General features: G+C 61.4%; 59 protein-coding genes (1 of these 59 running past the window's edge). 33 read left to right on the forward strand and 26 right to left on the reverse strand.

Annotated features, from left to right (window positions below):
* Window positions 1-25 precede the first annotated feature (25 nt).
* From VXL81_RS09790 to VXL81_RS09910, 25 genes are all read left to right on the forward strand, one after another.
* Window positions 26-1975 (forward strand): acetyl/propionyl/methylcrotonyl-CoA carboxylase subunit alpha, encoded by a 1950-nt coding sequence (locus tag VXL81_RS09790; protein ID WP_416554044.1) that lies wholly within the window; start codon window positions 26-28, stop codon window positions 1973-1975.
* A 91-nt stretch (window positions 1976-2066) separates the two neighbouring features.
* Window positions 2067-2927 carry a hydroxymethylglutaryl-CoA lyase gene (locus VXL81_RS09795; RefSeq protein ID WP_416554046.1) on the forward strand — a complete coding sequence of 287 codons (861 nt, stop codon included), beginning with the start codon at window positions 2067-2069 and terminating at the stop codon, window positions 2925-2927.
* A 90-nt stretch (window positions 2928-3017) separates the two neighbouring features.
* Window positions 3018-3800 carry a crotonase/enoyl-CoA hydratase family protein gene (locus tag VXL81_RS09800; RefSeq protein WP_416535937.1) on the forward strand — a complete coding sequence of 261 codons (783 nt, stop codon included), beginning with the start codon at window positions 3018-3020 and terminating at the stop codon, window positions 3798-3800.
* A 238-nt stretch (window positions 3801-4038) separates the two neighbouring features.
* On the forward strand, window positions 4039-4404 hold the full coding sequence (locus VXL81_RS09805) for an NADH-quinone oxidoreductase subunit A (protein WP_014874151.1): 366 nt from the start codon (window positions 4039-4041) through the stop codon (window positions 4402-4404).
* Entirely contained in the window at window positions 4395-4928 is a 534-nt protein-coding gene (locus VXL81_RS09810) for a NuoB/complex I 20 kDa subunit family protein (RefSeq protein ID WP_082996117.1), read from the forward strand. The genes VXL81_RS09805 and VXL81_RS09810 overlap by 10 nt, the downstream gene beginning before the upstream one ends.
* 24 nt (window positions 4929-4952) lie before the next feature.
* Complete coding sequence (locus VXL81_RS09815; protein ID WP_340545115.1) at window positions 4953-5558, forward strand: NADH-quinone oxidoreductase subunit C; 606 nt, start codon at window positions 4953-4955, stop codon at window positions 5556-5558.
* Window positions 5558-6769, forward strand: coding sequence for an NADH-quinone oxidoreductase subunit D (locus VXL81_RS09820; protein ID WP_260084618.1), 1212 nt, complete (start codon window positions 5558-5560; stop codon window positions 6767-6769). Before VXL81_RS09815 ends, VXL81_RS09820 begins: the two co-directional genes overlap by 1 nt.
* Window positions 6769-7962 (forward strand): NADH-quinone oxidoreductase subunit E, encoded by a 1194-nt coding sequence (locus tag VXL81_RS09825; protein WP_416537797.1) that lies wholly within the window; start codon window positions 6769-6771, stop codon window positions 7960-7962. The genes VXL81_RS09820 and VXL81_RS09825 overlap by 1 nt, the downstream gene beginning before the upstream one ends.
* A gap of 53 nt (window positions 7963-8015) precedes the next feature.
* Window positions 8016-8243 carry a DUF5337 domain-containing protein gene (locus VXL81_RS09830; RefSeq protein ID WP_340545117.1) on the forward strand — a complete coding sequence of 76 codons (228 nt, stop codon included), beginning with the start codon at window positions 8016-8018 and terminating at the stop codon, window positions 8241-8243.
* A 6-nt stretch (window positions 8244-8249) separates the two neighbouring features.
* Window positions 8250-9548, forward strand: a complete 1299-nt coding sequence (gene nuoF, locus VXL81_RS09835) for an NADH-quinone oxidoreductase subunit NuoF (RefSeq protein WP_416554048.1) — start codon at window positions 8250-8252, stop codon at window positions 9546-9548.
* Window positions 9549-9577: 29 nt separating this feature from the next.
* The gene (locus VXL81_RS09840; protein WP_416537057.1) at window positions 9578-9916 is read left to right on the forward strand and encodes a hypothetical protein; all 339 of its coding nucleotides are present in this window, start codon (window positions 9578-9580) and stop codon (window positions 9914-9916) included.
* A gap of 113 nt (window positions 9917-10029) precedes the next feature.
* Complete coding sequence (locus VXL81_RS09845; RefSeq protein WP_340546294.1) at window positions 10030-10434, forward strand: DUF5333 domain-containing protein; 405 nt, start codon at window positions 10030-10032, stop codon at window positions 10432-10434.
* A gap of 3 nt (window positions 10435-10437) precedes the next feature.
* Entirely contained in the window at window positions 10438-12456 is a 2019-nt protein-coding gene (gene nuoG, locus VXL81_RS09850; RefSeq protein WP_416554050.1) for an NADH-quinone oxidoreductase subunit NuoG, read from the forward strand.
* Window positions 12453-12839, forward strand: a complete 387-nt coding sequence (locus VXL81_RS09855) for a hypothetical protein (protein ID WP_416554052.1) — start codon at window positions 12453-12455, stop codon at window positions 12837-12839. The genes nuoG and VXL81_RS09855 overlap by 4 nt, the downstream gene beginning before the upstream one ends.
* 6 nt (window positions 12840-12845) lie before the next feature.
* Window positions 12846-13883, forward strand: coding sequence for an NADH-quinone oxidoreductase subunit NuoH (nuoH, locus tag VXL81_RS09860; RefSeq protein ID WP_416554054.1), 1038 nt, complete (start codon window positions 12846-12848; stop codon window positions 13881-13883).
* Between the two features lie 3 nt (window positions 13884-13886).
* The gene (gene nuoI / locus VXL81_RS09865; protein ID WP_340545123.1) at window positions 13887-14381 is read left to right on the forward strand and encodes an NADH-quinone oxidoreductase subunit NuoI; all 495 of its coding nucleotides are present in this window, start codon (window positions 13887-13889) and stop codon (window positions 14379-14381) included.
* Window positions 14378-14797 carry a carboxymuconolactone decarboxylase family protein gene (locus VXL81_RS09870; RefSeq protein ID WP_340545124.1) on the forward strand — a complete coding sequence of 140 codons (420 nt, stop codon included), beginning with the start codon at window positions 14378-14380 and terminating at the stop codon, window positions 14795-14797. Before nuoI ends, VXL81_RS09870 begins: the two co-directional genes overlap by 4 nt.
* Complete coding sequence (locus VXL81_RS09875; protein WP_340545125.1) at window positions 14794-15396, forward strand: NADH-quinone oxidoreductase subunit J; 603 nt, start codon at window positions 14794-14796, stop codon at window positions 15394-15396. The genes VXL81_RS09870 and VXL81_RS09875 overlap by 4 nt, the downstream gene beginning before the upstream one ends.
* A 4-nt stretch (window positions 15397-15400) precedes the next feature.
* On the forward strand, window positions 15401-15715 hold the full coding sequence (nuoK, locus tag VXL81_RS09880) for an NADH-quinone oxidoreductase subunit NuoK (RefSeq protein WP_416554056.1): 315 nt from the start codon (window positions 15401-15403) through the stop codon (window positions 15713-15715).
* Window positions 15716-15721: 6 nt separating this feature from the next.
* The gene (gene nuoL, locus VXL81_RS09885) at window positions 15722-17854 is read left to right on the forward strand and encodes an NADH-quinone oxidoreductase subunit L (protein ID WP_416554058.1); all 2133 of its coding nucleotides are present in this window, start codon (window positions 15722-15724) and stop codon (window positions 17852-17854) included.
* A complete protein-coding gene (locus VXL81_RS09890; RefSeq protein WP_340545127.1) occupies window positions 17854-19401 on the forward strand; it encodes an NADH-quinone oxidoreductase subunit M in 1548 nt (515 codons plus the stop codon). The genes nuoL and VXL81_RS09890 overlap by 1 nt, the downstream gene beginning before the upstream one ends.
* Before the next feature lie 13 nt (window positions 19402-19414).
* On the forward strand, window positions 19415-20854 hold the full coding sequence (nuoN, locus tag VXL81_RS09895) for an NADH-quinone oxidoreductase subunit NuoN (RefSeq protein ID WP_340545128.1): 1440 nt from the start codon (window positions 19415-19417) through the stop codon (window positions 20852-20854).
* 70 nt (window positions 20855-20924) lie between these two features.
* Window positions 20925-21674: a biotin--[acetyl-CoA-carboxylase] ligase gene (locus VXL81_RS09900; RefSeq protein ID WP_416537790.1), complete on the forward strand. Its 750-nt coding sequence runs from the start codon at window positions 20925-20927 to the stop codon at window positions 21672-21674.
* Between the two features lie 21 nt (window positions 21675-21695).
* Entirely contained in the window at window positions 21696-22484 is a 789-nt protein-coding gene (locus VXL81_RS09905) for a type III pantothenate kinase (RefSeq protein ID WP_340545130.1), read from the forward strand.
* Window positions 22474-24141, forward strand: coding sequence for a ribonuclease J (locus VXL81_RS09910; protein ID WP_416554060.1), 1668 nt, complete (start codon window positions 22474-22476; stop codon window positions 24139-24141). Before VXL81_RS09905 ends, VXL81_RS09910 begins: the two co-directional genes overlap by 11 nt.
* A gap of 190 nt (window positions 24142-24331) precedes the next feature.
* On the opposite strand, the gene VXL81_RS09915 is transcribed toward VXL81_RS09910, so the two are convergent.
* From VXL81_RS09915 to VXL81_RS09945, 7 genes are all read right to left on the reverse strand, one after another.
* Window positions 24332-24505, reverse strand: coding sequence for an RSP_7527 family protein (locus tag VXL81_RS09915; protein WP_374015318.1), 174 nt, complete (start codon window positions 24503-24505; stop codon window positions 24332-24334).
* Between the two features lie 216 nt (window positions 24506-24721).
* Window positions 24722-26275 carry a DEAD/DEAH box helicase gene (locus tag VXL81_RS09920; protein WP_416537788.1) on the reverse strand — a complete coding sequence of 518 codons (1554 nt, stop codon included), beginning with the start codon at window positions 26273-26275 and terminating at the stop codon, window positions 24722-24724.
* Window positions 26276-26454: 179 nt separating this feature from the next.
* A complete protein-coding gene (locus VXL81_RS09925; protein ID WP_416554062.1) occupies window positions 26455-27420 on the reverse strand; it encodes a glycosyltransferase family 2 protein in 966 nt (321 codons plus the stop codon).
* Complete coding sequence (locus tag VXL81_RS09930) at window positions 27417-28178, reverse strand: hypothetical protein (protein ID WP_416544719.1); 762 nt, start codon at window positions 28176-28178, stop codon at window positions 27417-27419. Before VXL81_RS09930 ends, VXL81_RS09925 begins: the two co-directional genes overlap by 4 nt.
* Before the next feature lie 21 nt (window positions 28179-28199).
* Window positions 28200-29807 (reverse strand): peptide chain release factor 3, encoded by a 1608-nt coding sequence (locus VXL81_RS09935; protein WP_340545136.1) that lies wholly within the window; start codon window positions 29805-29807, stop codon window positions 28200-28202.
* Between the two features lie 89 nt (window positions 29808-29896).
* Window positions 29897-30328, reverse strand: a complete 432-nt coding sequence (locus VXL81_RS09940) for a nuclear transport factor 2 family protein (RefSeq protein ID WP_340545137.1) — start codon at window positions 30326-30328, stop codon at window positions 29897-29899.
* Between the two features lie 167 nt (window positions 30329-30495).
* The gene (locus VXL81_RS09945) at window positions 30496-31464 is read right to left on the reverse strand and encodes a Hint domain-containing protein (protein ID WP_416554064.1); all 969 of its coding nucleotides are present in this window, start codon (window positions 31462-31464) and stop codon (window positions 30496-30498) included.
* A gap of 295 nt (window positions 31465-31759) precedes the next feature.
* On the opposite strand from VXL81_RS09945, the gene VXL81_RS09950 reads away from it, so the two are divergent.
* The 3 genes from VXL81_RS09950 to VXL81_RS09960 all read left to right on the forward strand — a co-directional run bounded on the left by VXL81_RS09950 (window position 31760) and on the right by VXL81_RS09960 (window position 34979).
* The gene (locus VXL81_RS09950; protein WP_340545139.1) at window positions 31760-32539 is read left to right on the forward strand and encodes an SDR family oxidoreductase; all 780 of its coding nucleotides are present in this window, start codon (window positions 31760-31762) and stop codon (window positions 32537-32539) included.
* Window positions 32540-32552: 13 nt separating this feature from the next.
* Complete coding sequence (locus tag VXL81_RS09955) at window positions 32553-33680, forward strand: hypothetical protein (RefSeq protein WP_416554066.1); 1128 nt, start codon at window positions 32553-32555, stop codon at window positions 33678-33680.
* Window positions 33681-33851: 171 nt separating this feature from the next.
* Window positions 33852-34979: an ABC transporter ATP-binding protein gene (locus tag VXL81_RS09960; protein WP_340545141.1), complete on the forward strand. Its 1128-nt coding sequence runs from the start codon at window positions 33852-33854 to the stop codon at window positions 34977-34979.
* A 10-nt stretch (window positions 34980-34989) separates the two neighbouring features.
* Here VXL81_RS09960 and VXL81_RS09965 read toward each other — a convergent pair whose 3' ends face one another.
* Window positions 34990-35697: a helix-turn-helix transcriptional regulator gene (locus tag VXL81_RS09965; RefSeq protein WP_416554068.1), complete on the reverse strand. Its 708-nt coding sequence runs from the start codon at window positions 35695-35697 to the stop codon at window positions 34990-34992.
* Window positions 35698-35831: 134 nt separating this feature from the next.
* Complete coding sequence (locus VXL81_RS09970; RefSeq protein ID WP_416535921.1) at window positions 35832-36140, reverse strand: antibiotic biosynthesis monooxygenase family protein; 309 nt, start codon at window positions 36138-36140, stop codon at window positions 35832-35834.
* A gap of 225 nt (window positions 36141-36365) precedes the next feature.
* Here VXL81_RS09970 and tatA point away from each other — a divergent pair, with 225 nt between their 5' ends.
* The 5 genes from tatA to VXL81_RS09995 all read left to right on the forward strand — a co-directional run bounded on the left by tatA (window position 36366) and on the right by VXL81_RS09995 (window position 39579).
* Complete coding sequence (gene tatA, locus VXL81_RS09975; protein WP_260080776.1) at window positions 36366-36584, forward strand: twin-arginine translocase TatA/TatE family subunit; 219 nt, start codon at window positions 36366-36368, stop codon at window positions 36582-36584.
* A 6-nt stretch (window positions 36585-36590) separates the two neighbouring features.
* The gene (gene tatB / locus VXL81_RS09980; protein ID WP_260087519.1) at window positions 36591-37076 is read left to right on the forward strand and encodes a Sec-independent protein translocase protein TatB; all 486 of its coding nucleotides are present in this window, start codon (window positions 36591-36593) and stop codon (window positions 37074-37076) included.
* The gene (tatC, locus tag VXL81_RS09985) at window positions 37073-38047 is read left to right on the forward strand and encodes a twin-arginine translocase subunit TatC (protein WP_416554070.1); all 975 of its coding nucleotides are present in this window, start codon (window positions 37073-37075) and stop codon (window positions 38045-38047) included. The genes tatB and tatC overlap by 4 nt, the downstream gene beginning before the upstream one ends.
* 185 nt (window positions 38048-38232) lie before the next feature.
* Entirely contained in the window at window positions 38233-38688 is a 456-nt protein-coding gene (rpiB, locus tag VXL81_RS09990) for a ribose 5-phosphate isomerase B (protein WP_416535920.1), read from the forward strand.
* Between the two features lie 48 nt (window positions 38689-38736).
* Window positions 38737-39579 carry an ATP-binding protein gene (locus VXL81_RS09995; RefSeq protein WP_416540380.1) on the forward strand — a complete coding sequence of 281 codons (843 nt, stop codon included), beginning with the start codon at window positions 38737-38739 and terminating at the stop codon, window positions 39577-39579.
* Window positions 39580-39687: 108 nt separating this feature from the next.
* Here the strand turns inward: VXL81_RS09995 and VXL81_RS10000 are convergent, their stop codons facing one another.
* From VXL81_RS10000 to pyrC, 17 genes are all read right to left on the reverse strand, one after another.
* Window positions 39688-40908, reverse strand: a complete 1221-nt coding sequence (locus tag VXL81_RS10000) for a peptidoglycan DD-metalloendopeptidase family protein (RefSeq protein WP_416554072.1) — start codon at window positions 40906-40908, stop codon at window positions 39688-39690.
* Window positions 40909-41047: 139 nt separating this feature from the next.
* Complete coding sequence (locus VXL81_RS10005) at window positions 41048-41695, reverse strand: protein-L-isoaspartate(D-aspartate) O-methyltransferase (protein WP_340545148.1); 648 nt, start codon at window positions 41693-41695, stop codon at window positions 41048-41050.
* Window positions 41692-42474, reverse strand: a complete 783-nt coding sequence (gene surE / locus VXL81_RS10010) for a 5'/3'-nucleotidase SurE (RefSeq protein WP_416535917.1) — start codon at window positions 42472-42474, stop codon at window positions 41692-41694. Before surE ends, VXL81_RS10005 begins: the two co-directional genes overlap by 4 nt.
* Before the next feature lie 270 nt (window positions 42475-42744).
* Entirely contained in the window at window positions 42745-43398 is a 654-nt protein-coding gene (locus VXL81_RS10015; RefSeq protein ID WP_340545150.1) for an SDR family NAD(P)-dependent oxidoreductase, read from the reverse strand.
* A gap of 99 nt (window positions 43399-43497) precedes the next feature.
* Window positions 43498-43767, reverse strand: a complete 270-nt coding sequence (locus tag VXL81_RS10020) for a hypothetical protein (RefSeq protein ID WP_340545151.1) — start codon at window positions 43765-43767, stop codon at window positions 43498-43500.
* Between the two features lie 241 nt (window positions 43768-44008).
* Window positions 44009-44551, reverse strand: coding sequence for a DUF2199 domain-containing protein (locus tag VXL81_RS10025; protein WP_340546295.1), 543 nt, complete (start codon window positions 44549-44551; stop codon window positions 44009-44011).
* A 113-nt stretch (window positions 44552-44664) separates the two neighbouring features.
* Window positions 44665-46122: an amidophosphoribosyltransferase gene (gene purF, locus VXL81_RS10030; RefSeq protein WP_374015315.1), complete on the reverse strand. Its 1458-nt coding sequence runs from the start codon at window positions 46120-46122 to the stop codon at window positions 44665-44667.
* A 290-nt stretch (window positions 46123-46412) separates the two neighbouring features.
* The gene (locus tag VXL81_RS10035; RefSeq protein WP_416554074.1) at window positions 46413-47123 is read right to left on the reverse strand and encodes a Hint domain-containing protein; all 711 of its coding nucleotides are present in this window, start codon (window positions 47121-47123) and stop codon (window positions 46413-46415) included.
* A gap of 577 nt (window positions 47124-47700) precedes the next feature.
* Window positions 47701-48255 carry a CvpA family protein gene (locus tag VXL81_RS10040; RefSeq protein ID WP_340545154.1) on the reverse strand — a complete coding sequence of 185 codons (555 nt, stop codon included), beginning with the start codon at window positions 48253-48255 and terminating at the stop codon, window positions 47701-47703.
* Window positions 48256-48295: 40 nt separating this feature from the next.
* Window positions 48296-49660 (reverse strand): DNA repair protein RadA, encoded by a 1365-nt coding sequence (gene radA, locus VXL81_RS10045; protein ID WP_340545155.1) that lies wholly within the window; start codon window positions 49658-49660, stop codon window positions 48296-48298.
* Window positions 49661-49847: 187 nt separating this feature from the next.
* Window positions 49848-50291, reverse strand: a complete 444-nt coding sequence (locus VXL81_RS10050) for a paraquat-inducible protein A (RefSeq protein ID WP_416535914.1) — start codon at window positions 50289-50291, stop codon at window positions 49848-49850.
* A gap of 130 nt (window positions 50292-50421) precedes the next feature.
* Window positions 50422-51168, reverse strand: a complete 747-nt coding sequence (locus VXL81_RS10055) for an ABC transporter ATP-binding protein (RefSeq protein ID WP_416554076.1) — start codon at window positions 51166-51168, stop codon at window positions 50422-50424.
* Window positions 51165-51965, reverse strand: a complete 801-nt coding sequence (locus VXL81_RS10060) for an MlaE family ABC transporter permease (RefSeq protein WP_340545158.1) — start codon at window positions 51963-51965, stop codon at window positions 51165-51167. Before VXL81_RS10060 ends, VXL81_RS10055 begins: the two co-directional genes overlap by 4 nt.
* Window positions 51962-52999: an alanine racemase gene (alr, locus tag VXL81_RS10065; RefSeq protein WP_416554078.1), complete on the reverse strand. Its 1038-nt coding sequence runs from the start codon at window positions 52997-52999 to the stop codon at window positions 51962-51964. The genes VXL81_RS10060 and alr overlap by 4 nt, the downstream gene beginning before the upstream one ends.
* 338 nt (window positions 53000-53337) lie before the next feature.
* Window positions 53338-54858 carry a replicative DNA helicase gene (locus VXL81_RS10070; protein WP_416535911.1) on the reverse strand — a complete coding sequence of 507 codons (1521 nt, stop codon included), beginning with the start codon at window positions 54856-54858 and terminating at the stop codon, window positions 53338-53340.
* A gap of 273 nt (window positions 54859-55131) precedes the next feature.
* Window positions 55132-55812 carry an orotate phosphoribosyltransferase gene (locus VXL81_RS10075; protein ID WP_340545161.1) on the reverse strand — a complete coding sequence of 227 codons (681 nt, stop codon included), beginning with the start codon at window positions 55810-55812 and terminating at the stop codon, window positions 55132-55134.
* 77 nt (window positions 55813-55889) lie between these two features.
* A protein-coding gene (pyrC, locus tag VXL81_RS10080) for a dihydroorotase (RefSeq protein ID WP_416554080.1) crosses the window boundary here: on the reverse strand, window positions 55890-55910 show its end. It continues 1020 nt past the right edge of the window; only the last 21 of its 1041 coding nucleotides appear in the window; its start codon lies beyond the right edge, outside the window; its stop codon occupies window positions 55890-55892.

Genomic DNA, 55910 nt, shown 5'->3' on the forward strand with positions numbered 1-55910 from the left:
GAGCTCCAGACAAAGGACCAACCCCATGTTTGACAAAATCCTGATTGCCAATCGCGGCGAGATCGCCTGCCGTGTGATGGAAACCGCCCGCGCCATGGGCGTGAAAACCGTGGCGGTCTATTCCGACGCCGATCGTGGCGCAAAGCATGTCGCCATGGCGGATGAGGCCTGCCACATCGGGCATGGCCCGGCGCCGGCCGACAGCTATCTCCTCGGCGATGAGATCATCGCAATTGCCAGGGCGACCGGTGCGCAGGCCATCCATCCCGGTTATGGGTTTCTTTCGGAGAACCCGGGCTTTGTGGATGCGGTAGAGGCTGCGGGCCTTACCTTCATCGGCCCTTCTGCGGAGGCGATCCGCAAGATGGGTCTGAAAGACGCCGCCAAGGTGCTGATGGAGGCGGCTGGCGTGCCGGTGGTGCCGGGCTATCACGGCGCCAATCAGGATGCCGATTTCCTCAGGGATCAGGCGGATCAGATTGGCTATCCGGTGCTGATCAAGGCAGTTGCCGGTGGCGGCGGCAAGGGGATGCGGCTGGTTGAGAAACCTGCCGATTTCGCCGACGCGCTCAAAAGCGCGCAGGGCGAGGCCACCACCGCCTTTGGCAACCCCGATGTGCTGATCGAGAAATACATCCAGCAGCCGCGCCATATCGAGGTGCAGGTTTTTGGCGACGGCAAAAGTGCCGTGCATCTGTTCGAGCGCGACTGCTCCCTGCAACGCCGCCATCAGAAGGTGATCGAGGAAGCCCCCGCGCCGGGCATGACCGCAGAAATGCGCGCCGCGATGGGCGAGGCTGGCGTGCGCGCGGCCGAAGCCATCGGCTACAAGGGCGCGGGCACGGTTGAGTTCATCGTTGACGGCTCTGACGGGCTGCGCCCTGACGGGTTCTGGTTCATGGAAATGAACACCCGCCTGCAGGTGGAGCATCCAGTGACCGAGCTGATCACCGGCGTTGATCTGGTGGAATGGCAGCTGCGGGTTGCATCGGGCGAGAGCCTGCCCGCCAAACAGGAAGACCTCACCATCACCGGCCATGCGTTTGAGGCGCGGCTTTACGCCGAAGACGTGCCAAAGGGCTTCCTGCCCGCAACCGGCACGCTGACGCATCTGTCCTTCCCGGCTGAGGCCCGCGCCGACAGCGGTGTCAGGGCAGGGGATACCATCAGCCCCTGGTATGATCCGATGATCTCGAAGGTGATCGTACATGGTCCCACCCGCGCAATCGCCCTGTCGCGCCTGTCGCAGGCGCTGGCGGCAACCGAGGTCGGCGGCACGGTTACCAACCTTGCCTTCCTTGGCGCGCTGGCGGCGCATGAGGGCTTTGCGGCGGGGAGTGTCGACACGGGCCTTATCGCGCGCGATCTGGATCAGCTGGTGCAGGCGCCTGGGGTGACGCCCGAGCAGAAGGCCGCCGCCGGCATGCAGGCCCTCGGCGTCCTCGAGGGCGGCTGGGAGACCGGCTTTACCCTTTGGTCCGATATGCGCCGTTCCGTTCACCTCAGCCATCAGGGTGATGTGTTTGAAGCCACGGTTGAGGTGGATGGACCGGATCGCCAGATCTGGGAGTTCCCCCAGGACCCCGAATCCCAGGTCTGCGCCACCAGGATCGGTGGACATTGGGTGCTGGGCGGTAATCGTCTGCCCTCGATCGCCCAATCGGGCAATACGATCACCGTATTTGATAGCTATGGCCTTGAGTTCGAGGTGATTGACCCCCTGGACCGCGCATCGGCAGCGGGCGGGGATCAGAATGTGATCGAGGCCCCGATGCCCGGTCTGGTCAAGGCGGTTTTTGCCGAAGCAGGCCAGAGCGTCAAAGAAGGTGAACGACTCGCTATCCTTGAGGCGATGAAAATGGAACACTCGCTTCTGGCGGCCCGCGACGGCGTGGTGGCCGAGGTGCTGGCCTCGGCTGGTGATCAGGTCGAAGCGGGGGCCGCGTTGGTCCGCCTGGAGGAGGCGGACAGCTAAACGGCTGGCATGGGCGCGATCTCGGGTCGTGCCCGCGCCCTGCGGCCTGATGGGCCATTTGATTTGTGAATTGAGCTTGGGAGGATGTGCTGTGGGTGAAAGCGTCGAGATTTTCGAAGTCGGACCACGCGATGGTTTGCAGAATGAAAAGCGGGATATACCGGTATCGGAGAAGGCGGCGCTGATCGACCGCCTGACGCAGGCGGGCTTCCGGCGGATCGAAGTGGCGAGCTTTGTCTCGCCCAAATGGGTGCCGCAGATGGCCGGATCGGGCGAGGTGCTCGCCGGGATCAACCGTGGGGCGGATGTGCGCTATGCCGCGCTGACGCCGAATATGCGCGGTTACGAGGATGCCTTGGCCGCCAAAGCGGATGAGATCGCGGTCTTTGCCTCTGCGTCGGAGGGGTTCTCCAAGGCCAATATCAACGCCAGCGTGGCCGAATCCATCGAACGGTTCACGCCAATCATCGAGGCCGCGCGCCATATCGATCTGCCGGTGCGCGGATATATCTCCTGTGTGACCGAATGCCCGTTTGACGGGCCGACGGACCCCGACGCTGTTGCGGCGCTGGCGGATCGGCTGTTTTCCATGGGCTGCTATGAGATTTCGCTGGGCGACACCATTGGTCAGGCAACACCGGATTCGATTGCACGCATGTTGCTTGCGGTGCGCGAGCGGGTGCCGGTCAGCCGCTTGGCGGGGCACTATCATGACACGGCGGGGCGGGCGATTGACAACATTGATGCGTCGCTTTCGCTTGGTGTCCGGGTGTTCGACGCGGCCGTCGGCGGCCTGGGCGGTTGCCCCTATGCGCCGGGGGCAGCAGGCAATGTCGCAACCGAGGCGGTGCATGAGCATCTGACGCGGCTTGGCTACGAGACGGGTCTTGACGGTTCTGTGCTACAGGACGCGGCGAAGATGGCCCAGGCAATGCGCAGCGACGGCAGCTGATTCACACCGAAGCGTAAACAACAGCGGACCGAAACCAAAATCGCAGCCCGCCGGCAGTGGGCTGCGAGCAGGACAGGCAGGACGACCTCTATGTACACCACACTCACGCTGACCACCGACGATCGGGGTGTTGCGACCCTCATGCTCAACCGCCCCGAGAAGCACAACGCCATGTCCGGCGAAATGCTACAGGAGCTGAAGGCTGCCGCAGCTGCGCTGGCTGCGGACCGGTCGGTGCGCGTTGTCGTGCTCACTGGGGCGGGCAAAAGTTTCTGCGCGGGCGGCGATCTGGGCTGGATGCAGGCACAGATGACTGCGGATGCCGAAACCCGCGCGCGCGAAGCCAGGGTTCTGGCGGAGATGCTGATGGCCATCAACACCCTGCCGCAGCCGGTGATTGGGGCGGTTCAGGGCAATGCCTTTGGCGGTGGTGTCGGCATGGCCTGTGTCTGCGATGTCGCGATTGGGGCCGACCACATCAAGATGGGTCTTACGGAGACACGGCTGGGCCTGATCCCGGCCACGATTGGCCCCTATGTCGTCGCCCGCATGGGCGAGGCGCGGGCGCGGCGTGTCTTTATGTCGGCGCGTCTGTTCGGGGCTGATGAGGCGGTCGATCTCGGGATTCTTGCGCGGACCGTGCCCGCCAGCGAGATGGACGCCGCAATCGAGGCCGAGGTGACCCCCTATCTGAGCTGCGCGCCCGAGGCGGTCGGGGCCGCAAAGGCATTGGTACGTGATCTGGGGCCGAAAATCGACGATGCAGTGATTGATCACACGATTGCCGCATTGGTGGAGCGCTGGGAAGGCCGGGAGGCACCCGAAGGGATTGCCGCGTTTTTTGCCAAGGAAAAACCAAGCTGGCAGCGGTAGCCCCGTTAAAAATGCCTGATTTCTTGGCTTGGGGCGTGCCTTTTGCCGGGTACGCCTTATCCTATGAAAACAATAGGGTTTAAGGCCCATGATGTGGATCTGCCGCGCCCGTTACAGAAGGTTTATCCATTAACGATGCGTTGGTTGACGGTGAGGGGGGAGGGGAGTAGACACTGCCCCAAGTCAACACGCCAATTGACGGCGCGCAGAAATCCGCGCGCACGGAAAGGAGCCACTCGTGGAAGAGATGTTGCGGGAATACCTCCCGATTCTGGTGTTTCTGGCCGTAGCGGTCGGGCTTGGAATTGTTCTTATTTTGGCGGCAGTTGTGCTGGCCGTCCGCAATCCGGACCCTGAAAAGGTCAGCGCCTACGAATGCGGGTTCAACGCATTCGACGACGCACGGATGAAGTTTGATGTCCGGTTCTACCTGGTGTCGATTCTGTTCATCATTTTTGATCTGGAAATTGCGTTTCTGTTTCCCTGGGCCGTCGGCTTCAAGGATATGAGCGATGCTGGCTTCTGGTCGATGATGGTGTTTCTCGCTGTGCTGACCATCGGTTTTGCCTATGAGTGGAAGAAAGGGGCCCTGGAATGGGAGTGATGACCGGAGCCAACACGGCTGGCGTCGACAAGGAAGTTGTCACCCAGGCCCTGAATGCCGAACTGCAGGACAAGGGGTTTCTGCTGACCTCGGCAGAGGATATCATCAACTGGGCGCGCACCGGCTCGCTGCACTGGATGACCTTTGGTCTGGCCTGCTGCGCGGTTGAGATGATGCACACCTCGATGCCGCGCTACGATGCCGAGCGTTTCGGTATCGCGCCGCGTGCCTCTCCGCGCCAGTCGGATGTGATGATCGTCGCGGGGACGCTGACCAACAAGATGGCGCCCGCCCTGCGCAAGGTTTACGACCAGATGCCCGAGCCGCGTTATGTGATCTCGATGGGGTCCTGCGCCAATGGCGGCGGCTATTACCACTACAGCTATTCCGTGGTGCGCGGATGTGACCGGATCGTGCCTGTGGATGTCTATGTGCCCGGTTGCCCGCCGACGGCAGAGGCGCTGCTGTATGGTCTGATGCAATTGCAGCGCAAAATTCGCCGCACCGGCACGCTTGTGCGTTAAGTGGCTTTGGTTGGAGAGACAAATATGACTGAAGCTCTGAAAGAACTCGGCACCCAGATCGCTGCCAAACGTCCTGATTGTGTCATCGACTGGGATGTCAGCTTTGATGAGCTGAATGTCGATGTTGCCCCGTCGAACCTTGCGGGGTTTGTCGAATTTCTGAAAGCCGATGCGACCTGCAAGTTCTCGTCGCTTGTCGATATCACGGCCGTTGACTACCCGGACCGCGCCAAGCGGTTCGACGTGGTCTATCATTTCCTGTCGATGTATCAGAACCAGCGGATCCGCCTGCGCGTATCGATCCGCGAGGATGAGATGCTGCCGTCGATCGTGACCATCCATCCCTCGGCCAACTGGTTTGAGCGGGAGGTGTTCGACATGTTCGGCATCCTGTTCACCGGCCACCCGGATCTGCGCCGCATTCTGACCGACTATGGTTTCCGTGGCTATCCGCTGCGCAAGGATTTCCCGACCACCGGCTATACAGAGGTTCGCTACGACGAGGCGCAGAAACGCGTTGTCTATGAACCGGTCAGCCTGGTTCAGGAGTACCGCCAGTTTGACTTCATGAGCCCGTGGGAGGGTGCCGAATACATCCTGCCCGGCGACGAGAAAGAGGGGGCGAAGTAATGGACGGCTCCAAAATGGACGACGCCCTGACCGGCGAACAGAAGATCCGTAACTTCAACATCAACTTCGGACCGCAACACCCTGCGGCACACGGCGTTCTGCGTCTGGTGCTGGAGCTGGACGGCGAAATCGTTGAGCGCTGCGACCCGCATATCGGCCTGTTGCACCGCGGCACCGAAAAGCTGATGGAGAGCCGGACGTACCTGCAGAACCTGCCGTATTTCGACCGCCTCGACTATGTGGCGCCGATGAACCAGGAACACGCCTGGTGCCTGGCCATCGAAAAGCTGACCGGCGTGGAAGTGCCGCGTCGCGCGTCGCTGATCCGTGTGCTCTATTCCGAAATCGGCCGGATTCTGAACCACCTGCTCAATGTGACGACGCAGGCGATGGACGTTGGCGCGCTGACCCCGCCGCTGTGGGGCTTTGAAGAGCGCGAGAAGCTGATGATCTTCTACGAGCGGGCCTGTGGTGCGCGCCTGCACGCGGCGTATTTCCGCCCCGGTGGTGTGCATCAGGATCTGCCCGACGCGCTGATCGACGATATCGAGGCCTGGACCCATAGCTTCCCATCCGTTCTGGATGACATCGACGGGCTGCTGACCGAGAACCGCATCTTTAAACAGCGGAATGCCGATATCGGTGTCGTGACCGAGGAGGATATCCTCAACTACGGGTTCTCCGGGGTGATGGTGCGCGGCTCCGGCCTTGCCTGGGACCTGCGCCGTGCGCAGCCCTATGAGTGCTATGACGAATTCGATTTCCAGATCCCGGTTGGCAAGAACGGCGACTGCTACGACCGCTACCTTGTCCGTATGGAAGAGATGCGCCAGTCGCTGTCGATCATTCGCCAGTGTATCGGCAAACTGCGCGAAACCCCCGGTGATATTCTGGCCCGTGGCAAGCTGACCCCGCCCAAACGGGGCGATATGAAAACCTCGATGGAGAGCCTGATCCACCACTTCAAGCTCTATACCGAGGGGTTCCACGTGCCCGCTGGCGAGGTCTACGCCGCTGTTGAGGCACCCAAGGGCGAATTTGGCGTCTATCTGGTTGCAGATGGCACCAACAAACCCTATCGCGCCAAGCTGCGTGCGCCGGGCTTCCTGCATCTGCAGGCCATGGATTATGTGGCCAAGGGCCACCAACTCGCCGACGTCGCGGCCATCATTGGCACCATGGACGTCGTATTTGGAGAGATTGACCGCTAATGCTTCGTCGTCTGCATTCCGAACAACCCGATAGTTTTGCCTTCACGCCCGAGAACCAGACATGGGCCGAAGCGCAGATCACCAAATTCCCTGATGGCCGTCAGGCCAGTGCGATCATTCCGCTGCTGTGGCGTGCGCAAGAGCAGGAAGGCTGGCTGACGAAGCCTGCAATCGAATATGTCGCGGACATGCTGGGCATGGCCTATATCCGTGCGCTTGAGGTTGCGTCCTTCTACTTCATGTTCCAGCTGCAACCCACTGGATCGGTTGCACATGTTCAGATCTGCGGGACCACGTCCTGCATGATCTGCGGCGCAGAGGATCTGATTGCCGTCTGTCAGGAAAAGATCGCGAACAAGCCTTTTACCCTGTCGGCGGATGGTAAGTTTACCTGGGAAGAGGTCGAGTGCCTTGGTGCCTGCACCAACGCCCCGATGGCCCAGATCGGCAAGGATTATTACGAAGATCTGACCGCTGAAGGCTTTGCCAAGCTGCTGGATGATCTGGCTGCCGGTCAGGTGCCGCTGCCGGGCCCGCAAAACGGGCGCTACGCGGCCGAGCCGAAATCGGGGCTGACCTCGCTGACAGAATATGAAAGCGGCAAGACGCAGTATAATGCGTCGGTCCAGCTGGCGGCGGATATTGGCGATACAGTCAAGCGTATCGACGGCACCGAAGTGCCGATCCTGACGCCATGGATTGGCAAGGACGGCAAGGTTGCCGGTCGCGACAGTGCCGACACCCCGCCGCCCGCGCCGAAAACACCGCTTCCGGCGGTGAAACAGGCCGAGGTTGCCAAGGCAAAGAGCGACGCCCCAAAGAAGGCCGCTCCGAAAAAAGCTGCTGTCAGCGAACCGGCATCGCCAGAGGGCGCCGCCGCAGAAGCCGGAGCCGCTGTTGAACAGAAGCCGGAAACCCTGACCGCAGCGCGTGATGGCAAGGCCGATGATCTGAAGATGCTGAAAGGTGTCGGTCCCAAGCTGGAGCAGACCCTGAATGATCTGGGGTTCTACCACTTTGACCAGATCGCCGCCTGGACGGATGAGCAGATCGCATGGGTCGATAGCCGGTTGAAGTTCAAGGGGCGCATCGTCCGCGACGGCTGGATCGAACAGTCCCGGCAATTGGCGGCTGGCGAGGAAACCGAATTCGCCAAGAAGGCCAAGGCCGACGACCGCTACAAAAAAGACTGACACCACGATAACCGCGCCTGTCCTACGGGGCAGGGGCCAATATTCAGGACCACATGAGCGTAGAGCGCGACAAAGCACTGGCAGCAAAGGGACGGCACATCGCATTGGTGATTGCCGCAACCATGCTTGGCTGGCTGGCAATGTCGTTGTTCATCGGCCCCGCGCTGGGGCTCGCCGGGCGCTACGCTCTGCTGTTTGATTTCGCAGCCCTTGCAGGCTTCATCTATGCAGCGGTCAACATTTTTCAACTCTGGCGGATGCGCCAGGACAGCCAAAGGTAGGCAGACATGCTGAAGGACCAGGACCGGATCTTTACCAACCTTTACGGGATGCATGAGCGCACATTGGCAGGCGCAAAACAGCGGGGCCATTGGGATGGCACTGCGGGCATCATCGAAAAAGGGCGGGACTGGATCATCCAGAACATGAAGGATTCCGGCCTGCGCGGACGCGGTGGTGCGGGCTTCCCGACCGGCCTTAAATGGTCCTTCATGCCGAAAGAGAGCGACGGTCGTCCCTCCTATCTGGTCATCAACGCCGATGAATCGGAGCCGGGCACCTGCAAAGACCGCGAGATCATGCGCCATGATCCGCACACGCTGATCGAGGGCGCGCTGATCGCCTCCTTCGCGATGAATGCGCATACCTGCTACATCTATCTGCGCGGCGAATACATCCGCGAGCGCGAGGCGCTGCAGGCCGCCATCGACGAATGCTATGACCAAGGTCTTCTGGGTCGCAATGCAGCCGGATCCGGCTGGGACTTTGACGTCTTCCTGCACCATGGTGCAGGGGCCTATATCTGCGGCGAAGAAACTGCGCTGATCGAAAGCCTTGAGGGCAAGAAGGGCATGCCGCGTATGAAGCCGCCGTTCCCGGCTGGTGCTGGCCTTTATGGCTGCCCGACCACGGTGAACAACGTGGAGTCTATCGCCGTGGTGCCGACCATTCTGCGTCGCGGACCCGATTGGTTTGCAGGCTTTGGCCGTCAGAACAACGCCGGCACCAAGCTGTTTGCGATCTCCGGTCACGTCAACAATCCCTGTGTGGTTGAAGAGGCGATGAGCATCTCCTTTGAGGAGCTGATCGAGAAGCATTGCGGCGGTATTCGCGGCGGCTGGGACAATCTTCTGGCTGTCATTCCCGGCGGCTCTTCGGTTCCTTGTGTGCGCGGCGAGAAGATGAAAGACGCCATCATGGACTTTGACTATCTGCGCGGCGAACTGGGCTCCGGCCTTGGCACGGCGGCGGTCATCGTGATGGAAAAGCAGACAGATATCATCAAGGCGATCTGGCGCCTGTCGAAGTTCTACAAGCACGAAAGCTGCGGTCAGTGTACGCCCTGCCGTGAAGGCACCGGCTGGATGATGCGCGTGATGGATCGTCTGGTGAAGGGCGAGGCCGAGCTGGAAGAGATCGACATGCTGTGGGATGTGACCAAGCAGGTCGAAGGCCACACCATTTGCGCGCTCGGCGACGCCGCAGCCTGGCCGATCCAGGGCCTGATCCGCAATTTCCGTGAGGAAATCGAAGACCGTATCAAGGCACAGAAGTCCGGGCGCATGGGCGCCATGGCAGCCGAATAGGGTCGGGGGGTAGCCGGATGATCACGGGTGTGACCAAAACCATGGCTGTGCTGGCCGTCTGCGGCGGAGTGCTGGCGGGGTGTGACGGTATCGTCAACAATCGCCCGACCTACGCGGGCGTGCCCTTCTCGGCGAAGTCCAAAGCGGTCAACAAGAAAGAGACGCTGGCGGTGTTTACCACTACGGTATCCAAAGCCTCGCGTTCGCTGGAAGGCGCGCGGCTGGCCGCTCATCACGAGAGCACCCGTTACTGCATCGAAAACTTCGGCACGTCGCGCATTGCCTGGCAGGTCAACCCGCTTGATGCGGATATTGCCGTGCCGCTGGATGGCGATACGGCCGTCTATGGCGGAACCTGCACCCCGTGATCGCAGGCCGGGCATATCCCATGGCCGCGCAATCCGCGCCCACGCCGGTGTTATTGAATAACGCCGTCGCCTGCGCGCGTTCTGGTCGCTCCCTCACCAAGGAGTGTTCACCAATGCGAATCCTGATTGCGACCTGTGCCGCCTGCCTGATGCTACTGCCGTCGATGGGCGCGGCGAAGCCGTCCTTGCGCGATGTGCAAGAGATCGAAGATCCGCTGTTCGCGGTCGCTCTGGCCAAGGAAGTGGCCGACCACTGTGATGCGATTACCGCGCGTTACTTCAAGGGTCTGACCGAACTGCGGCGCCTGCGGGCACGTGCCAATGCTCTTGGCTATACGGATACGGAAATCCGCGCCTACATCGGCTCGGACGAGGAAAAAGCCCGGATGCGGGCCAAGGGAGAACGCTTCCTGGCGCAAAACGGGGTCTCATATGAGAAAACGGAAACATTCTGTACGTTTGGTCGTGCGGAAATCAAGAAAAACAGCGCGATCGGCGTTTTACTGAGGGCGAAATAGACCATGTCTGACCTCCGCAAGATCAACATTGACGGAACCGAGATTGAGGTGGATGGGGCGATGACCCTGATCCAGGCCTGTGAAGAGGCCGGGGTGGAAATTCCCCGCTTCTGCTACCACGAGCGCCTGTCCATCGCCGGCAATTGCCGGATGTGCCTGGTTGAGGTTGTCGGCGGCCCGCCGAAACCTGCCGCCTCCTGCGCCATGCAGGTCCGCGACCTGCGTCCCGGTCCCGAAGGCCAGGCGCCGCAGGTGAAGACCAATTCGCCGATGGTCAAGAAGGCCCGTGAGGGCGTGATGGAGTTCCTGCTGATCAACCACCCGCTGGATTGCCCGATCTGCGATCAGGGTGGCGAATGTGATCTTCAGGATCAGGCGATGGCTTATGGCGTCGATTTCTCGCGCTTCCGCGAAGCAAAGCGCGCCGTCGACGATCTCGATCTCGGCCCGCTCGTCGGCACCGCGATGACCCGCTGCATTTCCTGCACGCGCTGCGTTCGTTTCACCACCGAAGTCGCAGGCATTACCCAGATGGGCCAGACCGGTCGTGGTGAGGATAGCGAGATTACCTCCTATCTGAACGAGACGCTGGATTCGAACCTTCAGGGCAACATCATCGACCTGTGCCCGGTTGGGGCGCTGACCTCGAAACCCTATGCCTTCACGGCCCGCCCGTGGGAGTTGACCAAAACCGAAACCATCGACGTGATGGACGCGCTGGGGTCGAACATCCGTGTCGACACCAAAGGCCGCGAAGTGATGCGCATCCTGCCGCGCAACCATGACGGCGTGAATGAGGAATGGATCAGCGACAAGACCCGGTTCGTCTGGGACGGGCTGCGTCGCCAGCGTCTGGATCGCCCCTATGTGCGTGTCGACGGCAAGCTGAAGCCCGCGACCTGGCCGGAGGCCCTGGAGGCAGCGGCCACTGCAATGAAGGGCAAGAAGATTGCCGGCCTGATTGGTGACCTGGTCCCGGTTGAGGCGGCTTTTGCGCTGAAACAGCTGGTGGAAGGGCAGGGTGGCAAGGTTGAGTGCCGGACGGACAAGGCCCGTCTGCCGATCGGCAACCGCGCGGCCTATGTCGGCACCGCCACCATCGAAGATATCGACAGCGCCAAGGCGATCATGCTGATTGGCACCGATCCTCGCAATGAGGCGCCGGTTCTGAACGCCCGCCTGCGCAAGGCCTGGATCAACGGCGCCAATATCGGCCTGATCGGCCAGCCGGTCGATCTGACCTATGACTACGCCCACCTCGGCACCGACCGCGCAGCGCTCGAGACACTGCTCAACGGCGAAATCGAAGGCGCGATTGGCAAAGAAACGCTGGTCATCGTCGGCCAGGGCGCCCTGCGTGAGGCCGATGGTCTGGCGGTACTGGCCCATGCGCAGAAATACGCGGCCATGACCGAGAGCAAACTTCTGGTGCTGCACACCGCTGCCGGCCGTGTTGGTGCGATGGATGTGAATGCGGTCACCGAGGGTGGCCTTGAGGCGGCCATCGACGGCGCAGAGGTGATCTACAACCTCGGCGCTGATGAGGTCGAAATTGATGCAGGCGCCTTTGTGATCTACCAGGGCTCGCACGGCGATCGTGGTGCCCATCGCGCCGACGTCATCCTGCCCGGTGCTGCCTATACCGAAGAAAACGGTCTGTTCGTGAACACCGAAGGGCGTCCGCAGCTGGCCATGCGCGCAAGCTTTGCCCCCGGTGAGGCTAAGGAAAACTGGGCGATCCTGCGGGCGCTCAGCGCGGAGCTGGATGCCAAGCTGCCCTATGACTCGCTGGCGCAACTGCGCAGTGCGCTGGTGGCAGAGGTGCCGCATCTGGCGCGCATTGACGAAGTGGCGGCAAATGAGGGCCCGGCGCTTGAGGTTGAGGCCATGGGCAAGGCGGCATTCCTGCCTGCGGTCAAGGACTTCTATCTGACCAACCCGATTGCGCGGTCGTCGCAGCTGATGGCGGAACTCTCCGCCAACGCAAAGGCGCGTAGCGCCGAGAAGATCGCGGCGGAGTGATCCGTGCGGGCATCATATCGCCTCTGCTGCTGGCAGCCTGCGCGCAGGCTCCGCAGACGTCTCAGGCGCCGTTCACCCCCGACTACAAAGGGGTAGAGACACGGCTACTGGATGGCGATCTGGTGCAATTCCACGTGGCCATGACCGGCGCCCGCAATGGTGCCGATCTGGACAACTATGCGGAATGCGCGGCGGCGCAATATGCGCTGATCCGCGGTTATGGATTTGCACGTCATGTGCGCACAAAAATGAAACAAGAGGGTGGCAATCAGACGGCAGATGCTGTCTACACCATCTCGCCTTCCCTCCCGCGCGGACTGCGCACCATCGACGCCGAAGTCGTGGTCGCGGATTGCGAGGCTAACGGAATACCCACGGTGTGAGGACCTATGGCTGAATTCTTTAACACCCCAGGCGGCATCGCTGTTCTGATCCTGGCGCAAGTGCTTGCAGTTGTTGCATTTGTCATGATTTCGCTGCTGTTCCTCGTCTACGGGGACCGCAAGATCTGGGCGGCTGTCCAGATGCGTCGTGGCCCCAATGTCGTAGGCATCTACGGCCTGCTGCAAACGGTGGCCGACGCGCTCAAATATGTTGTCAAAGAGGTGGTGATCCCCGCCGGTGCCGATCGCACCGTGTTTATTCTGGCCCCATTGACCAGCTTTGTGCTGGCGATGATCGCCTGGGCGGTGATCCCCTTCAACGAGGGCTGGGTCCTGTCGGACATCAATGTGGCGATTCTCTATGTTTTCGCGGTCTCCAGCTTGGAGGTCTACGGCGTGATCATGGGCGGCTGGGCGTCGAACTCGAAATATCCGTTTCTCGGTTCCTTGCGCTCAGCGGCGCAGATGATCTCTTACGAGGTCTCGATTGGTCTGATCATCGTTGGGGTCATCATCTCCACCGGCAGCATGAACTTCGGCGACATTGTGCGCGCGCAGGACGGTGATCTGGGTCTGCTGAACTGGTACTGGATCCCGCATTTCCCGATGGTCTTCCTGTTCTTCATCTCGGCACTTGCGGAAACCAACCGCCCGCCGTTCGATCTGCCCGAAGCGGAATCGGAGCTGGTTGCAGGCTACCAGGTGGAATACTCGGCGACACCGTTCCTGCTGTTCATGGCCGGGGAATACATCGCCATCTTCCTGATGTGCGCGTTGACAACACTGCTGTTCTTCGGCGGCTGGCTGTCTCCGATCCCTGGGCTGCCCGACGGCGTCCTGTGGATGGTCGGCAAAATGGCGTTCTTCTTCTTCCTCTTCGCAATGGTGAAGGCAATCACGCCCCGCTACCGCTATGACCAGCTGATGCGTCTGGGCTGGAAAGTGTTCCTGCCGTTCTCGCTGGCCTGGGTGGTCTTCGTATCCTTTGCTGCAAAATTTGACTGGTTCTGGGGCATCTTCGCCCGCTGGACCGTGGGAGGCTGATCAATGGCGAACATCGACTACACCCGCGCCGCCAAATACTTCCTGCTGCAGGATTTCTGGGTCGGCTTCAAACTGGGGATGAAGTATTTCTTTGCCCCTAAGGCCACCCTGAACTATCCGCACGAGAAGGGCCCGCTGTCGCCGCGTTTTCGCGGCGAGCATGCTCTGCGCCGCTATCCGAACGGCGAGGAGCGCTGCATTGCCTGTAAACTGTGCGAGGCGATCTGCCCGGCGCAGGCGATCACCATCGACGCGGAACCGCGCGAGGACGGCAGCCGCCGCACCACGCGGTACGACATCGACATGACGAAGTGTATCTACTGCGGTTTCTGCCAGGAAGCCTGCCCGGTGGATGCAATCGTCGAAGGCCCGAACTTCGAGTTCGCCACCGAGACCCGCGAGGAGCTGTTCTACGACAAGGACAAGCTGCTTTCGAACGGGGAGCGCTGGGAAGCCGAGATCGCGCGCAATCTCGAACTGGACGCGCCGTACCGATGAGCGATGCCAAGAACCCATTTGAGGCCATGATGGCCCAGGCCCAGGACATGGCCAAAGCCCTGAACCCGGCGTTGGAGAGCTTCTCTCCCACCGGAGCATTCAAGGAGTTTGAAGCGCTGTGGCCGACGATGCCGAAGGATGTCATGGAGATGATGTTCGGCAATACCGTCAACAAGGGCGGGCTGGATGCCAAAACCCGGCTGCTGCTGACATTGGCCGGGCTGACAATGCAGGGCGCACAGGCGGATTCAGCCGTGCGCCAGACCGTACGCCACGCCCTGGAGGCGGGCGCTAAGAAACAAGAGATCGTTGAAACGATCGGACAGATGTCGGTGTTTGCCGGCATCCCGGCCATGACCCGCGCGCTGGAACTGGCGCAAGAGGTTCTGGACGCCAAAGGGGACGATGAAACATGAGCGTTTTTGCCTTTTACCTCTTTGCCATCAGCGCCATCACCGGCGGGCTGTTCACGGTGATCAGCCGCCAGCCGGTGCATTCTGTGCTGTGGCTGATCCTGGCCTTTATTTCCTCGGCCGGGCTGTTCGTGCTGCTGGGCGCTGAATTTGTCGCCATGCTGCTGGTCATCGTCTACGTCGGTGCCGTTGCGGTGCTGTTCCTCTTTGTGGTGATGATGCTGGACGTGGATTTTGCCGAGCTGAAAGCAGAGATGGCGCGCTATATGCCGTTGGCGCTGCTCATCGGTCTGGTGATCCTTATGCAGTTCGTGATGGCTTTTGGTGTGTGGGAAACCGCACCGGCGGCGGCCACGCAGCTGGCCCAGCCGATCCCGACCGACCAGCACAACACCGAGGCGCTTGGCCTCATCATTTACGACCAATATTTCCTTCTGTTCCAACTTTCCGGCCTGATCCTGCTGGTTGCGATGATCGGCGCCATTGTGCTGACCCTGCGCCACCGCACCGACGTCAAGCGTCAGGACGTTGTCGCCCAGATGATGCGCGATCCGGCCTTGGCCATGGAACTCAAGGATGTGAAACCGGGGCAGGGGCTTTAAGACAATGATCACACTCGAGCATTATCTAACCGTCGCGGCGACGCTGTTCGTCATCGGCATCTTCGGGCTCTTCCTGAACCGCAAGAACGTCATCATCCTGCTGATGAGCATCGAACTGATGCTCCTGGCGGTGAACATCAACCTGGTCGCATTCTCTTCCTCCACAGTGGGTCACGGAGACCTTACAGGGCAGGTCTTCACCCTGTTCGTGCTGACCGTGGCCGCGGCTGAGGCCGCCATCGGCCTTGCGATCCTGGTTTGCTTCTTCCGCAACCGCGGCACCATCGCCGTGGAAGACATCAACGTGATGAAGGGCTAAAGCGTCATGGAAACCATCCTTCTCTTTGCCCCTCTGGTCGGGGCGCTGGTCTGTGGCTTTGGCCACAAGATCCTTGGCGAAAAAGTGGCGACCGTGTTCGCCACTGCACTTCTCTTCCTGACGGCGGCGCTGTCCTGGATCGTCTTCCTGACGTTTGATCCCTCTGCGCATGAAAACGGCTATTACACTGTCGAAATCCTGCGCTGGATCCAGTCCGGTAGCCTCGACACGTCCTGGCAGTTCCGCGTTGACCGTCTGACCGCGATCATGCTGATCGTGATCACGTCCGTGTCCTCGCTGGTTCACCTCTACTCCTTTGGCTACATGGATCACGATCCGCAGTGGAAGGACGGGGAGAGCTACAAGCCGCGGTTCTTTGCCTACCTGTCGTTCTTTACCTTCGCCATGCTGATGCTGGTGACAGCCGACAACCTGGTCCAGATGTTCTTTGGCTGGGAAGGTGTGGGCGTTGCCTCCTACCTGCTGATCGGCTTTTACTACCGCAAACCCTCTGCTGGTGCGGCCGCGATGAAAGCGTTCATCGTCAACCGCGTCGGAGACTTCGGCTTTGCGCTTGGTATCTTTGCGCTGTTCTTCCTGACTGGCAGCATCAACTTTGATGACATCTTTGCCGCGACGCCGATGCTGGCGGAAACCCAGCTGACCTTTCTCTGGTCGGAGTGGAATGCCGCCAATCTGATTGCAGTCCTGCTGTTCATTGGTGCCATGGGTAAATCGGCGCAGCTGATCCTGCACACTTGGTTGCCGGATGCGATGGAAGGCCCGACCCCGGTGTCGGCCCTGATCCACGCCGCCACCATGGTGACCGCCGGTGTCTTCCTCGTCTGCCGCATGTCGCCGCTGATGGAGTTCGCACCCGAAGCGACAACCTTCATCACCGTGCTGGGTGCAACCACGGCCTTCTTCGCGGCGACTGTGGGTCTGGTTCAGACCGACATCAAACGCGTGATCGCCTATTCGACATGTTCGCAGCTTGGCTACATGTTCGTTGCAGCCGGGGTAGGCATGTACTCCGCTGCGATGTTCCACCTGTTCACACATGCCTTCTTCAAGGCGATGCTGTTCCTTGGTGCAGGCTCCGTGATCCACGCGATGCACCATGAGCAGGACATGATGAACTACGGTGGTCTGCGCAAAAAGATCCCCTACACCTTTGCGGCGATGATGATCGGCACGCTGGCCATCACCGGCGTTGGTATCCCGCTGACCCACTTTGGCTTTGCCGGCTTCCTGTCCAAGGATGCCATTATCGAGAGCGCCTATGCTGGCGGGTCGATGTATGGTTTCTGGCTGCTGGTCATCGCGGCGGCAATGACATCCTTCTACAGCTGGCGCCTGATCTTCCTGACCTTCTACGGCAAGCCGCGCGGCGACAAGCATACGCATGATCACGCGCATGAAAGCCCGATGGTCATGCTGATCCCGCTGGGTGTGCTTGCCCTTGGTGCGATCTTCTCTGGCATGCTCTGGTATAACAGCTTCTTCGGCCATGCTGATAAGGTTGGCAAATTCTACGGCATCCCAGTGGCAGAAGCCGCGGCACATGGCGATGCGGCAGCGGATTCGGGCCACGGCGCTGATGACAGCCATGCCAGCACGGCGGATGACGGTCACGGCACAGCTGACGCATCCGGTGAGCATCACTATGTATTCGCAGGCCAGCCGGGCGAAGGCGCGCTGTATTTCGGTGCCGACAACACTGTTCTGGATGACGCGCACGCCGCTCCGAAATGGGTGAAAGTTTCGCCCTTTATCGCGATGCTGCTTGGCCTTGGTCTTGCGATCCTGTTCTACATCGTGAACCCAAGCCTGCCGGGCCGTCTCGCCAAGCAGCAGCAGCCGCTCTACCTGTTCCTCAAGAACAAGTGGTATTTTGACGAGCTCTACGATTTTGTCTTTGTCAAACCGACGCTGATGCTCGGCCGCTTCTTCTGGAAGCGCGGTGACGGCAAGACCATTGACGGCGCGCTCAACGGTATCGCCATGGGCATCATTCCCTTCTTCACCCGCCTCGCCGGTCGCGCACAGTCGGGTTACATTTTCACCTATGCTTTCTGGATGGTGCTGGGCATTGCTGCCCTGGTTACCTGGATGTCGATCGGCGGAGGAGCGCACTGATGGACAATCTCCTTTCTATTGTCACCTTTATCCCGGCGCTTGCGGCGGCCATTCTGGCCCTGTTCCTGCGCGGCGAGGATGAGGCGGCGCAGCGCAACGCCAAGTCTGTTGCGCTTTTTGCCACCACGATCACCTTCCTGGTGAGCCTTGGCATCTATTTCCAGTTCGACCCCTCCGACACAGGCTTTCAGTTTGTGGAAGAGGCCGAATGGATCTTTGGCCTGAAGTACAAGATGGGCGTCGATGGCATTTCGGTGCTGTTTGTGATGCTCACCACCTTTGTTATGCCGCTGACCATTTTGGCGAGCTGGGGTGTGAACACCCGCGTCAAGGAATACATGATCGCCTTCCTGATGCTGGAGACGCTGATGCTTGGCGTGTTCATGGCGCTGGATCTGGTGCTGTTCTACCTGTTCTTTGAGGCGGGCCTCATTCCGATGTTCCTGATCATTGGTATCTGGGGCGGCAAGGAACGGATCTACGCGTCGTTCAAATTCTTCCTCTATACCTTCTTTGGCTCGGTGCTGATGCTGGTGGCGATGGTCGCGATGTACGCGGATGCAGGCACCACCGATATTGCCCAGCTGCTGACGCACAGTTTCTCGGCCTCCGGCTTTGATCTTCTTGGTGTGCATGTCGTTGGTGGGATGCAGACCCTGTTGTTCCTCGCGTTCTTTGCCTCCTTCGCGGTGAAAATGCCGATGTGGCCGGTGCACACCTGGCTGCCCGATGCGCACGTGCAGGCGCCGACCGCAGGCTCCGTGGTGCTGGCGGCGATCCTGTTGAAGATGGGCGGCTACGGCTTCCTGCGCTTCAGCTTGCCGATGTTCCCCGTCGGGGCCGACGTGATGACGGATCTGATCCTGTGGATGTCGGCGATTGCGGTGGTCTATACTTCGCTGGTGGCGCTGGTGCAGTCGGACATGAAGAAGCTGATCGCCTATTCTTCGGTGGCGCATATGGGCTTTGTGACCATGGGCATCTTTGCGGCGAACCAGCAGGGCATTGATGGCGCGATCTTCCAGATGCTGAGCCACGGCTTCATCTCGGCGGCGCTCTTCCTCTGCGTGGGTGTCATCTATGATCGGATGCACACCCGTGACATCGACGCCTATGGTGGCCTTGTCATTCGTATGCCTGCCTATGCGCTGGTCTTCATGTTCTTCACGATGGGGAACGTCGGCCTGCCGGGTACCTCGGGCTTCATCGGGGAATTCCTGACGCTGATGGGCACCTTCCAGAAGAACACCTGGGTCGCAGCAGTTGCCGCAACCGGTGTCATCTTCTCGGCAGGCTATGCGCTGTGGCTCTACCGCCGCGTGGTCTTTGGCGACCTGATCAAGGGCAGCCTCAAGACCATTAAGGATATGACTGCCCGCGAGCGGTTCATCTTTGCACCGCTGGTGGTGATGACCATCCTTCTGGGCGTCTACCCGGCGCTTGTCACCGATATCATCAGCCCGTCGACCGAGGCGCTGATTGCAAACTTCAATGAATCTCTGGCTGCCGCGGACCTGTCCCCGGCGACCCAGATAGCTTCGCACTAAGGGGGCGTGGGCGATGATCCCAGCTGATCTCACCGTTATCCTGCCAGAGATTGTTCTGGCGCTCAGCGCAATGGCGGCGCTCCTTGGCGCCGTCTACACCGGCAAGGACAAACTGGCCCCGGCGTTGATCTGGCTGATGGCCGGTCTGATGTCGGCGCTGGCCATCTGGATCGCCACCGGATCCTCGGGCAGCCGTGAGGCATTCAACGGCATGTTCGTCGACGATGGCTTTGCCCGCTTTGCCAAGGTCGCCATCCTGCTGTCGGCCTCTGCCGTGCTGGTCATGGGCCAGGACTACATGTCGCGCCGTGGCATGTTGCGCTTTGAATATCCCATCCTCGTTGCGCTGAGCGCGGTGGGCATGATGGTGATGGTCTCGGCCGGCAACCTGATGTCGCTATACATGGGCCTTGAGCTGCAGTCTCTGGCGCTCTACGTCGTGGCTTCGCTGCGTCGTGACAGTGTAAAATCCACCGAAGCCGGTCTGAAGTACTTCGTGCTCGGCGCGCTTTCGTCCGGTTTGCTGCTCTATGGCGCATCGCTGGTCTATGGTTTTGCCGGGACCACCGACTTTGCCGGTATCTACGCGGTGGCCAAGCATGGTGAAGTCTCCGTCGGTCTGCTGTTCGGCCTGGTCTTCCTGATCTCCGGCATGGCGTTCAAGGTGTCTGCCGTGCCGTTCCACATGTGGACCCCTGACGTCTACGAAGGCGCGCCAACCCCGGTTACCGCATTCTTTGCATCGGCGCCGAAGGTTGCGGCCATGGGCCTGTTCGCCCGCGTGCTGCATGATGCCTTTGGTCATGCGGTACAGGACTGGAGCCAGGTTGTGGCCCTTCTGTCGCTGCTGTCGATGTTCGTCGGGGCCGTTGCCGCCATCGGCCAGCGCGATATCAAGCGTCTGATGGCCTATTCCTCGATCGCCCATATGGGCTATGCGCTGATGGGCCTCGCCGCGGGCACCGCTTATGGCGTGCAGGCGCTGCTGGTCTATATGGCGATCTATGTCTCGATGAACATCGGCACCTTTGCCTTCATCCTGATGATGGAGAAGGACGGTAAGCCGATCACTGACATTCGCGCGCTCAACCTCTACTCCCGTCGCGAGCCGGGCAAGGCGCTGGCGATGCTGATCCTGTTGTTCTCTCTGGCGGGTGTACCGCCGATGCTGGGCTTCTTCGGCAAGCTTTATGTGCTTAATGCGGCCTATCAGGCGGATATGGCGTGGCTGGCGATTGCCGGTGTGATCGCATCGGTTATCGGCGCGTTCTACTACCTGCGCATCGTGTACTACATGTATTTCGGTGAAGAGGGCGAGGAGCTGGAAACCAACCGCTCGCCGATCCTCTGGGGGTTCCTGATGGCGTCGGCGGCCGTGATGCTTCTTGGGATCATCAACATGTTCGGCATCGAGGGTGCAGCGGCTGCGGCGGCTGCCACGCTGGTCAACTGACGGTTTCGACACAGAACACACAAAGGCCTGGTCTGCGGACCGGGCCTTTTTGCCTTGAAGGGACAGCATCATGAGTGATTGGCCAGAGGGATACGGGCGGAGCCTGCTTGACGAGGTGGACAGCACCCTCGATGAGGCGGCGCGCCGCGCGCCCACATTGACCGGCCCTGAATGGATCATGGCCAAACGCCAGACCAAGGGGCGGGGGCGCCGTGGCCGCGCCTGGAAGGAGCCCAAGGGGAATTTTGCCGCAACACTCGTCATGCGGCCGGAGGGGCCGCCCGATCAGGTGGCGCTGCGCAGCTTTGTTGCGGCGCTGGCGCTTTATGATGCCTGTGTCGCGCTCTGCGGCGAGACGGCTGGACTTGCACTGAAATGGCCGAATGACGTGCTGCTGAATGGTGGCAAGCTGGCGGGGATCCTGCTGGAAAGCGCGGGGGCCGCCGCCGGTGTGACACATCTTGCGATCGGGATTGGTGTCAATCTGATCGAGACGCCGATGCAGGAATGGCTGGAACCGGGTGCTGTCTGGCCTGTCTCGCTGCTGTCGGAAACCGGGGTCCAGGTCACCCCAGAGGCGTTCCTGACCGCGCTTGCTGTCGCCTATGACCGCTATGAACGACAGTTTGTCACCTATGGGTTCGAGCCGATCCGCACCGCCTGGCTGGCCCGTGCTGCGCGCCTGGGCGAGGTGGTGGTGGCCCGCACCATGAACTCCGAAACCGAAGGCACCTTTGAGACAGTGGACGGCGGCGGCAACCTCGTCCTAAACACCGCCAAGGGCCGTGTCAGCATTCCGGCGGCGGATATCTTTTTCTAGGGCATAGGAACGGGGCAGGTCATGCTTTTGGCAGTCGATTGCGGCAACACCAATACTGTCTTCTCAATCTGGGACGGGGAGAATTTCATCGGCACCTGGCGTACCGCCACCGATTGGCGGCGCACGGCGGATCAGTATTTTGTCTGGCTCAATACGCTGATACGGCTACAGGGGATCGAAGCTGATATCACCGATATGATCATCTCCTCCACGGTCCCGCGCGTGGTGTTCAATCTGCGGGTGCTGGCGGATCGCTACTTCCACACCCGCCCCCTGGTGGTGGGTAAGCCTGACTGCCTGCTGCCGGTTGCGGTGCGGGTTGATCAGGGAACCAATGTCGGCCCGGACCGTTTGGTCAATACAGTCTCGGGGTTTGACAAATATGGCGGCAACCTCATCGTCGTCGATTTTGGCACGGCGACAACCTTTGACGTGGTGGCCGAGGATGGCGCCTACATTGGCGGTGTGATTGCGCCGGGGGTGAATTTGAGCCTGGAAGCCCTACATCAGGCAGCAGCGGCCCTGCCGCATGTGGATATTTCCAAACCCCAGTCGGTGATCGGCACCAATACGGTTGCATGTATGCAGTCAGGTGTGTTCTGGGGATACGTAGGACTGGTGCGCGAAATCTGCGCCCGCATCAAAGCGGAGCGCGACGTGCCGATGAAAGTAATCTCGACAGGCGGGCTGGCGCCTTTGTTCCAGCAAACAGCAGATCTGTTTGACGCATTTGAGGATGATCTCACGATGCATGGGCTACAGATCATACACAAATATAATAAGGATAACGGTCTCGAGGATGAGCACTGAACGTTTAATCTACCTGCCCCTCGGCGGGGCAGGCGAAATTGGTATGAACGCCTATATCTACGGCTACGGCAAACCGGGCAAGGAACGCCTGGTCCTGGTTGATCTTGGCGTTACTTTCCCGGACATGGACAGCACGCCCGGCGTGGATCTGATCATGCCGGACATCAGCTGGCTGAAGGAACGGGCCGACCAGCTGGAGGGGGTGTTCATCACCCATGCCCATGAGGATCACATCGGCGCCGTGGCGCATCTCTACCGTGACCTGAATGTGCCAATCTATGCCCGTGCCTTTACCGCAAATCTGGCGCGTCGCAAGATGGATGAGGCCGGTCTCGACAGCGAAGAGGTGAAAACCGTCTCCGCATGGCCAGAGGTCACCAAACTGGGGCCGTTTACCATCGGCGTTGCACCGATCTCACATTCCATCCCGGAGAGTGGCGGTCTGGTGATCGACACGCCTGCGGGCCGGGTCGTTCACACCGGTGATTTCAAAACCGACCCGACGCCGATTGTCGGCGAGGCATTTGATCCCGACATGTGGAGCGAGATTGCCAAGGATGGCGTCAAGGCGCTGGTCTGCGACTCCACCAATGTCTTCTCGCTGCATCCGGGCCGGTCTGAGGTCGATGTCGGACCCGAGATCACCCGCCTGGTGGGCGAGGCAGAGGGGATGGTGGTTGCCACCACGTTTGCCTCCAATGTCGCGCGGGTGAAAACCCTCGCCGAGGCCGGTCAGCGGGCCGGGCGCTCCATCGTGCTGCTGGGCCGCGCCATGCAGCGCATGATCGAAGCCGCCACCGAAACCGGCGTGCTCAAGGACTTTCCGAAGGTGGTCAGTGTCGAGGCCGCGCAAGAGCTGCCGCGTGAGAACCTGATGCTGATCGTGACTGGTAGCCAGGGCGAACGCCGTGCGGCGTCCGCCCAGCTGGCGCGCGGCAAGTATCGCGGGATCGAGGTTAAGGAGGGCGACCTGTTCCTGTTCTCCTCAAAGACCATTCCGGGCAATGAGCGTGGCGTCATTCGCATCATCAACCAGTTCTCCGAAAAGGGTGTGGATGTGGTCGACGACAGCTCCGGTCTCTACCATGTCTCCGGTCACGCAAACCGCCCCGATCTGGAGCGGATGCACGATATCATCAAGCCGCAGATGCTGATCCCGATGCACGGCGAGCACCGTCACCTGCGCCAGCACGCCCGTCTTGGCGAGGCCAAGGACATTGCCAGCGCGGTTGTGGTCAACGGTATGATGATGGACCTGTCCGGTGATCGCCCCAAGGTCGTGGATTATGTCGACACCGGTCGCACCTATCTGGATGGGTCGGTCAAATACGGTGCGCTGGATGGCGTGGTCCGGGACCGGATTCGCATGGCGCTGAACGGCCATGTCGTCGTCACCGTCATTCTTGACGAGGAAGATGAGCCATTGGGCGAACCCTGGTGCGATATCAAGGGGTTGGCCGAGACAGGCCGTTCCAATGCCGCGCTGGTCGAGGTGATGGAAGAGGATCTCAACCAGTTCATCATGCGCGCGGGTGCCAAAACACTGCGCGATGACGACAAGCTGGAAGAAAACCTTCGCCGCGTTGCCCGCCAGACAGCACAGAACGAGATTGGCAAGAAACCGGAAGTTACCGTGGTGGTCAGCCGGATGCGCTGATCGCTTCGGACCAAGTTGATAGACAGGCCCGCCGCAGTTTCTGTGGCGGGCCTTTTTTATGTGCACATCGGCCCTGTGGGCCACAGCCCACGCGCTTTATAGAAAAAGCCCCGGCGGTGGGGCCGGGGCTTTCTTCGGCTGCTAGGGGCAACCGTCAATCTATACTGCGCAGGCGTCGCTGCGGATGGGGTCAGGCGTGCCGGGGGCGCGACAGCAGCGCTGCAAGCTTGCCGGGCAGGCTGACGATCCCACGGCCCAGGCTGCGCAGGAAGGAAGCCATCGCCTGTGCGCGCAGCTCATGTGCGCGGGCTTCGATGGCACGGATTTCGTCGGCGGTCACAGTGGGGAACTCAAGGTTGTTCATGGCGGCTCTCATCTTGCTTAAGTGCGTCTTGTTGCCCTCCAGATAGGCGTTCCTGCCGGGGGCGACATCTGCAAAAATGGGCAATCCTGCCATGCTGCAAGTGCAAAGCTCATGAGAGAAATCGGGCGCTGTTTGCGGTCAGGTTTCTGATCACACATATGAAAAAGGGCTGCCCCAAGAGGCAGCCCTTCGGAATACGACTATGCGGTAGCCAGTTTAGCCGGCGCGGCGCTCGGCAAAGCTGAGTGCGATAAAGCTCGGCATATGGTCGCCCATGCCAACGACATTGTTGCGGTCGTTGCCACCACGTCCCCGGCCGGATTTCTGGTTGCCCTTCTGCCCGGTCTTGGGGGCGGAGGGTTTCTCAGCCGATTTCTGACGGGAGGAAGAGCGGCTATCGCTGCGCTTCTCCTGCTCGCCCTGCGGCTGCTCCGGCGTTGCCGCTTTGGCTTCAGCTGTCGGGGTATCCTTGGCCTGTGCCTCTGGCGCTGCGGTCTCTTCCTTGGCGGCCGATTCCTTGGCAGCCGGTGCACGGGTGGAAGACCTGCGGCTGCGGGTCTTGCGCTCTGTGGTCTCGCCGGTCGCTGCGTCCTTGCTGTCTTTTGCCGCTGGTTCGGCCTTTTTCAGCGGGTTCTCAAGACGCGGGATCTCGTTCTGGACAAGGCGCTCGATATCTTCGAGGTTCCTTTCGTCCTTGGGCACGCAGATCATCATCGCGGTGCCGTTACGGCCTGCGCGACCCGTCCGGCCGATGCGGTGAACATAGTCCTCGGCATGGCTCGGCACATCGAAGTTGAACACATGGCTGACGCTGGGCACATCAAGCCCGCGAGCGGCCACATCAGATGCCACCAGAAAGCGCAGCGACCCTTCGCGGAAGCCTTCCAGCGTCTTGGTGCGCTGGCTCTGATCAAGATCACCGTGGATCGGCGCCGCGTCATAGCCGTATTTCTTCAGCGATTTAGCAACGATATCCACATCCGTCTTACGGTTGCAGAAGATGATCGCATTGGTGCATTTCTCGCCTTCCTGATCAATCAGGTGGCGTAGAAGCTTCCGTTTCTCGCTGCCTTCACGATCGCGGCGCGAGGCTTTGAACAGCACAACACCCTGGGAAATATTCTCAGAGGTGGTTGCCTGCCGCGCCACTTCGACACGCTCCGGGGCGGAGAGGAAGGTATTGGTGATCCGCTCGATCTCCGGCGCCATGGTGGCGGAGAAGAACAGGGTCTGACGGGTGAAGGGCGTAAGGCCGAAGATGCGTTCGATATCGGGGATGAACCCCATGTCGAGCATACGGTCGGCTTCATCCACCACCATCACCTTGACGTCAGATAGGATCAGCTTGCCGCGCTCGAAATGGTCGAGCAGGCGACCGGGCGTTGCGATCAGAACGTCAACCCCCTTGTCGATCAGCGTGTCCTGTTCCTTGAAAGAGACACCGCCGATCAGCAGGGCCTTCGTCAGTTTCAGGTGTTTGGTATAGGTGTCGAAGTTCTCCGCCACCTGGGCTGCCAGCTCCCGCGTGGGGCAAAGCACCAGGCTGCGCGGCATCCGCGCACGCGCGCGGCCACGCGCCAGCAGAGTGATCATCGGCAAGGTGAACGAAGCCGTCTTGCCGGTGCCGGTCTGTGCGATCCCCAGCACATCGCGCCCTTCCAAGGCGGGCGGAATCGCCCCTGCCTGAATGGGGGTGGGGGTTTCGTAACCCGCTTCCTCAATCGCTTTGAGGACTTTGGGGTTCAGGTTCAGATCTGAAAATTTTGTCATATGCGTCCGTTTTTGCGGACACTGACCTGGCCCGCGCGTGTATGTCAGGGCCGATTCCGCATGGTCTTGCGTCCTGTCTCTATCGGCTTGCGCGGGGCATAGCAAAATCCGCTGCAATCGTCAAACGAAGCCGGGTTTTCGGCGCGTATTGATTGAAAAACGGGCAAACTCGAAACAGTTTATTCAAATTGCGGGAAATGTTCACGCCGTTTGGCGGTCAGATCCAGCGGGCAGTGGTGGATCATCCCACGATTTTGCAGCCGTTGATAGATGTCTGGCGCCTCTGCGTTGATTTCACCAAAGAAACGCTTCAGCCCTTCAGAACCGTGCTCTTCCTCGATCATCGACAGCAGATCATGGGTGTTCAACCCGCCGAGGTTGCGCGAAAACCCGGCAGCCAGACCCGGACGATAAGAGCCCTGCTTGAGCCGGAACCGATAGCTGTCCTGCCAGGCCTCCCAACTCGGGGCGTGGCGATGACAGATCTGCAGGGCGTCCTGCTCCTGCTCGTGCGTGTTTTTTTCACCATGCTGGAACAGGTTGTGGATTCGGAACTGAATGTCAGGCAGGCCGGTGCGGGCGAACAGCTTGCCTGCAGTATGGCTGAGGAACCCGCCTTTCAGGAAGACACCAAATTCGGGATAGATCGCGCGGACCTGCTGTTCGCGGTCGGCTGCACTGGCAATCATGGATTTATACATATCCACCCGCCCAGCAAGCGCTTCCAGCGGGCGCATCCGCAAGACATCGGTTTCAGCGGGCAGGGCAGCCAGTATTTCGCCAATCTGCGGCCTCGCACCTCTTGCCGAGATATGGGGCCAGAGAAATTCATCCACATCTATATGGGCGACCCAATCGGCCTGGATCCGGCCGTAGGCATGGGTCGCATTCATCGTCTGGCGCGCCTGGTGCATCTTCGGGCGCGGTTTCTTGCGCTGGCTCCAGTGGCTGTCGTCGCAGGTGGTGACCCGCACCTTTGGATGTGCTTTCAGATGCGGATAGGCCTCAGGATTCGGCGCATCCAGATAGAGATGAAGCCGATGGGCCCCCAGATCCAGATGATAGGCGGCGAAATTCAGGATGGTCTCTGCATCGGCCTTGATCGTGCTGACGATGCCCCATTTCGGATCGTTGGGCCTGCTCATGATTTGCGGGGTTTCTTGTACCGCTGAATGCGGCCGAAAATGCTGCGGGGATCGTCCATGACCATTCGCAGCATCCGCACACCAAGCGGGCGCAGCACGGCATCGTCCTCGACCTGGCGCCAGAGCCGCGCCAGCATGTACCGATCCAGATCTCCGTGGGGCAGGTGATAGGGCTTCATGCCAAAGCCGATATCATCAAGCTTCTTGCCTTTCACCCGAGGAAAGCCGCTGTCGGTCGGCCGTCCTGACAGCCGACGTTCGCTATCGTGCAGTGCGATCAGGTGAAACAGCATCTGGAGCCCCTGACCACCAAGCCGCTGCTCCATGGTATCCCCATGATCGGCAAAGGTGGCGGCGGCGGAAATCAACCAGCGTGTGGGCAGCTCGGCGGCGAGCATCGGGCCGTGTTCGCGCCAGATCCGCAGAAAGAGGCTGCGCGCTTGCTCTGGCGGATCCCGGCGCCGCAGAATCGCGATGCACAGCGCATGTCGTGCCCAAAGTTCGGGCTGACCTGCGAACTCGGCTCGCAGGGCCTCCCATTTCCGCGCGATATGCCGACTGGGCAGATCGTCCTCTGGTGACTGTAGTGCGGCCTCGGGCAGGGGGGCGAGCAGCGACGAGAGATCCACATCCACCGGCGGCAGCGCCGACGCCGGATCTATGAAGGGGGTCTCTTTTTTATCAAGCTGGCGCAGCAGGCTGTAGAACCCGCCAGGATAGGTTTCGTTGTCGATATCCATGGCGGGGTCTGATGTCACCTATGTGTCAGGGTGCTGGTCTTAAACCATCATCTCCTTGGTCGCCGTCAGTTTCAAGTCTGGATAGTCGCGCTCTACACGGTCGATATCCCACTGCAGGCGGGTCAGATAGACCACGTCGCCGTCATGGTCATGGGCAATGTGCTGCTTGTTGGTGTTGATGAATTTATCAAGCGCGGTCTTGTCGCCACTGACCCAGCGGGCCGAGGTGAACTGCGAGGCTTCGAAGCGCACCGGCAGGCCGTATTCCATCTCGATACGGCTCGCCAGCACTTCGAATTGCAGCTGGCCGACCACACCCACGATAAAGCCGGAGCCGATCGAGGGTTTGAAGACCTTTGCGGCACCTTCCTCGGCAAATTGCATCAGCGCCTTTTCCAGGTGCTTGGCCTTCATCGGGTCACCCGCGCGCACCCCCTGCAACAGTTCCGGCGCAAAGGACGGAATGCCGCTGACACGCAGCGCCTCTCCTTCGGTCAGCGTGTCGCCGATGCGCAGCTGGCCGTGGTTCGGGATGCCGATGATGTCACCAGCCCAGGCTTCCTCGGCCAGCTCGCGGTCAGAGGCCAGGAACAACACCGGGTTGGAGATGGCCATCGGCTTCTTTGAGCGCACATGGGTCAGCTTCATACCGCGTTTGAAATGGCCCGAGGCCAGCCGGACAAAGGCCACACGGTCGCGGTGCTTGGGATCCATATTGGCCTGCACCTTGAATACAAAACCGGCAACCTTCGTCTCATCCGGCGCAATCTGGCGCGGCAGCGCCGATTGTGGCTGCGGCTCGGGTCCGTAGGTGCTGATGCCATCCATCAGTTCCTTCACGCCAAAGGAATTGATCGCCGAGCCGAACCAGATCGGCGTCATATGCCCCTCAAGCACCGATTGCGGATCCAGTGCAGGCAGCAGCTCGCGGGCCATTTCGACCTCTTCCAGCAGCTTCTCAAGCAGATGTGCAGGCACATGCTCGGCCAGCTTGGGATCGTCCAACCCCTCAATCGCGATGCTTTCGGCGATCTTGTTGCGATCCGCGCGGTCCATCAGTTCCAGCCGGTCGCGCAGCATGTCGTAACAACCGATGAAATCACGGCCAACGCCGATCGGCCAGCTGGCGGGCGTCACGTCAATCGCAAGGTTCTGCTGGATCTCGTCGATGATCTCAAAGGTGTCCCGGCTCTCTCGGTCCATCTTGTTACAGAACGTCAGAATCGGCAGGTCGCGCAGGCGGCAGACTTCAAACAGCTTCTGGGTCTGGCTTTCCACACCCTTGGCACCGTCGATCACCATCACCGCCGCGTCCACCGCCGTCAGCGTGCGATAGGTATCTTCCGAGAAATCGGAGTGACCGGGTGTGTCCACCAGATTGAAGCGGTAGCTGTTGTAGTCAAACGACATGGCCGAGGCTGAGACGGAGATCCCGCGGTCCTTCTCCATCTGCATGAAATCCGACCGCGTGCGCCGTGCCTCGCCTTTGGCGCGCACCTGACCTGCCATCTGAATAGCACCGCCATAAAGCAGGAACTTTTCAGTCAGCGTGGTTTTGCCGGCATCCGGATGCGAAATGATCGCAAAGGTGCGGCGCCGGGCAATTTCGGCCGGCAGGTCGGGGCGGTTTGGGACGATATCGAGCATGAGCGCGCGTATATCAGGATGGCGGGCCGAGGCAAGAAAAACAGGGCGACAGCCGTTGCGTCGCGGTCCTGATAGCTGAGGCCGACTGGTTACTCCCAGACCAGCGTCTGCCCTCCAAGGCAGGCCGGCATGGCATCTGGCGGCAGCTGACCCAGCTGTTCAAAAAAGGTGAAGGCATCGAACTTGGAACTCAGCTCGGCGATTTTGCCGTCCGTAAACCGAATCATCATGATCCCCTCGGCACTGACCGGCGTCATCCCGTCCGGGCCATCAGAGGTCAGCAGATAGCGTGTCGAGGTCCAGTCGCCATCCTCGATATACTGCAGGATTTGAACGCGGAATTTGCCCGCAAGCTTGTGAACGACGTCAATCAGGACGGGATAGTCCTGACGTGGATTGGGGAGCCCGTCGAGCAGTTCGGTCGTATCCAGAGAGGGGGCCAGCATCTCGGCAAACGCGGCCATGTTGCGTTTCTCCCAGACCTCGAAAAACCAGCGCTGCACCAGTTGCTGTTTTGTCATCGTCAGGCAAAGTCCCATAGAGTCCATAAGGAGAAAATTCCCCATATGGTTGAATTGTAGGGGCAATTCTATCAGTAATCGTAAACTCGCTTCGCCTCTCGCCCAGTTCCCGGGCATCTGTTGCGGCCCCGCACATCCCGGCGCGAAGGGGCCACATACCAGCGTGTTTACATCGGGCGCCGCTCCAGGCCCGAGATGCGCGGTGGTTGACCGGGGATCAGGCCCGGCGTGCGGATCAGCTTCTCCTGCGGCAGCGCAGCCCGTGTCAGCGGATCAAGCAGCAGGCTCTCAGCGGCGATCCCTTCGGCAAAGATGATCTGGTGGCGATCAAACAGCAGCTGGAAATAGTCGATGAAGCCGCCGGTTCGTTCGACAATGTCGATGCCATTGACCAGTTCGCGTGCGCGCACCAGCTGATCTGGTCGGCCACGGCGGCGACCTTCACGACAGCGATGCACCAGCAACCGGTGGTCCGGGCTGACAAGCAGGTCATTTGCGTTGTTGAGCGCCCCGGCCCGGATCAGGATCGGAGCCATTTCTCCAACCGCACGGCTGGTGCATTGGCCGATCCAGCGCACCACTTGGGCACCGGCATCGCGGGTCAGAACCCGGTCGCCTACCTGTAGATCCTCAATCGGTCGCTGGGCGCCGGTGTCCAGGGTGATATGTGTTCCGCGCGTGAAGGAGACACAGGCAAGCTGTGCAAGCCGCTGGCGCGTGCCCTCGCGGGTCTTGCGCACAAGGGTATAGCCGGTCTGCGGCAGCAAGGGGGCAAGCGGCAGCAGATAGATCGCCGCGATCAACCCTTCGTCATCGACCTCAACCACCACCAGCGCCTCCACATTGGCGCCGATATCCGGCATCAGCGTCAACAGGCAATCCAGATGCAGCCGGGCACCGGGTGCACCTGTTGCGCTGTCCTGACCAAGAACAAGCTGCCCGTCAGCGCGTGCGGTCAACGACAATTGGCGCGGTGGCGCGTTGCGCATCAGCTGATAGACGTCGTCCAGATGCAGGTCATCATATACCCCAAGCCCATCGCCCATATTCGCGCCCATCTCGACGCAGAAATCGGCGGCAGGAAAAACAGCAAGAATCTGGGCGGCAACGGGGCTCTGATGCAGCTGTGTCAGCATGAATAACCTAACCAGTATCGTGTGCGCATCCTGCGCGTATGACCTTCTTTCTTGCGGCGAAATGTGGCGAGATGCGGACCAGAGCGGGGTGGTTTTGCGAAGCCGCAAGGGGAAACTGCCAAAGCCGGCAGGGCAGGGGATGACCTCCGGATCGCCGATGGCATCGGGGCTGGTCAATCCCGGGGCGAGCGTGCAAGCTTCGGGCAACAGAACAGATGCGTGATCCGGTCCGCCACATCAGCCCATCGGGCAGCTGACAGGCGGACGACGACGCGCCGTAACAGGGAGAGATCTGATGGATTTGGGATTGTCGGGAAAGCGGGCGTTGGTCTGTGCCAGCAGCAAGGGGCTGGGGCTGGGCTGTGCTGAGGCTCTGGCCGAGGCGGGCGTGGATCTGGTGATGAACGCGCGCGGCGAAGAGGCGCTTCTGGCGTCAGCCCAGTCGATCCGCGATGTGCATGGTGTCAATGTCGAAACCATTGCTGCTGACATCACCACCGAGGCAGGGCAGGCCGAGGTTATCGCCGCGGCAGAGGGCGTTGATATCCTTGTCACCAACGCGGGCGGGCCACCACCGGGCATGTGGTCCGATTGGGGCCGTGATGATTTCATCAGGGCGCTGGATGCCAACATGCTGACGCCGATCGCGCTGATCAGGGCGCTGGTCCCCGGCATGATGGAACGCGGATGGGGCCGTGTCGTCAACATCACCTCACAGTCGGTGAAGGCACCGATAGCGGTTCTGGGCCTCTCCAATGCGGCGCGCACCGGGCTAACCGGCTATGTGGCAGGCACCTCGCGCCAGGTCGCGTCCAGGGGCGTGACCATCAACAATCTGCTTCCCGGCATCCATGCCACTGACCGCGCGGTCTCGCTGGATACGGGCGTGGCCCAGCAACAGGGGATATCGCTTGAGGAAGCGGCCGAACAGCGCGCCGCCAGCATTCCCGCCGGGCGCTACGGCACGCGGCAGGAATTTGGCGCTACCTGCGCCTTTCTCTGCTCCCAGCATGCGGGTTTTATCATTGGCCAGAATATTCTGTTGGATGGCGGCGCCACCAATATGACCATCTGATGGGGGCGGCAGCGTGGCATCCGGTTTTTCGCTGAAGGATCAGTTATTTAATCTTGAGAAGACCCGCTATCTCGCGGGTCTCTTTGCGGCGGCGGACCCGGGGTTTGAAGCGGACAGATTTGTGTCCGAGGTGATGGCGGATCTGCCCGATCTGGAGCTGAAGCAGCGCATCGCGCTGATTGCCGATGTGCTGGCCCGCCACCTACCGGAGGATCTGGAGGCCGCAGCACCGGTGTTGCGGCGCGCCTTGCCACCGCCGCTGGACCCAAGCCTGAGCGATGATGACTTCGGTGATTTCATATTTGCGCCTTTGGGGGAATTTGTGGTGCTGCGCGGGCTGGACCAGGCGCCGGAGCTGTCGTTGCAGCTGCTCCGCGACATCACGCAGCGGTTCTCGATGGAATGGGCGATACGTCCCTTTTTGACCCGCTGGACCGATCTGACGCTGGCAGAGATGCAGCACTGGGCCACGAGCGACAATTATCATGTCCGCCGTCTGGTGAGCGAGGGCACCCGTCCAAGGCTACCCTGGGGGCAGTCGGTACCGCTGTCTCTTGCGCAGCCCTTGCCGCTGTTGGATCAGCTTCACGCAGATCCAACCCGCTATGTCACCCGCTCGGTCGCCAACCACCTGAATGACATCTCGAAAAAGGAGCCGGAACTGGTGCTGGACCGGCTACGCAGCTGGCAGGCGGCCGACCAGCAGCGCCCGGAGGAGCTGGCCTGGATCACGGCCCATGCCCTGCGCGGTCTCGTCAAAGAGGGTCATACAGGCGCCATGCAGATGCTGGGCTATGATCCCGAGGCCGCCGTCAAGGCGACGCTGGCGCTTGCCAAGGAGCCGGTCCATATCGGCGGAGCCCTGCAATTTGACTGCCATCTGGACGGCGCGCCCGGCGCCCCTGTGCTGGTGGATTATCGCCTGCATTTCCAGCGGCCCGGAGGCAAGGTCTCGGCGAAGGTCTTCAAACTGAAACAGACGGCGATCTCCGATGGCGGCACCCGTCTCAGCAAGCGCCATCCGCTGAAAGCCGGTGCCAGCACCTTTACGCTGGTGCCGGGGCCGCATCGGCTGGAGTTGCTGGTCAATGGCCGGGTGCGGGATGATCTCACCTTTGATCTGCTGGAGCCTATGAGCTAGCAGTCCGCCCTCGGTTTACCCTCTGCCAGCCGCCCCTCCGTCAGCGGTGAGTTTGCCCGATCCAAAGCGCGATCTGTCGCGCCGCGCCCCGTTCCCTTGCATGGGGGCAGCGGGGTTGATATCTGCGAGCTAAACCAGATCGTTTTGATCAGAAACCAGTTACGAGGTCGCATGACATCTGCCCCCCTTGATCCGATGGTTGGCACCGATAGACCCGCCGTGACCGCACCACGTCTGGAGATCCGCAACCTGCGGCGCTTCTTTGACGGGCGGGCGGTGGTGGATGACGTGTCGCTACAGATCCAGGCCGGTCAGGTGACCTGTCTTCTGGGGCCTTCGGGCTGTGGTAAATCCACCACTTTGCGGATGATTGCCGGCGTCGAGATGCAGGACAGCGGCGAGATTTACGTCGATGGCAAGCTGATCTGCGACACCGTGTTCCGCGTTCCGCCCGAACGCAGGGAAATCGGGCTTATGTTTCAGGACTTTGCCCTGTTCCCGCATCTGAGCGTGGCCGACAATGTCGCCTTCGGACTGAAGGGCAGCAAGGACGAGAAACGCCTCCGGGTGCAGGAGCTGCTGCAGAAGGTGTCGCTGTCGCAATATATCGACGAATTCCCCCATCAGCTGTCGGGCGGCGAACAGCAGCGGGTGGCCCTGGCCCGCGCGCTGGCGCCCAAGCCGCGCATCATGCTGATGGATGAGCCGTTCTCCGGGCTGGACAATCGCCTGCGCGACGGCATTCGCGACGAGACCCTGACATTGCTGAAGGAAGAGGATGCTGCCGTCCTGCTGGTCACCCATGAGCCGGAAGAGGCGATGCGGATGGCTGATGAGATTGCGCTGATGCGGTCCGGTAAGATCGTGCAGCAGGGGGCGCCCTATAATGTCTATACCCGTCCGGTCGATCGTGCGGCGGTGGGGTTCTTCAGCGACACCAATGTTCTTCATGCCGAAGTGAATGGCGCTCTGGCCGAAACGCCCTTTGGTCAGTTTCTGGCGCCGGGTGTGCCTGATGGCACCAAGGTCGACATCGTGTTCCGCCCCCAACATCTGCGCATTGATTTTGATCGGAACGGGCGCGGCCCGCACCCGACCCCCAGCGACGGGGTAGCCGCGCGCGGCGTGGTCGAGCGGGCGCGCTTTCTAGGGCATGAGAGCCTGGTTGAATTTCGCATGGATTTCGATGGCAGCGTGCTGAAGGCGACTGTGCCCAATGTATTTCTGCCGGATGCAGGCCGGGTGATGTGGCTCACGGTTCGGCGCAACCGGTGCTTCGTCTTCCCGACCGGCAGCTGAGCTACATCCATCAGCCGGTCGTTGGCCCCGCAGCAGCATCGGACGTGTCGGCATAGGGCTGGTAGTCCATCAACCGTTTGCCGGGCTCATCCACGAACAGCTCGGGCAGGGGTTTGGCCGCCTCGATCAGGTCCACACGGAACACCCGGAAATCGCCACGCGTTTCGCACCAGGCGGTCAGCGTCCAGACCCGGCCCCAATACTCCATATGCAAGGGTCGGATGACGCGCTCTGTCAGCGTCTCATCAATGCGGCGATAGGTCAGATACAGCTTCTGGCGGGCCTTTATCGCGGCCCGCAAGGTTGGCATCTGCGTAAAGCCCCGCGCAGCATCGGCAAAGGGGTAGACGGCGAACTTCCACGCATCCGCCTCGGCGATGGTACCTTCGGGCAGCACCGCGTCCACCTTGGCGGCCAGCCTCTCTGCGGCGGCCTTCAAATCCGGATCGGCGGCCTCGGCCACAATCGCCATGCCCAGGTTCAGCGCCTCCAGCTCCTCCGCAGTCAGCGTCAGCGGCGGCAGCGTGATCGCTTCGCGCACCATATAGCCGACCCCTCTTGCGCCCTCCACCGGGACACCGCTGGCAACCAGCGTATCCATGTCGCGGTAGATCGTCCGGGTCGAGACTTCCAGCCGTTCGGCGATATCCTGTGCGCGGTGCAATTTCCCGTCGCGCAGGATCTGGATAATATCAAAGAGGCGATCAGTACGGCGCATGATCTAGCCTTGGAACGGCGCGGGGAGGAGGTCAAGGCCCGACACCACGCGCAGTGATTGACGCCCCCCGCCGGATAGAGGGCGGATGCAGCGCATCCACCCTCCGTACTTGACCTGAGCCTGGCTTGCGCCCCTCAGGAGGCCATGCTCCACTGTACCTCCTCATGACGCATCTGCGCAGTGCCCTCGGCAATCGCCTGCATCAGGCTGGCGCAGAAGTCCTGCTTGTGGAACTCAGCCGCGACCGACTTGGCGGTTTCCATGTCTGCCCAGATGACATAATCGGTCCAGCGCCCGTCCTCGCCGCAACTCAGCTGTCGGTGAACAAATCCGGGCTGGGCGCGAACGAAGGATTCGCTGGCCTGGCTCAGCACGATGAATTCCGCCTCGCTCACACCTTCGGCCAGTTTGAAGGTCACAATCTCTGCAACATGTTTGCTCATCACGTCTCTCCTTGAATGCTGTGATGGGGGTGGTGTAGAGCAGTCCAACTGACATAAACCTGTCAGTTGTGTTTTCAGCAGCGCGGAAAAATGCAGTTTTGCGTGGAATCCACGCCCCTGCCGATGTCTCACCGCTTTTCCCGCCGGGGGCTCGGCGCTTAAAAACAGGTCAAACAACAACGCAGACCGTCTCCCGGCGGATCTGCCGCAGAAGGAGACGCTCTCATGCTTAACAATATCGGCCTTCCCGGCCTGCTGCTCATCGCCGTCGTGGTTCTGGTCCTCTTTGGCCGCGGCAAGATTTCCTCGCTGATGGGTGAGGTCGGCAAAGGCATCACCGCCTTCAAAAAGGGCGTGAACGACAGCACCAAGGAACTGGAAGAAGAGACCACCGCCGAGACCGCGCGCGACGTGACGCCCGAGACCGAAAAAGACAAGGTCTAAGCCGCGATGTTTGATCTTGGGTGGACCGAACTCATGGTTATCGGCGTTGTGGCGCTGATTGTTGTCGGGCCCAAGGACCTGCCGGTTTTGTTCCGCAATGTCGGACGGTTCGTGGGCAAGGCCAAGGGCATGGCGCGCGAATTCAGCCGGGCCATGAATGACGCTGCCGATGAGGCGGGCGTCAATGAGATGGCCAAGGGGCTGAAAGCGGCGGCCAACCCGGTCAATACCGCAATGGACGGCGTCAAACAGGCCGCGCAGGATATGGCAAAATCCATCGACCCGACCAAGTTCGACCCCGACAGTGAAACCGGGAAACTGGCCGCTGAGCGGGCTGAGGATGCCAAGAAGATCCAGGCGGCCACTGCCCGTGCCGCTGCGGACCGCAAGGCACGCGAGGCCGCAGAGGCCCAGGCCAAGGCAGCCGAAGCGGAGGCGGCCCTGGCTGCCACAGACACGTCGGCGACGTCAGAAAGTGAGACCAAGACATGAGCGCGTCCGAGGATATCGACGACAGCACAGCGCCGCTAATTGAGCATCTGGCCGAATTGCGCACCCGCCTGATCCGGGCGGTTGGCGCGTTCATCGTGGGGATCGTGCTGGCCTTCACAGTGGCAGAGCCGATCCTGCAGTTCCTGCTTGGCCCGATCGAGGAAACCCTGCGCAGCCTCGGCGACCCGTCGCCAACGCTGCAATACACCAGCCCACAGGAATATCTGTTCACGCTGTTCCGCATCTCCATGGTGTTTGGCTTTGCGCTGTCATTCCCGGTTATCGGCTTCCAGCTCTGGCGCTTTGTGGCACCGGGGCTTTACAAGACAGAGAAGAACGCCTTTTTGCCCTTCCTCATCGCCTCGCCGGTGATGTTCCTCTTGGGGGCCAGTTTTGCCCATTTCGTGGTCACACCGCTGGCGATGGCGTTTTTCCTTGGCTTTGCCGATGTGTCATCCATCTTTGCCAACCTCTTGTCCGGCGCGGTCGACAGCCTGCCTGCGGATGCCGCCGTGGTGCCGGAAACCACAGAAGGTGTGCGCATCACCTTCTTTGGCAAGGTCAACGAGTCGCTGGACATCACGCTGAAGTTCATTATGGCCTTTGGGCTGTGTTTCCAGCTGCCGGTGCTCCTGACCCTGATGGGCAAGGCCGGGCTGGTCAGCGCCGATGGTCTTGGCAGCGTGCGCAAATACGCGGTTGTCGCCATTCTGGTGCTGGCTGCGCTGGTGACGCCGCCGGATGTGATCACCCAAGGCATCCTGTTCTCGGTGGTCTATGGCCTTTACGAGCTGTCGATCCTGTTGGTGCGTCAGGTGGAAAAGACCCGCGAGGCCAAGCTGCGCGCAGAAGGCTACTATGATGACGAGGACGATGACGGCGACGATCTGTACGAGGAGATGGACCGGCATCCCGAAGACGACCCGCTGATGGCCGAGTTCGACGATGAGGACGACGGCAAGACCCGGTAATCCAGACCGGATCTGCTCCTGCCAGATCAGGACCAGCATATCGAGGAAGGGCGCGCCGGAGACGGTGCGCCCTTTCTCATGCGGCCGGGGCGCCAGGGCGGATCGGGCAGGGGTGTATAGGCTGCCCCCTTGCTCGCGCAGCCGGAACATGCTTTGACGCCGGTAACCCACCGACGGAGACACCCATGGACCAGACCAAACCCACCCGCGTTGTTCTTTCCAGCGATCACGCCGCAATCGACCTGCGCCAGGCCATCGCCACGCATATTGCCGCAAACGGATATGAGGTGGTTGATATCGGTCCGACAACACCGGAAAGCACGCATTACCCCAAACATGGCGCGGCGGCGGCAGAGCGTGTTGCCTCGGGTGATTGCGATCTGGGCATTATCCTCTGCGGCACCGGCCAGGGCATCATGATGGCCGCGAACAAGGTCAAAGGCATCCGCTGCGGCGTCTGCTCAGAGACTTTCTCGGCCAAGATGATCCGCCAGCACAATAACGCCAACATGCTCTCTATCGGAGCGCGTGTGGTAGGCGACAGCCTGGCGATTGAAATTGTCGATGCCTTCCTTAATGCTGAGTTCGAGGGCGGCCGACATGCCACGCGCGTCGACATGATCGAGCCGCAGGACAGCTGAGCCCGAGCGCGCCGATACGCCCTATGTGCCAATAGACCGGAGGCCCCGATGGATGACACAAGCCTGAGCCGCATCGCCGATGCGCTGGAACGGATGGCACCTGCGCCGCTGAAGGCGCCTGATTTTGGTGCTGCCTCTGCCTTTGTCTGGCATGTGGCCCCGGACCGGCTGGAGGCTGTCGAAACCGTGAACCGCGTCGATCTTGAGCTGCTGCTGGGGATCGACCGCGCGCGCGACACGCTGCTGGACAATACCCGCCGCTTTGCCGCCGGGTTCGGCGCCAATAATGCACTGCTCTGGGGCGCGCGGGGGATGGGTAAATCTAGCCTTGTGAAAGCGATCCACGGACAGCTGTCGCCGGAATTCCCCGCTCTGAAACTGGTGGAGCTGCAGCGCGAGGATCTGCCATCGGTCGCGCGCCTGCTGAACCATCTGCGGGCAGCGCCCGAGCGGTTCATCCTGTTCTGCGATGACCTGTCCTTTGGCCATGACGATCAGCACTACAAAAGCCTGAAAGCGGTGCTGGATGGCGGCATCGAAGGTCGGCCGGACAATGTGCTGTTCTATGCCACCTCCAATCGCCGTCACCTGATGCCGCGTGATATGATCGAGAACGAACGCTCCAGCGCCATCAACCCGTCGGAAGCGGTTGAGGAAAAGGTCTCTCTCTCGGATCGGTTCGGGCTGTGGCTGGGTTTCCACCCCTGCGATCAGGATGAATATCTCGCCATGATTTCAGGCTATTGCGCGGCCTATGGCGTTGTGGTGCCGGAGCCGGTTCTGCGCGCCGAGGCGATCGAATGGCAGGCCACGCGCGGCGCCCGCTCGGGCCGGGTGGCCTGGCAGTTCTTTACCGATCTGGCCGGCCGCCATGGGGTGAAGGTCAGCTGACCGCAAAGACGGCAGCAGCCATGATTGAACAGCTGTGATCAACCAAAAGACGGCGCTCGGGATGACCCGGAGCGCCGTCTCTTTATTGCCTGTTGCCGCTTGCGACGTTTATTGCAGATAGGGCAGCGGATCGACGCTTTCAAAGCCGTTGCGCACCTCGAAATGCACATAGGCAGCGGGTCCGTCCCGCAATGCGGCGATGATCTGACCGCGCGAGACGGTGTCGCCCTTGTTCACCTCGATCTTGTCGACATTGGCATAGACCGTCAGCAGCTTGGCGTCGTGGCGGATCACAATGATCGGAATATTGTTGGAATCCTTGGTGATCGCCGCCACCGTACCGCCATCGGCGGCCTGCACCGGGGCGCCCGCTGCACCGGCGATATCAATGCCGTCGTTCTTGCCCTTGGAATAGGTGCGGATGATCTTGCCCTTGACCGGGAAGCCCATCGCGGCGCTGGAGCTGCGGGTCGGGGTCGGGACCTCTACCTTAGGCAGCGCTTTCGGCGCCTGGGCCGCGGGCGCGACGGTTTCCTGCGGCAGTGGCTTGGTGGCGCTTGGCGGCAGGGGCGTATTGGTGCCTTCACCCGGCGCGGTGACGGTGGCGGCGGCCGGAACCACCACTGCGGATGCTTCCTTGCGCGGGGCTGGGCGGTCCTTCAGCGGGATCAGCAGGAACTGGCCCTCACGGATGGCAAAATCGCTGCCGAGGCCGTTCCATTCCGCAAGGGATTTCACCGGCACCTGATAAAGCCGCGAGACGGTATAAGCGGTTTCGCCGCGCTTCACCTTATGGCGCACCGGCTCTGGGCCGCTTTGGACCTGCGGCTTGCTTGCGGTCGGCTGCGGTGCCAGCGGCGTTGTGCTGACGGTGCTTGCCGCCGAGGGTGTGGTCGATGGGGCGCTGTCGATCGCATCCCCCGCCAGCGAGGCGATATCGACGCCGCCGCTGGTCGCCGTACCGGGTGCGCGGCGGGGCAGGGCAATGATCTCCCCCTGCCGCAGCGGATCGTCGGGCTTCATCCCGTTGAACCGGGCCAGCTCGCTGGCGGGCAGACCAATGCGGCCTGCCACATCGTTCAGCGTATCGCCGCGACGGGCAACGGCCACCTGATAGGATGGATAGGTGATCAGCCCCTTGGCATCGGGTTTCGGGCGGCTGGCGGTTGCGGTCTGCGCCGCCTTTGTCGTGTTGAACGCACCGATCTGGCCGCGCAGGTCGTAATCCAGCGGTGCCTCGCAGGCCGCCAGCACGGCCACCAGCGGCAGTGCCATCAGCGCCTTGCGTCCTGTCACACGATTGCGGTGGGTGGGTACAGTCACTGTCATTTCGCTCTCCTCGGAACGCCGTTCCCGTCTTGCGGGCCCCCATTATACCTGGGGCTTGCCAATAGTCTGTCGGCCAGCCACGCGATCCCGCTCGAGGATGTCCGGAGCGGTTGGGGTGGGCGGGTCTCTTGCCCCTCCCTTACGTGTCTTTGCCGATCCCCTCAAGCAGGGGAACAAAACGCACCGGGCGCAATTCGTCGTATTCGAGGCCGCTGTCGGTTTTTTGAACACGGATCAGCGTCTGTACAGTGTCGGACTGCCCCACGGGCACCACCATAATACCGCCGGTCTTCAGCTGCGCCAAGAGTGGGCCGGGCGGGTCTTCGGCGGCAGCGGTCACGATGATTCGATCAAAAGGCGCCTGTTCGGGCAGGCCGTGGCTGCCATCGCCGACCAGTGAGGTAATATTGGACAGGTGCAGTTGGTCGAAGATCTGCCGCGCCTCCCGCACCAGCCGCGCATGACGATCCACGGTATAGACCCGCCGCGCCAGCTTGCTCAGGATCGCGGCCTGATAGCCAGAGCCGGTGCCAACCTCCAGCACCGTATCGCGGGGCGAGATCTGCAAGGCCTGGGTCATCAGACCGACAACAGAGGGCTGCGAAATGGTCTGCCCGCAGGCGATCGGCAACGGCATATCCTCGTAGGCGCGCGCCGAAAACAGCCCCCGCACAAAGGGGCCGCGGTCGATCTGTTCCATTGCATCGAGGACCTGCGCATCCGTCACCCCGCGCGAGCGCAGGGCAAACAGGAACTGCATCTTGGTTTCAGCTGTCGGGTCGCTCATTCAATGCCCTTCAGGCGCTCCAGCGCATCTGTCGCGGTCAGATCCGCCCGCATCGGCGTCACGGAGATATAGCCTGCCAGGTTCTGCGCTGCGTCACTGCCCTCGGCGGTGGCAACATGCTGGTTGCCACCACGGATCCACAGATAGCGCCGCCCGTTGGGGGAGGTCTGCTCCTCGGCCGAGAAATGGCTGCCGCGCCGGAAACCCTGCGGTGAAATCCGCCGTCCCTTCACATCAGCGGCAGGAACAGGTGGGAAATTAATGTTGTAAAACAAGCGGTAATCGGCGTCTTCCTTGGGCTGCGCTTCCAAGATGGAACGGATCAGATCGGCACCATGTTGGGCGGCTGCCTCAAACGGGTTTTCAAGCTGCGCGTTCTGAGGCCCGAAATACTGCGACAGGCCCATGGCCGGAATGCCCTGCAATGCCGCCTCCATCGCCCCGCCGAGGGTGCCGGAGTAGAGCGCGTTCTCTGCCGAATTGTTGCCCCGGTTTACCCCTGACAACACCAGATCCGGTTGCTGGTCTTTCATCACCACATGCAGCCCGGCCAACACACAGTCCGCAGGCGATCCTTCTGCGGCAAAGCGATGTTCGCCCAGCTGGCTCAGCATGAAGGGGCGGGTGTAGCTGATGCAATGACCAACGCCGGATTGCTCAAACGCCGGTGCCACTGTCCAGACCTCTCCGCCGGGACCTGCAACCTCGCGGGCGATCTGCTCCAGAACCGCAAGGCCGGGGGCGCTGATGCCATCGTCATTGGTGATCAGAATTCGCATGGACGGGGCCTCTCGTCTGGCTCTGGCAGCCTATGTGTCGGGCGTGATTACGCCGATCTGCACTCCAGACCTGAATAAGATGTGGGGCAAAAGGGGGCAAGCCTTTCCCCGTCGTGATCCCGACCAGAGCGCCCGGCGCCAGCCCCTGCGGCACAGAGGTCACAGATTTTCTGGCCCGCTTGAAAACCAGAGCGACCGGCGCCCGTTGCAGGCACCTGTCGGCGGAAAGCCGCGTGTTCGCGCAGTTCGCGGGTGTCTCTGACCCTCAGATCAGTCGGCGGCGGCCAGAATCTCGGGGAGCAGCCGTGCGGCCTCGGCCTGCGGCGTGCTCAGCGCATCGCGATCTTCACCCGGAAAGAACCGTGCGCGCACCGCTGTCGCCATCGGATTTGGCGTCAGCACCTGCACCTTGGGGCCGGTCTTGGCGCTTTCGACCTGCCAGCTGTTGGCCAGCGACATCTGCGCGGCCTTGCTGGCGCCATAGGCTCCAAAGAATTTCTCGCCCGCGCGGGGATCGTCAAAGAACACGGCCTGACCGGTCTGCCCCAGAAGCGGCGCCACATAGGGGATCAGAACGGAGGGTGCCGTCGCATTGATCGCGATGGATTTCTGCCAGTCCTTGGCCGCCACGAATTGCGCCGGGCTCAGCGGCGCGGCGTGAATGGCGGTGTGCAGCCAGAGGTCCAGCTGCCCCCAGCGATCATGGATGCCCCGGCAGAGCGTGGCCATGGCCTCCGGAACGGTGATATCCATAGGGGCCAGAGTCGCCGAGCCACCGTTGGCCTTGATACGATCGTCCAGCTCTTCCAATGCGCCTGTGGTGCGGGCCACGGCGACGATGTGATGCGTCGGCGCCAATGCCTCTGCGAGGGCGGCGCCCAGGCCCCGTGAGGCCCCGGTGATGAGAGCGAGTTTCTGTGTCATGGGCGCCTTGTGCGGCGCAGCGCGGCGCGGGTCAAGGGGCCAAAGCGGCGCAGCGGTCTCAAGCCTGGGCGTGATGCCCGTCCGCGCGCCGGTTGCGGGTCACCCGCCCGGCATCGCCAGACGTGATGCCTTGCCGTTTTTCTGAAGGATCAGGCCGTCGGCATCAATGGCAACAACTTCGCCACCGGACAGGCGGCTGCCGCGGGTCACGATCTGCATGCGGCCGTTCGGCATCCGCACCATGGCGCTCAGGTTGTCGTTGGCGCCGAACAACCCCAGAAGGCTGAGGCGGTTGCGGTGCAATGCGTCTTTCTGGGTGGCATGACCGGCGACATTGGCCGGCGTCTTGCCGTTCTCACGATTTGCCATTCTGGACAGGATTTCTTTCTTGTGCGGTATCGCCCTTCGGCTATCAGCTGTGCACTGCCGGGAACAGGGGGCGCCGAGAGCGTGGGCAAGCCCATGCCGGTGCGCCCCGGCGCCCTGCGCAAACGCCCGCCCATTCCGCCAAGTGACCCTGCGCAATTGCGCGCAGGGGGCTTGAAGTCTCAGGTGTCGCATCTTGCAATAGCGACAGTGCAGCGCCTAGGCGGCGCGCAGATCAGCCTCCTCAGGCATCATAGATGAGCGAGGGCAGATCGTGGCCATAGGCATAAAGCAGCCCCAGCAACTCTTCCATCTGCGCGCCGACCATCTGCAGATTGTAAAGCGGGTGATCCGGCTCGGAGATCTGTAGCTCAGGGTATTGCCCTTCGGGCCGCATATGCAGCATCGCTTCAACGGACTCGCTGTCATCGGGCGGAATGGCATTGGCCAGCCAGGCCCGCTTGCTGTCCATATCTTCGGTGTCCTGCATCTCGAAGCGGTCGAGATAGGCATCGAAATCCTCTTGGCTAAGCCGCGCCCATGTGCCCAGAATGAACTCTTCTCCACGGGTGTCCGCCAGCGGTACAGCCAGCACCGCCCGCACAAAGCGCAGATGCCCCAGGCGGCAGAAATCTTCGGTCAGCACATCCCCCGCCTGCGCCGAGATCGCCGTGTTGTCATGCACAAACATATCCTCCGGGCAGACGTCGGGCCGGTCGCAGCTGAGGCTCAACAGCTGGGCAAACGTCGCTCCGCAACAGCGACACTGGCGCTGCGAGCCAAGCATGCGGGCGAGATGTGGATCCAAGGGGGCGGCCTTTCGGGGGCAGGGGCAAAAAGGAAAGAGGCGCCGATCCGGTGATCAGCGCCTCATGAGTCGAACTGATATCGGCTGCGCTCTTACTCTGCCGGCGACTTCATTTCAAACCCCCGTTCGACCATATCGGTCGGAACAACAGGGTATTCGCCCGAGAAACAGGCGTCACAATACTGCGGGCATTTGCTGTTACGGCCCTGATCCTGCCCGACGGCCCGGTAAAGCCCGTCCAGCGAGATGAACTTCAGGCTGTCCACGGCCAGATGTTTGGCCATCTGATCCTCGGACATGGTTGCGGCCAGCAGCTTGTCACGTTCGGGTGTGTCCACACCATAGAAACAGGGCCAAGCGGTCGGCGGCGAGGCAATGCGGAAATGCACCTCGCTGGCCCCGGCATCCAGGATCATCTCCTTGATTTTGCGCGATGTTGTCCCACGCACCACGGAATCATCCACCAGGATCACCCGCTTGCCCTCGATCAGGGCGCGGTTCACGTTCAGCTTCAGGCGCACGCCCATGTTGCGGATCTGCTCGGTCGGCTCAATGAAGGTCCGGCCCATATACTGGTTGCGGATGATCCCCATCGCATAGGGAATGCCCGATTGCAGCGAATAGCCGATCGCTGCGGGCGTGCCGCTGTCCGGCACCGGGCAGACCAGATCCGCCTCGACCGGGTTTTCCTTTGCCAGCTCGCGACCGATGGCTTCGCGGGTCTCATAGACGGACCGCCCGCCAAGGATCGAATCAGGGCGGGAGAAATAGACATGTTCAAAGATGCAGAACTTGGACGACTGGCGGCGGAACGGGAAATGGCTCTCGACACCTTTGTCGGTGATCACCACCATTTCGCCCGGCTCAATCTCGCGCAGGAACTCGGCGCCGATGATGTCCAGCGCACAGGTTTCTGAACTCAGTGCATAGCCTTCGCCGACCCGACCCAGCACCAGCGGGCGGACGCCCAGCGGGTCGCGGACACCAATCAGCTTGGTCCGGGTCATGGCGACAACCGAGAAGGCGCCTTCGACCCGGCGCAGCGCATCTTCCATCCGCTCCGGGATATTGCGCTGCAACGAGCGGGCCATCAGATGAATGATGCACTCACTGTCCGACGAGCTCTGGAAGATCGAGCCGCGCTCGATCAGTTCGCGGCGCAGGGCATTGGCGTTGGTGATATTGCCGTTGTGGGCAATCGCTGCACCGCCCATAGCGAATTCGCCAAAGAAAGGCTGCACGTCCCGGATCGCAGTCTGACCCTTGGACCCGGCGGTGGAATAGCGCACATGGCCAATCCCGATGGGGCCGGGCAGGGTGGACATCACATCCTGCGAGGTGAAGTTGTCGCGGACATAGCCGAAACGACGGGCGCTCTGGAACCCTTCGACAGGATCATGGGTGACGATGCCGCCGGCCTCCTGTCCCCGGTGTTGCAGGGCATGCAGGCCGAGCGCGACAAAGTTGGAAGCGTCCTGGACGCCGACGACGCCAAAGATGCCGCATTCTTCGCGCAGCTTGTCATCGTCAAACGGGTGGGCGGGGGGCATCTGCGGCATCGGCAAGGCGGTGTAGCTCCGAATCCGGTTGTCAGGATGTCCCCCACATAGAGGGTCCGTCCGCGCATGTCACCCAAGGATCACGGTTTCACGACAGTTGGGTAAAAAAACCGCAGCCCTGACCGCCGTCGGACAGCCGCCAAAAACAAAAAAACCTGCGAAATATCGCAGGCCGCAGGAGGGGGGGGCCGGAGCATATTTATTTGGCGAACAGCGTGGGATACGCAGATCCCGTGACCGGCAACGTCCAGATCCGTGTCCGGTTCGCGCCCGCGTCAGCCTCAGGCGGCCAGCAGCCCGCGCAGCATGTCAAAGGCCGAGAGCACATCGTCACGGTCATCTTCGCAGCTGTCGGTCTCGTCCTTGCCCGCGTCAGAAAGAGCACGCCCGTCCTCGCTGGCGAGGATCTGACGGGTTTCGGCCAGCGACAGCGCCCGGAAGGCACCATCATCGGCGCTGTTGGCGGTGTTCTCATGTGCAACATGTACCAGCATCCCGCAGGCAGCCCAGATCATTTCTTCCTCGGCAAAGGACAGATAGATGCGGGCCATCTTCTCCGGCATGGCGGCAGAGATGCCGTTGTAGCCAATCAGCGACACCACCTTGGTGATCGCGGTGGGCACATCAAACAGCCTCTCGACGGCAGCCAGTTCCAGACCAACCTGCTGATCGGCGGGCAGCATCAGATCGTCATCATTGCCCAAAGCGCCGGCGGGGACATGCACCAGAGAAGTGAGGCGCGGCACCGCGTGTTTGACACCGGTCACCTCCTGCGCACCGCCATCCAGGGTGTAGACCTTGTCGCCGGGCTTGACGTGACGGGCCTGTACAAACCCACGCTCGGTCTCGACCATCATATGCGGCAGCAGACCGCCGGTGCGCGGACGCAGGCGGCTGCGGTTGGATGCGGCAGGGCGCGCAGCTGTCGGGAAATCCATCAGAAGACCAACCGGCTGACAGTCCGCAAATGATGTCGAGTGATCCAGCAGCATGGTGTTGTCCTTCTGAGCGATAGGCCTGACGTTCTGTCCGGCGTCTTGTTGACACCAATGTGCGCTCCGAATTTGGACGGAATTGGGGCAAGGATCGGGCCGATTGGGACAACAGCGGGGTTTTTGGTCTCCAAAGCCGCCTCATTCCCCAAATTGTTGCCGAAAAACACCTCCGATCACAGGATTTGTTAACTTTTATCGGTTTGCCCCCGCGCTCAGCACATGGAGCAAGGAGGCGATCAAGTGCTAAAAAATCGCGATTCTAATTGGTTAATAAAGCGTTAATAGGCGTTCTTGATGTTAGGAAAGGTAAACGCCAGTCGGGGCTGGAATGTCGGAATTGGATAAGTCACCATCGCGCCAAAGCCCGCACTGCGCAGCCCTAACCGGAGGCTGTCATCGCCAACCGGGGCGGCGCTTCCCATTGGGGCCACAACGCGCCTCCGGTCGCAGGCGTGACCCGATGTATTAAAAAAGGGCGCCCGAAGGCGCCCCGTTTCAGTCCGGTTGTAATCCCGTTTCTCGCCCGCATCCGTGATCCGCGCAGCCGCCCACTGGTGGCGGATCGGCGTCCGCCTCACTTGTCGCAGGAGCCGATCAGGCTTTCATATTGTGTGGTCACCCAGCCAAGCGCCTGCTCAGGGTTGCGGTCTTCGATCTTGCCGATCATCCGCTCAAACACCACCGCAGAGCGGCTCTCGTCCACGATGGTAAAGCTTTGGCCGGTCATCACCACATTATAGAGGAAGAAGGCAATCGCCACCAACAGGATGCCGCGCAGCACCCCGAAGAAGAAGCCGATCCCCTGATCCAGCCCGCCAAGCGCCGAGCGCTGGACCAATGATGAGAACAGCGGCGTGAAGAACGACACCACAATCAGCGCCAGCGCAAAGACCGCGGCAAACGCCGCGATGATCGACAATTCGCAGCTGTCCGCAATGAACTCCCCGATGACCGGGATCTCGGCCATCAACGGCTCAACCTGTGGCGCAAACAGAAAGGCCAAGATGGCTGCGGCGATCCAACCAGCGATGGCCATCGCCTCACGCACGAAACCGCGCGAATAGGCCAGCAACGCTGATACAACAATGACCAGGGCCACGACCCCGTCGATAATGGTGAAACCTTCCATGTCCCTCGCCCGTTAACCTGCGATTAGAATTCTTGCGACTTTAGCCAGCCCCAAAGTATTCGCCAACAAAACCGGCGAGATCAGAGGCCTGCCGCACCGCAAGTCCGGGGACCGCGACGGATTTGCCACCACTTGGAGCTATCGCTGCGGTGAAACCAAGTTTTTGCGCTTCTTTCAACCGGTTTTCGGTCTGCGGGGCCGGTCGCAGGGCTCCTGAGAGCGATATTTCTCCGAATACCACCGTATCAGAGGGCAATGCGGTGTCTTCGCGGGCGCTGAGCAGCGCCGCCGCCACCGCCAGATCCGCCGCAGGTTCCGATATCTTCATGCCGCCGGCCACATTCAGATAGACGTCGAGCCCGGCAAAGGGGATGCCGCAGCGCGCTTCCAGCACGGCAAGGATCATCGCCAGGCGCGAAGAGTCCCAGCCCACCACGGCCCGGCGTGGCTGCGAATGCGGCGAGGGCGCGACCAGCGCCTGCATCTCGACCAGAACCGGGCGGGTACCTTCAATGCCAGAAAACACCACAGAACCGGGCGAGGGTGTGCCGCGTTCCGACAGAAACAGCGCCGAGGGGTTGCGGACTTCGCTCAGCCCGCCACCGGTCATCTCGAAGACGCCGATCTCATCCGCCGGACCAAAGCGGTTCTTGACCGCGCGCAGAATGCGGAACTGATGCCCGCGCTCGCCTTCGAAATACAGCACGGTATCCACCATATGCTCGACCACCCGCGGACCGGCAATCTGGCCTTCCTTGGTGACATGGCCCACCATGATGATGGAGATCCCATTGGTCTTGGCAAAGGTGGTCAGCTCATGCGCCGCGGCACGGACCTGGCTTACGGATCCCGGCGCGCTGTCCACATGATCGGCCCACATGGTCTGGATGGAGTCGATGATCGCCAGCTGTGGCCGCTCCGCCTCCAGCGTGGTCAGGATATCGCGCAGATTTGTCTCCGCCGCCAGCTTGACCGGCGCTTCAGCCAATCCCAGCCGCTGCGCCCGCATGCGTACCTGCGCACTGGCCTCTTCGCCGCTGACATAGATCGTCTTGAGGCCTGAATGGGCAAACTGCGCCGCCGCCTGTAGCAGCAGCGTCGATTTCCCGATCCCGGGATCGCCGCCCACCAGAATGGCCGAGGCAGGCACCAGCCCGCCGCCCAGCACCCGGTCCAGTTCCGCAACCCCGCAGCAGGTGCGTGGCGGCGGTGTCTCCTCGGTTGCAAGATCGCTGAGCGGAATGGTCTTGCCCCGGCGCATGCCCAGAGATTTCGACGCCGGGCCGCCTTTGGACAGGCCCTTGTCTTCGGTGATGGAATTCCACTCGCCACAGCCATCGCAGCGCCCGGACCACTTTGAAAAAGATGCTCCGCAGGCAGAGCAGGAATATGTTGTTTTTGCCATCCGGTAGATCTGGCAGATGTTTCCGGTTTGTTCAAGTGTTGCGGTCGCTGAAACCGATCCTGCGAGGCGCTGCCTCGCGCTCCGGGATATTTGACGCCAGAAGATGGGAAGTAGCGGATTTCTTCTGGCCGGAAATACCCCGGGGGAGGCCGCAAGGCCGGGGGCAGAGCCCCCGCGGACCCGGTTCTTACTCGGCAGTTCTGACCCGCCGCTCGGTTATCAGCCCCAGCACCACCGAGGCCAGGATACAGCCTGTAAACAGATAAAGCCCCCAGGCGGTTTCGATCGTCGCGTAGCCGATCCCCTTGGCCAGGGTGATATAGAGCGCGATCAGAAAGACATCGGCCATCGCCAGCTTGCCCAGAATATGGAGGACGGGCTGTAGCCGTATATCCAGCAGGCCCCATTGCACCAGCGCCAGCCCGATGGTTTTGAGATAGGGGGCGAAAATCGCAAAAGCCGTGACCGTCAGAGCGAGGATGACATCGCTGCCCCACAGGCTCTGCAAGCCGGTGATCACCGAGATCTCGCTGAGGCCGAAGATCGGCAGCAGACCCGCCCGCATCAACGGCGCAAACCAGGCGACGGGGTAGAGGATCAAGAGCGAAAGGGTGAGGAGGCGGAGGATCATGGCAGCTCGTTTTCTGTGGGTCGGCCAAGACTTGCGCGTTTAGTGCCGGATTTAAAGGGGGAAGGCTGCGAGCGAACGCCAGACGCGGTGCCAGAGACAGCGACCCTCGCAAAAAAAAAGGCCGCGAGGCCTAACGCACCGCCTCGATCGGCCCCTCGGCACGCCCATGGATGAACTGCTCCATATAGGGATCGCCCGACTGGTCCATCTCGCTGACCGGGCCGGTCCATTGGATCACGCCTGCGTGCAGCATCGCCACATTGTCGGCAATGGCGCGGACCGAGGACATGTCGTGGGTGATGGTCATCGCCGTTGCGCCCATCTCGACCACGATTTCGCGGATCAGGTCGTTGATGACGCCGGACATGATCGGGTCAAGGCCGGTGGTCGGCTCGTCAAAGAAGATGATTTCGGGCTCGGCGGCAATCGCACGGGCAAGACCCACACGCTTCTGCATGCCGCCCGACAGTTCTGCAGGCAGCCGGTCCGCCACATCAGCCTTCAGGCCCACCCGGCGCAGCTTCTCGATGGCGATTTCGCGCGCCTCTTCGGTGGGCCGCTTCAGCGCGCCGCGCAGGAGGCGGAAGGCCACGTTTTGCCAGACCGGCAGGCTGTCAAACAGCGCGCCGCCCTGGAACAGCATCCCGAAGCGGGCCAGAAACATGTCGCGGTCGCCGGATCCGGCGGGTTTGCCATCGACAAGGATCTCACCGCTGTCGGGCTGGATCAGGCCAAGGATGCTTTTCAGCGCCACCGATTTGCCGGTACCGGAGCCGCCGATGATCACCATCGAGGTGCCTTTGGCGATCTCGAGATTCATGCCGTTCAGCACGCGGTTGTCGCCAAAGGCCTTATGGACGTCTTTCATCTGGATCATAGCGAGAAGAAAATCCCTGTAAGGACAAAATTGGCGGCCAGGATCAGCACGGCTGCGGCCTCAACCGAGCCTTTGGTGGCGCGGCCGACGCCCTGCGCGCCGCGGCCCGACTGCATGCCGTAGTAGCAGCCCATCGTGGCGGCGATGGTGCCAAAGGCGGCGCCTTTGACCAGGCTCGAGACGATGTCGCGGGCTTCGAGGAAATCTACGGTGTTCTTCAGATAGGCAGCCGGGTTGAAGCCCAGATTCTGGGTCGCCACCACATAGCCGCCCATAATGCCGATGATGTCACCAACCCCGACAAGCACCGGCACTGTGATCAGCGCGGCCAGCACCCGCGGCGCCACCAGGTATTTCATCGGATGGGTGGAGAGCGTCACCAGCGCGTCGATCTGCTCGGTCACCTTCATGGTGGCGATTTCGGCTGCGATGGAGGAGGTGACGCGCGCGGCGATCATCAGCCCGACCAGAACCGGGCCAAGCTCGCGGACCATGCCGATCGCCACGATCTGCGGCACCACAGCCTCTGCGTTGAAGCGGGCGCCGCCGGCATAGATCTGCAAGGCCAGGGCCGCGCCGGTGAAAATCGCGGTCAGCCCTACCACGGGCAGCGACAGCCAGCCCACCTGCAACAGCGCATTAAGCAGCTCGCGCGGGTAGAAGGGCGGGCGCAGCATGTGGCTGAAGGTCGAAAGACCAAAGAGCGTGACCCGCCCCACAGCCCCCAGTCCGGCAAGGGCCATCTGTCCCAGCCGGGCAAGCAGGCTGAGGGGCGAGAGGCGCGAGAGGGTGCTCATCCGGTGTAGCTCCGTGCATAGCGGCTGCCGAGGGAGGTGAGAATTTCATAGCCGATGGTGCCGGCCGCATCGGCAAGCGTATCGACGGTCTGGCGTTCATTCAGAATGGTCAGATGACCCGGCTCGTCGCCAAGGTCGGTGACATCGACCGTGATCAGATCCATCGACACCCGGCCGACCACGGGGCAGGGCGTGTCGCCCGCGTAGACCTTGATCCCACCATTGCCAAGCGCGCGGTGCAGCCCGTCGGCATAGCCTGCGGCGACGGTGGCAATACGGCTGGGGCGCTGCGCAGTCCAGCTGTTGCCATAGCCGACGGTCTCGCCGAGATCCAGGCTGCGGATCTGGATCACCGGCAGATCGAGTTGCACCACCGGCAGCGCATCACCGAAGGGCTGGCCACCATATAGGCCGATGCCCGGACGGCAGAGGTCGAAGTGATACTTGCGCCCCAGCAGCAGCCCGCCGGTCGCGGCGAGGGAGCGGGGCAGATCAAGCCCGTCGGTCATCTCGACGAAGCGCTGCAACTGCTGGTCGTTCATCGGATGGGCCGGCTCATCGGCGCAGGCCAGATGCGACATCAGCAGCACCGGCCCCTGGCTGAGCGCGATGTCGCGCACGGCGCTCCACTCGGCGGCTTCCATGCCGAGCCGGTTCATGCCGCTGTCGAGCTGCACGCCAAAGGGGTGCCCCGGCAGGCTTTCGAAATGGCGCAGCATCTGGTCCAGCGAATTGAGCATCGGCGTCAGCTGGAAATCACGCAGCAGTTTTGCATCGCCTTCCATATGGCCTGCAAAGACCGAGATGCCGGGGCCGGGCCCGATGGCGCGGCGCAGGGCGACGCCTTCCTCTGCCATGGCCACGAAGAAATTGCGCGCGCCCGCCTTGGCCAGCGCCTTGCCAACGCGGCCTGCGTCCAGCCCATAGCCATTGGCCTTGACCACGGCGGCGGTTTCGCAATTGGTCAGCGCATCGAGATTGCGCCAGTTGGTCACCAGCGCATCGAGGTTGAGTGTCAGTCTAGCAGTCGTCATGTGCTGTTCATGACATGGGGGGCACAGGGGTCAAGGGGGAAACCGCATTCCAGCTTTGCTGCGGGCGTGCTTGGCGGAGTTTCGGCGCTGACCTGACACATATCGGCCTGCGGGGAGACCGGGCCTGCGGGGGCTGTCACGGCAAGTGATGATCTGCGCCGCGATCGGGGAATTTGAGTATTTCTGGAAAGGTGACAGGCAAGACCTGGACCATGACCGAGGACAAGCGCCGAGCTGCGGCCCAAGTCGGCAGGGCGCGCGGGGCAGGGCCGCGGCATAACAACAAGGCAGCGCAATAGATCTGCGCCGCCTGATGTCGATTGCCGAATTATCAGCGCTCAATATTCGGGCGCATGGTCTTGCTGCCAGGCTTTGGCGAGATTGCCGAAACGGGTGAACTGCGCCTCAAACGCCAGTTCCACGGTGCCGATGGGGCCGTGACGCTGCTTGCCGACGATCACCTCGGCCTTGGCGTGCAGCCGTTCCATGGCCTGTTTCCATTCTTCCATCTTGTCCAGCTCGTGATCGCCGGGCTTCTCGCGCTCCTTGTAGTATTCCTCGCGGAACACGAACATGACCACGTCGGCATCCTGCTCGATCGAGCCTGATTCCCGCAGATCCGACAGCTGCGGACGTTTGTCTTCGCGGCTTTCCACCTGACGCGACAGCTGGGAGAGGGCAACCACCGGAATGTTCAGCTCCTTGGCGATGGCCTTCATGCCCATGGAGATCTCGGCGATTTCATTGACCCGGTTGTCAGCCATGCCGCGACAGAGCTGGAGGTAGTCGATGACCAGCAGATCCAGCCCATGGGTCCGCTTCAGGCGTCGTGCCCGGGCCGCGAGCTGCGAGATTGGAAGCGCCGGGGTGTCGTCGATAAACAGCGGACAGCTTTCCAGATCCTTCGCCGCCTGAACGAACCGGCGGAACTCTTCCTCGGTCATATCGCCCTGACGGATCTTGTGGGAGGAAATTTCCGAAGCCTCGGCGAGGATACGGCCGGCCAGCTGTTCGGCCGACATCTCCAGCGAGAAAAAGCCAACCACCCCCCCGTCAATGGCGCCTTCGGTGCCATCGGGTTTCACACCCCGCTTATAGGCCTTGGCGACGTTGAAGGCGATGTTGGTCGCCAGCGAGGTCTTGCCCATCGAGGGCCGCCCGGCGAGGATCAGGAGGTCCGAGGGGTGCAGGCCGCCGAGCTGTTTGTCGAGATCAGCCAGACCGGTGGAGATCCCGGCCATGCCGCCGCCACGCTGATAGGCTTCATTGGTGACATTGACCGCTTCGGTGACCGCCTTGAGAAAGGATTTGAAGCCGCTTTCCGTCTGCCCCTGTTCGGCCAGTTTATAAAGCGACTGTTCCGCCTCGACGATCTGCTCCTTGGGTTCTGAGGCGACATCGACGCGGCGTGCCTTGTCGGCGATGCTGCGGCCCAGTGCGATCAGCTCGCGGCGGATCGCCAGATCATAGATCATCTGCGCATAGTCGCGCACCGCAAAGGCCGAGATCGAGGCGCCTGCCAGTTTTGCCAGATAGGCAGGGCCGCCGAGTTCCTTCAGCCCCTCGTCATCCTCCATGAACGCCTTCAGCGTGACCGGGGAGGCCAGCGTGTTCTTTGAGATCCGCGCAGCGGCGATCTCGTAGATGCGGGCATGGACCGGATCGTAGAAATGCGCCGAGGTGATGATCGAGGCAACGCGGTCGTAGACGTCGTTGTTGGTCAGGATGGCGCCGAGGAGCTGCTGTTCGGCCTCGACGGAATGGGGCAGGATGCTGACGTCGTCTGCATTGCCCTCGCCAGTGGCATCAGGCTGCGGGGCGGCGGGCAGATTGGGGTCAAAAGGCGTAATATCGTTCATCGCTGCTCTCGTCTTTGGCCCCGCGTTATACCGGCGTGGCGCGCGGTTTGGCTATCTGGAAAACTCTGTGGATGAATTGTGAACAGCCTGTGGATATCCGCAGGCTGGCCTGTGCGCCAAATCCACAGAGACCGGCTTGGGCTGGGCGCATTCTATATCATGTGGTGTAATCTGGGAAGCGATCTATATCTGGGAGATTGCCAGTGGCAGAGACGATTCGAGGGCAGCCCTGTCCACAGGCCGCCCCCGGTGCATCACTGTGCTGATTTCAGATCAGGCGGATTTATGCGCGTCCTGCCAGGCGCGCGGATCCTTGAGGAAACGCTCCACCTCATCCAGCGTCTCGCTGGAGAAGGCCTGCTGCACGCGCGCCTCGGCCAGCACGTCCCACCAGGTGCACAGATAGTGCAGCGATACGCCGTGGTCGCCCAGCGTCTTTTCGGTTTCGGGGAAGATGTCGTAGTAGAAGACCACTGCCGTATGGCCACAGGAGGCGCCGGTTTCGCGGATCGCATCGACAAAGGACAGTTTCGAACCGCCATCGGTGGTCAGATCCTCCACCAGCAGCACCCGCTCGCCATCGCTCATCGCGCCTTCGATGCGGGCGTTCTTGCCATAGCCTTTGGGCTTTTTGCGCACATAGGTCATCGGCAGCGCCATGCGCTCGGCGACCAGCGCGGCAAAGGGAATACCTGCGGTTTCGCCCCCGGCAATATTGTCAAAGGCCTCAAAGCCGGCATTGCGCATCACGGTGACGGTCATGAAATCCATCAGCGTCGAGCGGATCCGCGGAAACGAGATCAGCTTGCGGCAGTCGATATAGCTGGGCGACGGCAGGCCGGAGGCCAGGGTATAGGGCGTCTCGGTATTGAAATTCACCGCGCCGATCTCCAGCAGCATACGGGCGGAAAGACGGGCGATTTCTTCGCGGGAAGGGTAGGAGGAGGGGATCATTCTATCATCCTTGTGGTCGGCGCGAGCCGCCGGTGGCAGGAGCCTCCGGCGGGGATATTTGGAGCCAGAAGATATGGTCAGGCAACTTTCCAGAATAC

It is taken from the genome of Phaeobacter sp. JH204B (assembly GCF_048055755.1).
GTDB lineage: Bacteria > Pseudomonadota > Alphaproteobacteria > Rhodobacterales > Rhodobacteraceae > Phaeobacter > Phaeobacter bryozoorum.

Excerpts from the sequence above, each read along its gene's own strand:
- VXL81_RS09875 (WP_340545125.1), top strand. The coding sequence starts at position 14,794 with ATGAGCGTTTTTGCCTTTTACCTCTTTGCCATCAGCGCCATCACCGGC.
- VXL81_RS09845 (WP_340546294.1), top strand. The coding sequence starts at position 10,030 with ATGCGAATCCTGATTGCGACCTGTGCCGCCTGCCTGATGCTACTGCCG.
- VXL81_RS10000 (WP_416554072.1), bottom strand. The coding sequence starts at position 40,908 with ATGACAGTGACTGTACCCACCCACCGCAATCGTGTGACAGGACGCAAG.
- tatB (WP_260087519.1), top strand. The coding sequence starts at position 36,591 with ATGTTTGATCTTGGGTGGACCGAACTCATGGTTATCGGCGTTGTGGCG.
- alr (WP_416554078.1), bottom strand. The coding sequence starts at position 52,999 with ATGACGACTGCTAGACTGACACTCAACCTCGATGCGCTGGTGACCAAC.
- VXL81_RS09905 (WP_340545130.1), top strand. The coding sequence starts at position 21,696 with ATGCTTTTGGCAGTCGATTGCGGCAACACCAATACTGTCTTCTCAATC.
- VXL81_RS09825 (WP_416537797.1), top strand. The coding sequence starts at position 6,769 with ATGCTTCGTCGTCTGCATTCCGAACAACCCGATAGTTTTGCCTTCACG.
- tatC (WP_416554070.1), top strand. The coding sequence starts at position 37,073 with ATGAGCGCGTCCGAGGATATCGACGACAGCACAGCGCCGCTAATTGAG.
- purF (WP_374015315.1), bottom strand. The coding sequence starts at position 46,122 with ATGCCCCCCGCCCACCCGTTTGACGATGACAAGCTGCGCGAAGAATGC.
- VXL81_RS10055 (WP_416554076.1), bottom strand. The coding sequence starts at position 51,168 with ATGATCCAGATGAAAGACGTCCATAAGGCCTTTGGCGACAACCGCGTG.
- VXL81_RS09925 (WP_416554062.1), bottom strand. The coding sequence starts at position 27,420 with ATGAGCAGGCCCAACGATCCGAAATGGGGCATCGTCAGCACGATCAAG.
- rpiB (WP_416535920.1), top strand. The coding sequence starts at position 38,233 with ATGGACCAGACCAAACCCACCCGCGTTGTTCTTTCCAGCGATCACGCC.
- nuoI (WP_340545123.1), top strand. The coding sequence starts at position 13,887 with ATGGCGAACATCGACTACACCCGCGCCGCCAAATACTTCCTGCTGCAG.
- VXL81_RS09920 (WP_416537788.1), bottom strand. The coding sequence starts at position 26,275 with ATGACAAAATTTTCAGATCTGAACCTGAACCCCAAAGTCCTCAAAGCG.
- surE (WP_416535917.1), bottom strand. The coding sequence starts at position 42,474 with ATGCGAATTCTGATCACCAATGACGATGGCATCAGCGCCCCCGGCCTT.
- VXL81_RS09900 (WP_416537790.1), top strand. The coding sequence starts at position 20,925 with ATGAGTGATTGGCCAGAGGGATACGGGCGGAGCCTGCTTGACGAGGTG.
- VXL81_RS09790 (WP_416554044.1), top strand. The coding sequence starts at position 26 with ATGTTTGACAAAATCCTGATTGCCAATCGCGGCGAGATCGCCTGCCGT.
- VXL81_RS10005 (WP_340545148.1), bottom strand. The coding sequence starts at position 41,695 with ATGAGCGACCCGACAGCTGAAACCAAGATGCAGTTCCTGTTTGCCCTG.
- nuoH (WP_416554054.1), top strand. The coding sequence starts at position 12,846 with ATGGCTGAATTCTTTAACACCCCAGGCGGCATCGCTGTTCTGATCCTG.
- nuoL (WP_416554058.1), top strand. The coding sequence starts at position 15,722 with ATGGAAACCATCCTTCTCTTTGCCCCTCTGGTCGGGGCGCTGGTCTGT.
- VXL81_RS10025 (WP_340546295.1), bottom strand. The coding sequence starts at position 44,551 with ATGCTTGGCTCGCAGCGCCAGTGTCGCTGTTGCGGAGCGACGTTTGCC.
- nuoG (WP_416554050.1), top strand. The coding sequence starts at position 10,438 with ATGTCTGACCTCCGCAAGATCAACATTGACGGAACCGAGATTGAGGTG.
- VXL81_RS09815 (WP_340545115.1), top strand. The coding sequence starts at position 4,953 with ATGACTGAAGCTCTGAAAGAACTCGGCACCCAGATCGCTGCCAAACGT.
- VXL81_RS09960 (WP_340545141.1), top strand. The coding sequence starts at position 33,852 with ATGACATCTGCCCCCCTTGATCCGATGGTTGGCACCGATAGACCCGCC.
- VXL81_RS09965 (WP_416554068.1), bottom strand. The coding sequence starts at position 35,697 with ATGCGCCGTACTGATCGCCTCTTTGATATTATCCAGATCCTGCGCGAC.
- VXL81_RS10040 (WP_340545154.1), bottom strand. The coding sequence starts at position 48,255 with ATGGAAGGTTTCACCATTATCGACGGGGTCGTGGCCCTGGTCATTGTT.
- nuoF (WP_416554048.1), top strand. The coding sequence starts at position 8,250 with ATGCTGAAGGACCAGGACCGGATCTTTACCAACCTTTACGGGATGCAT.
- VXL81_RS09890 (WP_340545127.1), top strand. The coding sequence starts at position 17,854 with ATGGACAATCTCCTTTCTATTGTCACCTTTATCCCGGCGCTTGCGGCG.
- VXL81_RS10035 (WP_416554074.1), bottom strand. The coding sequence starts at position 47,123 with ATGCTGCTGGATCACTCGACATCATTTGCGGACTGTCAGCCGGTTGGT.
- VXL81_RS09995 (WP_416540380.1), top strand. The coding sequence starts at position 38,737 with ATGGATGACACAAGCCTGAGCCGCATCGCCGATGCGCTGGAACGGATG.
- VXL81_RS09935 (WP_340545136.1), bottom strand. The coding sequence starts at position 29,807 with ATGCTCGATATCGTCCCAAACCGCCCCGACCTGCCGGCCGAAATTGCC.
- VXL81_RS10060 (WP_340545158.1), bottom strand. The coding sequence starts at position 51,965 with ATGAGCACCCTCTCGCGCCTCTCGCCCCTCAGCCTGCTTGCCCGGCTG.
- tatA (WP_260080776.1), top strand. The coding sequence starts at position 36,366 with ATGCTTAACAATATCGGCCTTCCCGGCCTGCTGCTCATCGCCGTCGTG.
- VXL81_RS09950 (WP_340545139.1), top strand. The coding sequence starts at position 31,760 with ATGGATTTGGGATTGTCGGGAAAGCGGGCGTTGGTCTGTGCCAGCAGC.
- VXL81_RS10075 (WP_340545161.1), bottom strand. The coding sequence starts at position 55,812 with ATGATCCCCTCCTCCTACCCTTCCCGCGAAGAAATCGCCCGTCTTTCC.
- VXL81_RS09870 (WP_340545124.1), top strand. The coding sequence starts at position 14,378 with ATGAGCGATGCCAAGAACCCATTTGAGGCCATGATGGCCCAGGCCCAG.
- VXL81_RS10070 (WP_416535911.1), bottom strand. The coding sequence starts at position 54,858 with ATGAACGATATTACGCCTTTTGACCCCAATCTGCCCGCCGCCCCGCAG.
- VXL81_RS09830 (WP_340545117.1), top strand. The coding sequence starts at position 8,016 with ATGAGCGTAGAGCGCGACAAAGCACTGGCAGCAAAGGGACGGCACATC.
- VXL81_RS10015 (WP_340545150.1), bottom strand. The coding sequence starts at position 43,398 with ATGACACAGAAACTCGCTCTCATCACCGGGGCCTCACGGGGCCTGGGC.
- VXL81_RS10050 (WP_416535914.1), bottom strand. The coding sequence starts at position 50,291 with ATGATCCTCCGCCTCCTCACCCTTTCGCTCTTGATCCTCTACCCCGTC.
- VXL81_RS09810 (WP_082996117.1), top strand. The coding sequence starts at position 4,395 with ATGGGAGTGATGACCGGAGCCAACACGGCTGGCGTCGACAAGGAAGTT.
- VXL81_RS09915 (WP_374015318.1), bottom strand. The coding sequence starts at position 24,505 with ATGAACAACCTTGAGTTCCCCACTGTGACCGCCGACGAAATCCGTGCC.
- VXL81_RS09820 (WP_260084618.1), top strand. The coding sequence starts at position 5,558 with ATGGACGGCTCCAAAATGGACGACGCCCTGACCGGCGAACAGAAGATC.
- VXL81_RS09940 (WP_340545137.1), bottom strand. The coding sequence starts at position 30,328 with ATGACAAAACAGCAACTGGTGCAGCGCTGGTTTTTCGAGGTCTGGGAG.
- nuoN (WP_340545128.1), top strand. The coding sequence starts at position 19,415 with ATGATCCCAGCTGATCTCACCGTTATCCTGCCAGAGATTGTTCTGGCG.
- radA (WP_340545155.1), bottom strand. The coding sequence starts at position 49,660 with ATGGCAAAAACAACATATTCCTGCTCTGCCTGCGGAGCATCTTTTTCA.
- nuoK (WP_416554056.1), top strand. The coding sequence starts at position 15,401 with ATGATCACACTCGAGCATTATCTAACCGTCGCGGCGACGCTGTTCGTC.
- VXL81_RS09910 (WP_416554060.1), top strand. The coding sequence starts at position 22,474 with ATGAGCACTGAACGTTTAATCTACCTGCCCCTCGGCGGGGCAGGCGAA.
- VXL81_RS09800 (WP_416535937.1), top strand. The coding sequence starts at position 3,018 with ATGTACACCACACTCACGCTGACCACCGACGATCGGGGTGTTGCGACC.
- VXL81_RS09970 (WP_416535921.1), bottom strand. The coding sequence starts at position 36,140 with ATGAGCAAACATGTTGCAGAGATTGTGACCTTCAAACTGGCCGAAGGT.
- VXL81_RS10020 (WP_340545151.1), bottom strand. The coding sequence starts at position 43,767 with ATGGCAAATCGTGAGAACGGCAAGACGCCGGCCAATGTCGCCGGTCAT.
- VXL81_RS09945 (WP_416554064.1), bottom strand. The coding sequence starts at position 31,464 with ATGCTGACACAGCTGCATCAGAGCCCCGTTGCCGCCCAGATTCTTGCT.